Annotated in this window: 52 protein-coding genes (2 of these 52 cut by a window edge); 31 read left to right on the forward strand and 21 right to left on the reverse strand. The window is 61.8% G+C overall.

Features of this window, described 5'->3' with window-relative positions:
• On the reverse strand, window positions 1–2,512 hold the 5' portion of the coding sequence (rapA, locus tag QF045_RS09435) for an RNA polymerase-associated protein RapA (protein ID WP_306491964.1). It extends 335 nt beyond the left edge of the window; only the first 2,512 of its 2,847 coding nucleotides appear in the window; it begins with the start codon at window positions 2,510–2,512; its stop codon lies off the left edge, out of view.
• 232 nt (window positions 2,513–2,744) lie between these two features.
• On the opposite strand from rapA, the gene QF045_RS09440 reads away from it, so the two are divergent.
• The 3 genes from QF045_RS09440 (at window position 2,745) to ccoM (ending at window position 3,594) form a co-directional block, all read left to right on the forward strand.
• Complete coding sequence (locus tag QF045_RS09440; RefSeq protein WP_306491965.1) at window positions 2,745–3,086, forward strand: aspartate-semialdehyde dehydrogenase; 342 nt, start codon at window positions 2,745–2,747, stop codon at window positions 3,084–3,086.
• 86 nt (window positions 3,087–3,172) lie between these two features.
• Window positions 3,173–3,334: a hypothetical protein gene (locus tag QF045_RS09445; protein ID WP_164485559.1), complete on the forward strand. Its 162-nt coding sequence runs from the start codon at window positions 3,173–3,175 to the stop codon at window positions 3,332–3,334.
• Window positions 3,335–3,477: 143 nt separating this feature from the next.
• The gene (ccoM, locus tag QF045_RS09450; protein WP_003172387.1) at window positions 3,478–3,594 is read left to right on the forward strand and encodes a cytochrome c oxidase subunit CcoM; all 117 of its coding nucleotides are present in this window, start codon (window positions 3,478–3,480) and stop codon (window positions 3,592–3,594) included.
• A gap of 168 nt (window positions 3,595–3,762) precedes the next feature.
• Here ccoM and QF045_RS09455 read toward each other — a convergent pair whose 3' ends face one another.
• Window positions 3,763–5,238 carry an inorganic phosphate transporter gene (locus QF045_RS09455; protein ID WP_306491966.1) on the reverse strand — a complete coding sequence of 492 codons (1,476 nt, stop codon included), beginning with the start codon at window positions 5,236–5,238 and terminating at the stop codon, window positions 3,763–3,765.
• Window positions 5,239–5,572: 334 nt separating this feature from the next.
• Window positions 5,573–5,773: a hypothetical protein gene (locus QF045_RS09460; protein ID WP_306491967.1), complete on the reverse strand. Its 201-nt coding sequence runs from the start codon at window positions 5,771–5,773 to the stop codon at window positions 5,573–5,575.
• Window positions 5,774–6,281: 508 nt separating this feature from the next.
• Between QF045_RS09460 and pcaR the strand changes: the two genes are divergently transcribed.
• The 11 genes from pcaR to pcaC all read left to right on the forward strand — a co-directional run bounded on the left by pcaR (window position 6,282) and on the right by pcaC (window position 17,075).
• The gene (pcaR, locus tag QF045_RS09465) at window positions 6,282–7,124 is read left to right on the forward strand and encodes a pca regulon transcriptional regulator PcaR (RefSeq protein ID WP_124361666.1); all 843 of its coding nucleotides are present in this window, start codon (window positions 6,282–6,284) and stop codon (window positions 7,122–7,124) included.
• Between the two features lie 145 nt (window positions 7,125–7,269).
• Window positions 7,270–8,610, forward strand: coding sequence for an MFS transporter (locus QF045_RS09470; protein WP_306491968.1), 1,341 nt, complete (start codon window positions 7,270–7,272; stop codon window positions 8,608–8,610).
• A 270-nt stretch (window positions 8,611–8,880) separates the two neighbouring features.
• Window positions 8,881–9,738: a CoA transferase subunit A gene (locus QF045_RS09475; RefSeq protein WP_306491969.1), complete on the forward strand. Its 858-nt coding sequence runs from the start codon at window positions 8,881–8,883 to the stop codon at window positions 9,736–9,738.
• Window positions 9,738–10,517 (forward strand): CoA-transferase subunit beta, encoded by a 780-nt coding sequence (locus QF045_RS09480; protein ID WP_306491970.1) that lies wholly within the window; start codon window positions 9,738–9,740, stop codon window positions 10,515–10,517. The genes QF045_RS09475 and QF045_RS09480 overlap by 1 nt, the downstream gene beginning before the upstream one ends.
• Window positions 10,514–11,716 (forward strand): 3-oxoadipyl-CoA thiolase, encoded by a 1,203-nt coding sequence (pcaF, locus tag QF045_RS09485; protein WP_306494874.1) that lies wholly within the window; start codon window positions 10,514–10,516, stop codon window positions 11,714–11,716. Before QF045_RS09480 ends, pcaF begins: the two co-directional genes overlap by 4 nt.
• Window positions 11,717–11,733: 17 nt before the next feature.
• Complete coding sequence (gene pcaH / locus QF045_RS09490) at window positions 11,734–12,438, forward strand: protocatechuate 3,4-dioxygenase subunit beta (protein ID WP_306491971.1); 705 nt, start codon at window positions 11,734–11,736, stop codon at window positions 12,436–12,438.
• 1 nt (window position 12,439) lies between these two features.
• Window positions 12,440–13,006 carry a protocatechuate 3,4-dioxygenase subunit alpha gene (gene pcaG / locus QF045_RS09495; RefSeq protein WP_306491972.1) on the forward strand — a complete coding sequence of 189 codons (567 nt, stop codon included), beginning with the start codon at window positions 12,440–12,442 and terminating at the stop codon, window positions 13,004–13,006.
• 189 nt (window positions 13,007–13,195) lie between these two features.
• Window positions 13,196–14,491 carry an MFS family transporter gene (locus QF045_RS09500; RefSeq protein ID WP_306491973.1) on the forward strand — a complete coding sequence of 432 codons (1,296 nt, stop codon included), beginning with the start codon at window positions 13,196–13,198 and terminating at the stop codon, window positions 14,489–14,491.
• 10 nt (window positions 14,492–14,501) lie between these two features.
• Complete coding sequence (locus tag QF045_RS09505; RefSeq protein ID WP_306491974.1) at window positions 14,502–15,866, forward strand: 3-carboxy-cis,cis-muconate cycloisomerase; 1,365 nt, start codon at window positions 14,502–14,504, stop codon at window positions 15,864–15,866.
• Window positions 15,867–15,876: 10 nt separating this feature from the next.
• Window positions 15,877–16,668 (forward strand): 3-oxoadipate enol-lactonase, encoded by a 792-nt coding sequence (gene pcaD / locus QF045_RS09510; protein ID WP_306491975.1) that lies wholly within the window; start codon window positions 15,877–15,879, stop codon window positions 16,666–16,668.
• An 11-nt stretch (window positions 16,669–16,679) separates the two neighbouring features.
• The gene (gene pcaC / locus QF045_RS09515) at window positions 16,680–17,075 is read left to right on the forward strand and encodes a 4-carboxymuconolactone decarboxylase (protein ID WP_306491976.1); all 396 of its coding nucleotides are present in this window, start codon (window positions 16,680–16,682) and stop codon (window positions 17,073–17,075) included.
• Window positions 17,076–17,209: 134 nt separating this feature from the next.
• Here pcaC and QF045_RS09520 read toward each other — a convergent pair whose 3' ends face one another.
• From QF045_RS09520 to QF045_RS09540, 5 genes are all read right to left on the reverse strand, one after another.
• Window positions 17,210–18,109, reverse strand: a complete 900-nt coding sequence (locus QF045_RS09520; RefSeq protein WP_306491977.1) for a polysaccharide deacetylase family protein — start codon at window positions 18,107–18,109, stop codon at window positions 17,210–17,212.
• Window positions 18,110–18,193: 84 nt separating this feature from the next.
• Window positions 18,194–19,444, reverse strand: a complete 1,251-nt coding sequence (locus tag QF045_RS09525; RefSeq protein ID WP_306491978.1) for an OprD family porin — start codon at window positions 19,442–19,444, stop codon at window positions 18,194–18,196.
• 181 nt (window positions 19,445–19,625) lie between these two features.
• Window positions 19,626–21,083 carry an AdeC/AdeK/OprM family multidrug efflux complex outer membrane factor gene (gene adeC, locus QF045_RS09530; protein ID WP_306491979.1) on the reverse strand — a complete coding sequence of 486 codons (1,458 nt, stop codon included), beginning with the start codon at window positions 21,081–21,083 and terminating at the stop codon, window positions 19,626–19,628.
• Window positions 21,080–24,241, reverse strand: a complete 3,162-nt coding sequence (locus tag QF045_RS09535; RefSeq protein WP_306491980.1) for an efflux RND transporter permease subunit — start codon at window positions 24,239–24,241, stop codon at window positions 21,080–21,082. The genes adeC and QF045_RS09535 overlap by 4 nt, the downstream gene beginning before the upstream one ends.
• 3 nt (window positions 24,242–24,244) lie before the next feature.
• The gene (locus tag QF045_RS09540) at window positions 24,245–25,390 is read right to left on the reverse strand and encodes an efflux RND transporter periplasmic adaptor subunit (RefSeq protein ID WP_306491981.1); all 1,146 of its coding nucleotides are present in this window, start codon (window positions 25,388–25,390) and stop codon (window positions 24,245–24,247) included.
• A 286-nt stretch (window positions 25,391–25,676) separates the two neighbouring features.
• Between QF045_RS09540 and QF045_RS09545 the strand changes: the two genes are divergently transcribed.
• Window positions 25,677–26,309, forward strand: coding sequence for a TetR family transcriptional regulator (locus QF045_RS09545; protein WP_306491982.1), 633 nt, complete (start codon window positions 25,677–25,679; stop codon window positions 26,307–26,309).
• Between the two features lie 243 nt (window positions 26,310–26,552).
• Here QF045_RS09545 and QF045_RS09550 read toward each other — a convergent pair whose 3' ends face one another.
• From QF045_RS09550 to QF045_RS09560, 3 genes are read right to left on the reverse strand one after another with little or no spacing between them, the layout of a single operon-like run.
• Complete coding sequence (locus QF045_RS09550; RefSeq protein WP_306491983.1) at window positions 26,553–27,608, reverse strand: alkene reductase; 1,056 nt, start codon at window positions 27,606–27,608, stop codon at window positions 26,553–26,555.
• Between the two features lie 24 nt (window positions 27,609–27,632).
• Complete coding sequence (locus tag QF045_RS09555; RefSeq protein WP_306491984.1) at window positions 27,633–28,799, reverse strand: MFS transporter; 1,167 nt, start codon at window positions 28,797–28,799, stop codon at window positions 27,633–27,635.
• A 13-nt stretch (window positions 28,800–28,812) separates the two neighbouring features.
• The gene (locus QF045_RS09560; protein WP_306491985.1) at window positions 28,813–29,130 is read right to left on the reverse strand and encodes a helix-turn-helix transcriptional regulator; all 318 of its coding nucleotides are present in this window, start codon (window positions 29,128–29,130) and stop codon (window positions 28,813–28,815) included.
• A gap of 154 nt (window positions 29,131–29,284) precedes the next feature.
• On the opposite strand from QF045_RS09560, the gene QF045_RS09565 reads away from it, so the two are divergent.
• The gene (locus tag QF045_RS09565) at window positions 29,285–29,869 is read left to right on the forward strand and encodes an ACP phosphodiesterase (protein WP_306491986.1); all 585 of its coding nucleotides are present in this window, start codon (window positions 29,285–29,287) and stop codon (window positions 29,867–29,869) included.
• Window positions 29,870–29,979: 110 nt separating this feature from the next.
• Here QF045_RS09565 and QF045_RS09570 read toward each other — a convergent pair whose 3' ends face one another.
• On the reverse strand, window positions 29,980–30,771 hold the full coding sequence (locus QF045_RS09570; protein ID WP_306491987.1) for a lysophospholipid acyltransferase family protein: 792 nt from the start codon (window positions 30,769–30,771) through the stop codon (window positions 29,980–29,982).
• A complete protein-coding gene (gene olsB / locus QF045_RS09575) occupies window positions 30,771–31,526 on the reverse strand; it encodes an L-ornithine N(alpha)-acyltransferase (RefSeq protein WP_034118547.1) in 756 nt (251 codons plus the stop codon). The genes QF045_RS09570 and olsB overlap by 1 nt, the downstream gene beginning before the upstream one ends.
• Before the next feature lie 185 nt (window positions 31,527–31,711).
• On the opposite strand from olsB, the gene QF045_RS09580 reads away from it, so the two are divergent.
• The 4 genes from QF045_RS09580 to QF045_RS09595 all read left to right on the forward strand — a co-directional run bounded on the left by QF045_RS09580 (window position 31,712) and on the right by QF045_RS09595 (window position 34,926).
• The gene (locus QF045_RS09580; RefSeq protein WP_306494875.1) at window positions 31,712–32,785 is read left to right on the forward strand and encodes a serine hydrolase; all 1,074 of its coding nucleotides are present in this window, start codon (window positions 31,712–31,714) and stop codon (window positions 32,783–32,785) included.
• Window positions 32,782–33,096 (forward strand): amidase, encoded by a 315-nt coding sequence (locus tag QF045_RS09585; protein ID WP_306491988.1) that lies wholly within the window; start codon window positions 32,782–32,784, stop codon window positions 33,094–33,096. Before QF045_RS09580 ends, QF045_RS09585 begins: the two co-directional genes overlap by 4 nt.
• A gap of 89 nt (window positions 33,097–33,185) precedes the next feature.
• Window positions 33,186–33,767 carry a YceI family protein gene (locus tag QF045_RS09590; protein WP_306491989.1) on the forward strand — a complete coding sequence of 194 codons (582 nt, stop codon included), beginning with the start codon at window positions 33,186–33,188 and terminating at the stop codon, window positions 33,765–33,767.
• 1 nt (window position 33,768) lies between these two features.
• Window positions 33,769–34,926, forward strand: a complete 1,158-nt coding sequence (locus QF045_RS09595) for a phosphatidylserine/phosphatidylglycerophosphate/cardiolipin synthase family protein (RefSeq protein ID WP_306491990.1) — start codon at window positions 33,769–33,771, stop codon at window positions 34,924–34,926.
• Window positions 34,927–35,083: 157 nt separating this feature from the next.
• Here QF045_RS09595 and bglX read toward each other — a convergent pair whose 3' ends face one another.
• Window positions 35,084–37,375, reverse strand: coding sequence for a beta-glucosidase BglX (bglX, locus tag QF045_RS09600; protein WP_306491991.1), 2,292 nt, complete (start codon window positions 37,373–37,375; stop codon window positions 35,084–35,086).
• Window positions 37,376–37,613: 238 nt separating this feature from the next.
• Here bglX and QF045_RS09605 point away from each other — a divergent pair, with 238 nt between their 5' ends.
• From QF045_RS09605 to QF045_RS09620, 4 genes are all read left to right on the forward strand, one after another.
• Window positions 37,614–38,225: a LemA family protein gene (locus QF045_RS09605; protein ID WP_306491992.1), complete on the forward strand. Its 612-nt coding sequence runs from the start codon at window positions 37,614–37,616 to the stop codon at window positions 38,223–38,225.
• Window positions 38,226–38,243: 18 nt separating this feature from the next.
• Window positions 38,244–38,972, forward strand: a complete 729-nt coding sequence (locus tag QF045_RS09610) for a YgcG family protein (protein WP_306491993.1) — start codon at window positions 38,244–38,246, stop codon at window positions 38,970–38,972.
• 31 nt (window positions 38,973–39,003) lie between these two features.
• Window positions 39,004–39,621, forward strand: coding sequence for a TPM domain-containing protein (locus QF045_RS09615; RefSeq protein WP_306491994.1), 618 nt, complete (start codon window positions 39,004–39,006; stop codon window positions 39,619–39,621).
• A 718-nt stretch (window positions 39,622–40,339) separates the two neighbouring features.
• Window positions 40,340–41,557 carry an SAM-dependent methyltransferase gene (locus tag QF045_RS09620; RefSeq protein WP_306491995.1) on the forward strand — a complete coding sequence of 406 codons (1,218 nt, stop codon included), beginning with the start codon at window positions 40,340–40,342 and terminating at the stop codon, window positions 41,555–41,557.
• Window positions 41,558–41,695: 138 nt separating this feature from the next.
• On the opposite strand, the gene QF045_RS09625 is transcribed toward QF045_RS09620, so the two are convergent.
• The 5 genes from QF045_RS09625 to QF045_RS09645 form a co-directional block, all read right to left on the reverse strand.
• Complete coding sequence (locus QF045_RS09625; RefSeq protein ID WP_306491996.1) at window positions 41,696–44,254, reverse strand: TonB-dependent receptor; 2,559 nt, start codon at window positions 44,252–44,254, stop codon at window positions 41,696–41,698.
• A 118-nt stretch (window positions 44,255–44,372) separates the two neighbouring features.
• Window positions 44,373–45,338 (reverse strand): FecR domain-containing protein, encoded by a 966-nt coding sequence (locus QF045_RS09630; RefSeq protein ID WP_306491997.1) that lies wholly within the window; start codon window positions 45,336–45,338, stop codon window positions 44,373–44,375.
• Window positions 45,335–45,874 carry an RNA polymerase sigma factor gene (locus tag QF045_RS09635; RefSeq protein ID WP_306491998.1) on the reverse strand — a complete coding sequence of 180 codons (540 nt, stop codon included), beginning with the start codon at window positions 45,872–45,874 and terminating at the stop codon, window positions 45,335–45,337. The genes QF045_RS09630 and QF045_RS09635 overlap by 4 nt, the downstream gene beginning before the upstream one ends.
• Before the next feature lie 91 nt (window positions 45,875–45,965).
• Window positions 45,966–46,838, reverse strand: a complete 873-nt coding sequence (locus QF045_RS09640; protein ID WP_306491999.1) for a dihydrodipicolinate synthase family protein — start codon at window positions 46,836–46,838, stop codon at window positions 45,966–45,968.
• Window positions 46,839–46,865: 27 nt separating this feature from the next.
• Window positions 46,866–47,648: an aldolase gene (locus QF045_RS09645; RefSeq protein ID WP_306492000.1), complete on the reverse strand. Its 783-nt coding sequence runs from the start codon at window positions 47,646–47,648 to the stop codon at window positions 46,866–46,868.
• Between the two features lie 108 nt (window positions 47,649–47,756).
• Here QF045_RS09645 and QF045_RS09650 point away from each other — a divergent pair, with 108 nt between their 5' ends.
• Entirely contained in the window at window positions 47,757–48,284 is a 528-nt protein-coding gene (locus QF045_RS09650) for a helix-turn-helix domain-containing protein (RefSeq protein WP_306492001.1), read from the forward strand.
• Window positions 48,285–48,452: 168 nt separating this feature from the next.
• Here QF045_RS09650 and QF045_RS09655 read toward each other — a convergent pair whose 3' ends face one another.
• A complete protein-coding gene (locus QF045_RS09655; RefSeq protein ID WP_306492002.1) occupies window positions 48,453–49,469 on the reverse strand; it encodes a DUF4917 family protein in 1,017 nt (338 codons plus the stop codon).
• 123 nt (window positions 49,470–49,592) lie between these two features.
• Between QF045_RS09655 and yiaY the strand changes: the two genes are divergently transcribed.
• From yiaY to QF045_RS09685, 6 genes are all read left to right on the forward strand, one after another.
• On the forward strand, window positions 49,593–50,741 hold the full coding sequence (gene yiaY / locus QF045_RS09660) for an L-threonine dehydrogenase (RefSeq protein ID WP_306492003.1): 1,149 nt from the start codon (window positions 49,593–49,595) through the stop codon (window positions 50,739–50,741).
• Between the two features lie 89 nt (window positions 50,742–50,830).
• The gene (locus QF045_RS09665) at window positions 50,831–51,505 is read left to right on the forward strand and encodes an NAD(P)H-binding protein (protein WP_306492004.1); all 675 of its coding nucleotides are present in this window, start codon (window positions 50,831–50,833) and stop codon (window positions 51,503–51,505) included.
• Window positions 51,505–52,413, forward strand: a complete 909-nt coding sequence (locus QF045_RS09670) for a LysR family transcriptional regulator (protein WP_306492005.1) — start codon at window positions 51,505–51,507, stop codon at window positions 52,411–52,413. The genes QF045_RS09665 and QF045_RS09670 overlap by 1 nt, the downstream gene beginning before the upstream one ends.
• An 88-nt stretch (window positions 52,414–52,501) precedes the next feature.
• Window positions 52,502–53,695: a CaiB/BaiF CoA-transferase family protein gene (locus tag QF045_RS09675; RefSeq protein WP_306492006.1), complete on the forward strand. Its 1,194-nt coding sequence runs from the start codon at window positions 52,502–52,504 to the stop codon at window positions 53,693–53,695.
• Window positions 53,692–54,633, forward strand: a complete 942-nt coding sequence (locus tag QF045_RS09680; protein WP_306492007.1) for a hydroxymethylglutaryl-CoA lyase — start codon at window positions 53,692–53,694, stop codon at window positions 54,631–54,633. Before QF045_RS09675 ends, QF045_RS09680 begins: the two co-directional genes overlap by 4 nt.
• Before the next feature lie 58 nt (window positions 54,634–54,691).
• On the forward strand, window positions 54,692–56,023 hold the full coding sequence (locus QF045_RS09685) for an MFS transporter (protein ID WP_306492008.1): 1,332 nt from the start codon (window positions 54,692–54,694) through the stop codon (window positions 56,021–56,023).
• Here the strand turns inward: QF045_RS09685 and QF045_RS09690 are convergent, their stop codons facing one another.
• Window positions 56,024–56,503, reverse strand: the 3' portion of a protein-coding gene (locus QF045_RS09690; RefSeq protein ID WP_306492009.1) for a DMT family transporter. 9 nt of this gene lie beyond the right edge of the window; 480 of the gene's 489 nt are visible here — the last part of the coding sequence; the start codon falls outside the window, past its right edge; the stop codon is at window positions 56,024–56,026.

Consider the following 56,503-nt stretch of genomic DNA (forward strand, 5'->3'; position numbering starts at 1 on the left):
CGCGGCCGGACAGGTCATTGCCATTGGCATCCAGCAGACAGCGCAGGGCCGCCGGTGGCAGGTAGCGACCCAGTTGCAGCGAGCGCGGAGCAACCACTTCGCTGACGTACAGCAGCTCCAGCAATACAGTGCCTGGCTTGAGCGCCTTGTTTTTGATCAGCGCCACGGCGGTGTTGCCCATGGAACCGGACAGCACCAGGTCCATGCCGCCTTGCACCATTGGATGTTCCCAGGTGATGAACTGCATGTCTTCACGCGACAGCGCCTGGTTGCGGTCGTAGGTGATGGTCACGCCTTCGTCGTCGCCCAGGGGGAAGCTGGCGTCGAGCATTTTCTCGCTGGGCTTGAGGATCAGCGCGTTTTCCGAATGGTCTTCGCTGTCGATGCCGAAGGCGTCGAACAGGGTTTCCATATAGATCGGCAGGGCAAACTGGTCGTCTTGCTCGAAGATGTCCTCGACCAGCGCATCGCCTTCACCGGCGCCGCCGGAGTTGAGTTCAAGCAAACGGTCGCGACCGGTGTGCAGCTCCTGTTCCAGGCGCTCGCGCTCGGCGCGGGCTTCGTCGATCAGGGCCTGCCACTCGTCGTCGTCGGCGTTTTCCAGCAGCGGCAGCAAGCGCGGGCCAAACTGATGCTGCAAGGCGTTGCCGGTCGGACAGGTATTGAGGAACGCGTTCAGTGCTTCGTGGTACCACTGGAACAGGCGCTCTTGCGGGCTGGTTTCCAGGTACGGCACGTGCAGTTCGATCACGTGTTTCTGGCCGATCCGGTCCAGGCGGCCGATCCGCTGTTCCAGCAGGTCGGGGTGGGACGGCAGGTCGAACAGCACCAGGTGGTGGGAGAACTGGAAGTTGCGGCCTTCGCTGCCGATCTCGGAGCAGATCAGCACCTGGGCGCCAAACTCTTCATCGGCAAAGTAGGCGGCGGCGCGGTCACGCTCGAGGATGTTCATGCCCTCGTGGAACACCGTGGCCGGAATGCCGGAGCGCACGCGCAGGGCGTCTTCCAGGTCCATGGCGGTTTCGGCGTGGGCGCAGATCACCAGGACCTTGGTGCGCTTGAGCATTTTCAACTGGTCGATCAGCCACTCGACGCGTGGGTCGAAGCGCCACCAGCGATTGTCTTCCTCGATGTCCGGCTGCGACTGGAAGCTGACTTCCGGGTACAGCTCGGCATGCTCGCCCAGGGGCAACTCAAGGTATTCGTCCGGGTTCGGCAGCGGGTAGGCGTGCAGCTTACGCTCGGGAAAACCCTGCACGGCGGCGCGGGTGTTGCGAAACAGCACACGGCCGGTGCCGTGGCGGTCGAGCAGTTCCCGCACCAGGCGTGCGCTGGCTTCGCTGTCGCCATCGTTGACGGCGGTGAGCAAGGCTTCGCCTTCGTTGCCGAGGAAACCCTGGATGGTCTTGTGCGCAGCAGGCGACAAGCGCCCCTTGTCCAGCAGCTCCTGCACGGCTTCGGCCACCGGGCGGTAGTTCTCGCTTTCGGCGCGGAAGGCGTGCAGGTCGTGGAAGCGGTTCGGATCAAGCAGGCGCAGGCGCGCAAAGTGGCTGTCCTGGCCCAGTTGTTCCGGCGTGGCGGTGAGCAGCAGCACGCCAGGAATCACTTCGGCAAGTTGCTCGACCAGCGAGTACTCGGCGCTGGCCTTGTCTTCGTGCCAGACCAAATGGTGGGCTTCGTCGACCACCAGCAGGTCCCAACCGGCGGCGAACAGCGCGTCCTGGGCCTTCTCGTCGTCCACCAGCCATTCCAGGGCGACCAGCGCCAGCTGAGTGTCTTCGAACGGGTTGGTGGCATCGCTTTCGATAAAGCGCTCTTCGTCAAACAGCGCAACCTGCAGGTTGAAGCGGCGGCGCATTTCCACCAGCCACTGGTGCTGCAGGTTTTCCGGAACCAGGATCAGCACGCGGCTGGCGCGGCCCGACAGCAACTGGCGATGGATCACCAGGCCGGCTTCGATGGTCTTGCCCAGGCCCACTTCGTCGGCCAGCAATACCCGCGGCGCGATACGGTCAGCGACTTCGCGGGCGATGTGCAGTTGGTGGGCGATCGGTTGCGCGCGCACGCCGCCCAGGCCCCATAGCGAGGACTGCAGCTGGCGGCTGGTGTGTTCCAGGGTGTGGTAGCGCAGCGAGAACCAGGCCAGCGGGTCGATCTGCCCGGCGAACAGGCGGTCGCTGGCGAGGCGGAACTGGATGAAGTTCGACAGTTGGGTTTCCGGCAGGGTGACCTGCTCGTTCTGCCCGTTGAGGCCGTGGTAGACCAGCAGGCCATCGACGTCGTCGACTTCCTGTACGGTCATTTTCCAGCCTTCGAAATGAGTGATGCTGTCGCCCGGCGAAAACCTCACGCGGGTGAGGGGCGCATTCCGTAGCGCATACTGGCGAGTATCGCCAGTGGCCGGATAGAGCACGGTCAACAAGCGGCCGTCCTGTGCCAGAACGGTGCCTAACCCCAGCTCTGCTTCGCTGTCACTAATCCAGCGTTGCCCCGGTTGATACTGCTGCGCCATGCTGCCTGACTCCCGCCGTGAAAAAGCCGACTATCTTAACGGAACAAGGCCCCACGCCCAAGGACTCTGACAAAAGTACTCTGACAAAAAGTACTCTGCTGCGCAGGGGCCCACAGGCCGAATCGACGGGTGGCGGGCACTCACAAGTGTCGACTGGGTCACAGCTTGACGAGCAAGTGTTCAAGTCGCCCCAGGAGGCGCCGACAGCCTGTTGACCAGGAGAATCAAGATTATGTTGCCACCCATGCTGCCCGTCAGCGTTGTGCCGGTCACGTCGCAACTCGATCCCGTGCGCCAGAAGCCGGATATACCGCCCGTGGTGCCGGTTCAACCGGGCTCCAGCGAGAGCACCATCGACCTTAAGAAAGGCGATGCCGAGCAATCGAGCTTTCTGCTGCGCGAGGAGCAGCGCCGCCAGCAGGAACAGCAAAAACGCCGGCGTGAAGCCGACAATGACCCTGATCAGCACCTGCCGATCCCCGGCGATCTGCTCAACGCCGACAACACCGTCCCCGTGGCACCGCTGATTGAAGACGCGCCGCGCCAGGGCCTGTGGGTGGACATCGAGGTTTAATCGCGTGTTTTTTGTCGCCCGCTGATTTGCCGCCGAGCGCAGGAGGCCGCATTATTGGGCACTCCCGCCATAATGTAAGCCACGCCATGAGTGATGATGACAAGCTGATCGACCTGAATGCCGAACGCGCCAAGCGTGTGCATGACCTCAATGACAAACGCCTGAATGAAGTGCGCCAGGCCTTTGAGCAGGCGATGCCCTTGGGTAAGCCCAAGAAGAAAACCAAGAACAAGCCAAAAAAACGTTGAAGCAACTTGCTTCAATTGATGCAGGTCAGTTATTGCCCTTCTTTACGCCCCGTCGTGGGCGACATTGATCCCCGTCAATTTTTCAATCCGCCTTCTCCATTAACTTAGCCCTATCGCAACAGGGCAAGTGCAGGAGGCCGGTCATGTTTATCGATAACGTGGTATTTGCCGGAGTGCTGACCGTCAGTCTCATGGTGCTGTTTTTTGTAGGATTTGGGATTTTTATCTGGAAAGACGCAAACAAGCGTAAAAAACCTTAAGTTTTTCCGGGTTACAGGGGCACGCAAGGCATTTTGGGCGACTTCGGTCGCCTTTTTTTTTGCCTGCGGTTTAACTAAGGTCCCCACATTTATTCATCGTCCGCAGATTCCAGGCGTAAAAAAAGGTGCGGTCCTCGCGGATCGCACCTTTTTCGTTACTGGCAGCTATCAGCTGCCCAGCGCCTTGGACGCCAGCCAGAACAACCCGGCCGAGAGGGCTACGGTTGCCGGCAGGGTCAACACCCAAGCCATCAGGATGGTCTTGACCGTGCCACCTTGCAGGCCGCTTTTATTGGCGACCATGGTACCGGCCACGCCAGAAGACAGCACGTGGGTGGTGGACACCGGCAGGGCGAAGATATTGGCAAAGCCGATCATGGTGGCCGTGGTGATCTGTGCCGACATGCCTTGGGCGTAGGTCATGCCTTGCTTGCCGATCTTCTCACCGATGGTCAGAACCACGCGCTTCCAGCCCACCATGGTGCCCAGGCCCAGGGCCAGTGCGACCGCAAGAATCACCCAGAACGGCGCGTACTCGGTGGTAGCGGTCAGGTCCTTGCGCAGCTTGTCCAGGTCAGACTTCTCACGCGCATCCAGGCCAGGCAGCTTGCCGACTTTCTTCGCGGTGTCGTCCAGGCAAAGCAGGTAGCGACGGACTTCAATGCGATGATCGGCACTCAACGAGTGGTAGTCGGAAACGCCTTTGAGCGTGTCAACAAGCGCGTTGATGGTCGGCTCGGTCTGCTGCGGGTTGCACTGGAACTTGCCTGGCAGATCGTCCTTCACGCTTTTGCCCAGCGCCAGGAACTCGCCGAGGGTGGCGTTGTTACGCTGGTAGAACTGGCTCAAATGCACAGTGGCATCGCGAGTACGCTCGATCTGGTAGGTGGTGCTGCCCAGGTCGAGAACGAACTGCGCCGGCACGATACCGATCAGCACGAGCATGATCAGGCCGATGCCTTTCTGGCCATCGTTGGAGCCGTGCACGAAGCTTACGGCCATGGCCGAAATCACCAGAACCAGGCGGTTCCAGAACGGCGGATGCTTCTTGTCGTCAAGCTTGCGGCGCTGGTCCGGGGTCTTGTGCATCTTGGACAGCGGACGCCACCACTTCAGGCCGATCAGCACCAGGGCTGCGACGAGGAAACCGGCCATCGGCGAAAACACCAGGGACGCACCGATATCGATCGCTTTCTGCCAGTTCACACCGTCAGCCAAGGGAATATCGTTGATCAGGGCATTGGCCAGGCCTACACCGAGGATCGAACCGATCAGGGTGTGGGAGCTGGAGGCGGGGATACCGAAGTACCAGGTGCCCAAGTTCCAGGTGATGGCCGCCGCCAACAATGAGAAGACCATCGCCAGACCATGGCCGGTGTTCACATTGATCAGCAACTCCACCGGCAGCAAATGCACGATGGCGTAGGCGACACCCACACCCCCGAGCAATACGCCGAGGAAGTTGAACACCCCGGAGAAAAACACGGCCAGGTGCGGCGGCATGGCTTTGGTATAGATGACTGTGGCCACCGCGTTAGCGGTGTCATGAAAGCCATTGATGAACTCGAAGGCGAGGACAAAGGCAAGGGCGAGCAACAGGCTCACTAGAACCCAGGCATCCAGTCCGCTGAATAAATCGATCATGAAGGTTTTCTGACCCGGTCGTAAGGGGGCGCGATTATGCCAGAAAACCTCGGTAATCGATGCATTAGCTGCTCATCGGTAAAAATCTACCTGGAAAAAAATCGCTCGAAACAGGCGCATCCCAAGGTTTTCGGGGCTTTGGCAAGTCTTTGATTTCTATAGTCGGGGCGCAAAAAGACGCGGTTTCGTCACAAAAAAGTCATGTGTGAAACATTTGTATGAAATTTCGTTGAAAGTCGTAGGGCGCCGACCAGTGGCCGGCAGGATCCGCTGGCTTGCGCCGGTGGTAGTCCGGCGAAGGCAGCAAAACCCTGGAGACTCGACTCAAGAATGCTCACGGCTCTTCGGCTTTGAGTTCCTGCTCGATCTTGTGTATTTCCTGGGCGAATGCCTGGTCCAGCAGGCTGGCGCGTTTGCGCCATGGCTTACGTTCCGGCTCAGGCTGGGCGGCGTAGGTGGTGACTTCCCCGCCGTAAACGTCCTTGTAACGTTGCTCCTGGCGCTCAAGTTCCGCGCGCAGTTCATCTTTCGTCACAGTTTTACCTAATGTTGAGTTGAGTTTAATAAAGGTGCGACGTCATGCCAAAAGGCAGCCTCGGTGTGTGCCAACTTGAACAGATGCCCTGTCCAGGTTTGAAGTAGGCACCCCAAATCGCTGTTCAATCCGATACTTTAATCATCCCCGCGCTCTGAATGCGGCGCCGGGCGAGCTCTGGTCCCAATAGGTAAATTGGGCTGACCTCTGCACAGGCTGCATTATAGCGATGCATCTGGATAACGCTATCGGCATAAAGTTAAAAAAGCTTCAAGTTCATGTTTGAGTTTTGTTACATCACACCTTAAGTGTCGGTGAAAACTATCTAAGCGGTCTGCTTTCTTGGGCATGCCTGTGCAGCTGGCCGGAGGGCGGCAAATTGCGATAATCGAATGATCGTCCGATAATCGCCCAATGTTGCCGCCCCTGCCTTGTACATCTGCACCGGCGCAGCTTGTAATAGCAGCCAACCCTTCTGTGGTTGAAAACAAGAAAAAGGATCCCTGAAATGAACGATCAATTGCGCAACTCCTTCGCGTCAGTGGCGCCGCCGATCGTGGCTTCACCGGCCAAGCGCATCCAGGCATTCACCGGTGATCCGGATTTCATGACCTCCCTGGCCCGCGGCCTGGCCGTGGTGCAAGCGTTTCAGGAGCGCAAGCGTCACCTGACCATCGCCCAGATCAGCCATCGCACCGAGATCCCGCGCGCTGCCGTGCGCCGTTGCCTGCACACCTTGATCAAGCTCGGCTACGCCACCACCGATGGCCGTACCTATTCGTTGCTGCCCAAGGTGCTGACGCTTGGCCATGCGTATTTATCGTCCACACCCTTGGCCGTGTCGGCCCAGCCTTACTTGGACCGCATGAGCGAACAGCTTCACGAGGCCTGCAACATGGCGACCCTTGAAGGCGACGACATCCTGTATATCGCCCGATCCGCCACCACGCAGCGCCTGATTTCCGTCGACCTTTCCGTGGGCGGTCGCCTGCCGGCGTACTGCACCTCCATGGGCCGCATCCTGCTGGCCGCCCTGGATGATGCCTCGCTGCAGGACTACCTCGACCACGCCGATCTGCAAACCAAGACCAGTCGCACCTTGACCACGCCCGAAGCCTTGTTCGAATGCCTGCAGCAGGTACGTCAGCAGGGCTGGTGCATTGTTGACCAGGAATTGGAGCAGGGCCTACGTTCAATCGCGGTACCGGTTTACGACGCGTCCGGCCAGGTGCTGGCCGCACTCAATGTCAGCACCCACGCCGGACGGGTCAGCCGCAGCGAGTTGGAGCAGCGCTTTCTGCCGAGCATGCTCAGCGCCAGTCGCGAGCTGAGTACGCAGCTGTTTGCCTAAGCGTTCGGTGACCGCACAGATCCCGGCTTGATCAATTGACGCTGTTTCCCCTGGCTTATTACTGTGCGGCAGCGCTGTAGAGCGCGCTCCAATAATAATGGCGACCCCCCGGTCGACCGCCCGCCATCGGTGTGGAATAAAAATAATGAATCAGCCATCTGTCGGTACCACCCTGGACGTTCAGTCCTTCATCAATGCCCAGCCTTTGTCACGTTATCAATGGCGTGTAGTGATCCTGTGTTTCCTGATTGTCTTCCTCGACGGCCTCGACACCGCCGCCATGGGCTTTATCGCGCCTGCGCTGTCCCAGGATTGGGGCATCGACCGCGCCAGCCTCGGCCCGGTGATGAGCGCCGCGTTGATCGGTATGGTGTTTGGCGCGCTGGGTTCCGGCCCGCTGGCCGACCGCTTCGGGCGCAAAGGTGTACTGGTGGGCGCGGTGCTGGTGTTTGGTGGCTTCAGCCTGGCGTCGGCCTACAGCAGCAATGTCGACCAACTGCTGGTGTTGCGTTTCCTGACCGGTCTGGGCCTGGGTGCTGGCATGCCCAACGCCACCACGCTGCTCTCCGAATACACCCCCGAACGCCACAAGTCGCTGCTGGTGACCAGCATGTTCTGTGGCTTCAACCTCGGCATGGCCGGTGGCGGGTTTATCTCGGCCAAGTTGATCCCGGCCTTCGGCTGGCACAGCCTGTTGCTGATCGGTGGCATCCTGCCTTTGATCCTGGCCGTCGTGCTGCTGGCGTGGTTGCCGGAATCGGCGCGTTACCTGGTGGTGCGTAACCGTGGTACCGACAAGGTGCGCCAAACCCTGTCACCGATCCAGCCAGCTATCGTTGCCCAGGCCACCGCCTTCAGCGTGCCGGAGCAAAAGACCGTCAAGGCGCGCAACGTGTTCGCGGTGATTTTCTCCGGCACCTACAGCGCCGGCACGCTGTTGCTGTGGCTCACCTACTTCATGGGCCTGGTGATTGTTTACCTGCTTACCAGTTGGCTGCCGACCCTGATGCGCGACAGCGGCGCCAGTATGGAGCAGGCCGCGTTTATCGGTGCCTTGTTCCAGTTTGGCGGTGTATTGAGCGCCGTGGGCGTGGGCTGGGCGATGGACCGGTTCAACCCGCACAAGGTGATTGGCACCTTCTACCTGCTGGCCGGCGTGTTTGCCTACGCGGTTGGGCAGAGCCTGGGCAACATCACTGTATTGGCGACCCTGGTGCTGATTGCCGGGATGTGCGTCAACGGGGCGCAATCGGCGATGCCTTCCCTGGCGGCGCGCTTCTACCCAACCCAGGGCCGCGCCACCGGCGTTTCGTGGATGCTCGGCATTGGTCGATTCGGCGCGATCCTGGGGGCGTGGATGGGCGCGACCTTGCTGGGCCTGGGCTGGAACTTTGAACAAGTGCTGACAGCGTTGGTGATCCCGGCTGCACTCGCCACTGCTGCCGTGGTGATCAAAGGCATGGTCAGCCACGCCGACGCGACCTGATCTCTGGCACGGCCAAAAATGTTGGAGGGGGCTTGCCCCCGATAGCGGTGGGTCAGTTGAGTAATTTGTGACTGATATACCGCCATCGGGGGCAAGCCCCCTCCCACATTTGAATTGCATTCGCTTAGAAGATTAGGTACGCAACAATCCGTTCGATAATCGAACGCTGAGTCGATTATCGGATTGTTCGGCCCATGTCCCCGGCTTAACCTTCAAGCACTTCGGCGCCACCTCAGCGCCTTTTTCGATCAACATCGGGAGCTCAACCCCATGGCTGAAATTCTCACCCTGCGCGATGCGGTCAAGCGCTTCGTGAACGACGGCGATACCGTCGCCCTCGAAGGCTTCACTCACCTGATCCCTACAGCCGCAGGTCATGAAATCATTCGTCAGGGCAAGAAAGACCTGACGCTGGTGCGCATGACGCCTGACCTGATCTACGACCAGTTGATCGGTGCCGGCTGTGCGCGCAAGTTGATTTTCTCCTGGGGCGGCAACCCTGGCGTGGGCTCCTTGCATCGCCTGCGCGACGCCGTGGAAAAACAGTGGCCGCAGCCGCTTGAGATCGAAGAACACAGCCATGCGGACTTGGCCAACGCCTACGTCGCCGGCGCCTCCGGCCTGCCGTTTGCGGTGCTGCGTGCCTACGCCGGTTCTGACTTGCCCAAGGTCAACCCGCTGATCAAGACCGTCACCTGCCCGTTCACGGGCGAGGTGCTGGCGGCGGTGCCGTCGGTACGCCCGGATGTCACGGTGATCCATGCGCAGAAAGCCGACCGCAAGGGCAACGTGCTGCTCTGGGGCATTCTTGGGGTGCAGAAGGAGGCGGCCCTGGCGGCCCAGCGCTGCATCGTCACCGTCGAGGAAATCGTCGATGACCTGAATGCGCCCATGAACAGCTGCGTGCTGCCCACCTGGGCCTTGACTGCGGTGTGCCACGTGCCGGGTGGCGCGCACCCGTCCTACGCCCACGGCTACAACGAACGTGACAACCGTTTCTACCAGGCGTGGGACCCAATCGCCCGCGACCGTGAGACGTTTACCGCCTGGATCGACGAGTACATCCATGGCACCGCCGACTTCCGCGCATTCCAGGCCAAGCTGGCCACCCAGCAGGAGGCCAAGTAATGGCTTACTCCACCAATGAAATGATGACCGTCGCCGCCGCGCGCCGCCTCAAGAATGGCTCGGTGTGCTTCGTCGGCATCGGCTTGCCGTCCAAGGCGGCCAACCTGGCGCGCCTGACCTCATCGCCTGACGTGGTGCTGATCTACGAGTCCGGCCCGATTGGTGCCAAGCCATCGGTGCTGCCGCTGTCCATCGGTGACGGTGAGCTGGCGGAAACCGCCGACACCGTGGTGCCCACCGGGGAAATCTTCCGCTACTGGCTGCAAGGCGGGCGCATTGACGTTGGCTTTCTCGGCGCGGCTCAGGTTGACCGCTTCGGCAACATCAACACCACCGTGGTCGGCGATTATCACCAGCCCAAGGTACGTTTGCCGGGTGCCGGCGGCGCGCCGGAGATCGCCGGTTCCGCCAAGAGCGTGTTGATCATCCTTAAACAGTCGTCCCGTTCGTTTGTCGACAAGCTGGACTTCATCACTTCGGTCGGCCACGGCGAAGGCGGCGATTCGCGTAAGCGCTTGGGCCTACTGGGCGCCGGTCCCGTCGGCATCATCACCGACCTGTGCATCATGGAACCGGAGCAGGGCACCCATGAGTTCGTGGTCACTGCGTTGCACCCAGGCGTGACCCGTGAGCAGGTAATAGCGGCGACCGGTTGGGCAATCCGTTTTGCCGACCACGTCGAAGTCACCGCCGAACCGACCGAGGTTGAGCTGAACGCTCTGCGTGACCTTGAGGCACGCACCGCAGCCGCCCACGGCCAAGCACCCGGAGAAGCCTGATGCGCGACGTCTTTATTTGTGATGCCATTCGAACGCCCATCGGCCGTTTCGGCGGTGGCCTGTCCACGGTGCGTGCCGATGACTTGGCGGCATTGCCGATCAAGGCACTGATGGAGCGCAACCCAACGGTGGATTGGAACGCGGTTGATGAAGTGTTCCTCGGTTGCGCCAACCAGGCCGGCGAAGACAACCGCAACGTGGCGCGCATGGCGCTGCTGCTGGCGGGCCTGCCGGAGACTGTTCCCGGCGTGACCCTCAACCGCCTGTGCGCCTCGGGCATGGACGCCATCGGCACGGCCTTTCGCGCGATTGCCAGTGGCGAGATGGAGCTGGCGATTGCCGGTGGCGTCGAGTCGATGTCCCGTGCGCCGTTCGTGATGGGCAAGGCCGATGCCGCGTTTTCGCGCAACATGAAGCTTGAAGACACCACCATCGGCTGGCGCTTTATCAACCCGTTGATGAAAGCCCAGTACGGCGTGGATGCGATGCCGCAGACCGCCGATAACGTCGCCGACGACTACGCCATCTCCCGCGCCGATCAGGACGCGTTCGCCCTGCGCAGCCAGCAGCGTACCGCCGCCGCCCAGGCTGCCGGCTTCTTTGCCGAAGAAATCGTGCCGGTGCGGGTCGCGCATAAAAAAGGCGAAACCCTGGTGGAGCACGACGAGCATCCCCGGGACACCAGCCTGGAAGCGCTGACCAAACTCAAACCGGTGAACGGCCCGGACAAGACCGTTACCGCGGGCAACGCCTCGGGCGTCAACGACGGTGCTGCCGCGCTGATCCTCGCCTCTGGCGAAGCCGTGAAGCAACACGGCCTCACCGCGCGCGCGCGGGTATTGGGCATGGCCAGCGCCGGTGTCGCCCCGCGTGTGATGGGTATCGGCCCGGTGCCGGCAGTACGCAAGCTGGTGGAACGACTGGGGCTGGCGGTCACTGATTTCGATGTGATCGAACTCAACGAAGCGTTCGCCAGCCAGGGCCTGGCGGTGCTGCGCGAACTGGGCCTGGCCGACGATGCGTCGCAGGTCAACCCCAACGGCGGCGCTATCGCCCTGGGCCACCCCCTGGGCATGAGCGGCGCGCGGCTGGTACTGACCGCCCTGCATCAGCTGGAAAAAACCGGCGGACGCAAAGGCTTGGCGACCATGTGTGTGGGCGTCGGCCAAGGCTTGGCCCTGGCCATTGAACGCATCTGATAAAAGAGGACTGTTTCATGAGTGACAAGCCCGGTTACCGGCGCCCGCAAGCGGGCACTCAACCTGATTACCTGCACCCGGCCTACCAGTCGACGAACGTGCGCTCGCCGTCCCAGCCGTTGGTGTTCCTGCCCCATTCCTTGTCGGAAATCACCGGCCCGACCATCGGTGCCGAGCGGATCAGCGCCAAGGACAATGACCTCACCGCCCAGCATGAAGGCGAGCCCCAGGGCGAACGCATCATCATTCACGGGCGCGTATTGGACGAAGACGGCCTGCCAGTGCCCGGCATCCTGGTGGAGATCTGGCAAGCCAACGCTGCCGGTCGCTACAACCACAAGCGCGACCTGCACGACGCGCCGCTGGACCCGAACTTCAGCGGCACCGGACGCACCGTCACCGACGCCGAAGGCTGGTACCAGTTCCAGACCATCAAGCCTGGCGCCTACCCGTGGGGCAACCATCACAACGCCTGGCGCCCGGCGCATATTCACTTTTCGCTGTTCGGCCCGAGCGTGCTGACGCGCCTGGTCACGCAGATGTATTTCCCCGGCGACCCGCTGCTCGAATACGACCCGATCTACAACTGCGTGCCGGACACCCGCGCCAAGCAACGCCTGATCGCCAGCTTTGACCTGGAAAAAACCATTCCTTCCTATGCCCTCGGCTACCGCTGGGACATCGTCCTGCGCGGCCGCGACGCCACGCCGATGGAGAAATGAGATGAGCCTTTACGCAACCACGTCCCACACTGTCGGGCCGTATTACCACATCGGCCTGACCTGGCTGAACCGCGAAGACCTGACCGTCGCCGCCACCCTCGGCGAACGCGTGGCGATCAGCGGGCAGGTGGTGGACGGCAACGGTGATGTGGTCAACGACGCCATGCTCGAAGTCTGGCAGGCGAACGCCGCCGGCAAGTACGACCACCCGGAAGACGAGCAGGACAAAGCGGTAGATCCCAACTTCGAAGGCTTTGGCCGCGTGCCGGTAGATGCCGAAGGACGCTTTCGCTTTACCACGATCAAGCCGGGCTGCGTGCCGGGGCTTAAGGGCACGACCCAGGCGCCGCACCTGGTGGTGCTGGTGTTTGCCCGTGGGTTGGTCAAGCACCTGCTGACGCGAATTTATTTTGACGGTGAAGCGTTGAATGGCGATGACGCGTTGCTGGCGTGTGTGCCGGCGCAGCGTCGCGGTACGTTGATTGCCAGGCAGGATGCGGCTGGGGTTTATCAATGGGATGTGGTTTTGCAGGGGACAGACAGGGAAACGGTGTTTTTCGATTATTGAGTTGGCGGTAGGGCCTCATCGGGGGCAAGCCCCCTCCCACATTGGATCTATGTGAACCCTATCAAGTGTGGGAGGGGGCTTGCCCCCGATAGGGCCCTTCCAGACAACACAGATCCAAAAGTCTGCTTGCGGAACATGGTTGTTGCAAAGTATGTCTAGGCTATAACCGTTCCCATTGAGTGAAAAAACATGACAACAACAACGAGTCACTACACCGGAGAAGAACGCAGCAAACGGATTTTTGCGATTGTCGGTGCTTCCTCCGGCAACCTGGTCGAATGGTTCGACTTCTACGTCTATGCCTTCTGCGCCATTTATTTTGCCCCGGCGTTTTTTCCGTCGGATGACCCCACCGTGCAGCTGCTCAACACCGCTGGCGTGTTCGCTGCCGGGTTCCTGATGCGACCTATCGGCGGCTGGCTGTTTGGCCGGGTGGCCGACAAGCATGGCCGCAAGAACTCAATGATGATCTCGGTGCTGATGATGTGCGCCGGTTCCCTGGTCATCGCCTTCCTGCCCACCTACAACGCGATCGGTGCCTGGGCGCCGGCGCTGCTGTTGGTGGCGCGGCTGTTCCAGGGCTTGTCGGTGGGTGGCGAATACGGCACCACCGCCACCTACATGAGCGAAGTGGCGCTCAAGGGCCAGCGCGGTTTCTTCGCCTCGTTCCAGTACGTGACCCTGATCGGCGGGCAGTTGCTGGCGGTGTTGGTGGTGGTGATCCTGCAACAGATCCTCACCGAAGAAGAATTGCGCGCCTGGGGCTGGCGGATTCCATTCGTGATCGGCGCCATTGCGGCGGTGATCTCGCTGCTGCTGCGCCGCACCCTCAAGGAAACTACCAGCAAGGAGATGCGCGAGGACAAGGACGCCGGCAGCATCGTTGCGCTGTTCCGTGATCACGGTAAAGCGTTCGTTACGGTGCTGGGCTACACCGCCGGCGGCTCGCTGATTTTCTATACGTTCACCACTTACATGCAGAAGTACCTGGTGAACACCGTGGGCATGCACGCCAAGACCTCCAGTTACATCATGACCGGTGCGCTGTTTCTCTACATGTGCATGCAGCCGCTGTTCGGCATGCTGGCCGACAAGATCGGCCGGCGCAATTCCATGCTCTGGTTCGCCGGCCTCGGCACGCTGTTCACGGTGCCGATCCTGCTGACCCTGAAAACCGTCACCAGCCCGTTCCTGGCCTTTGTCTTGATTACCCTGGCCCTGGCAATCGTCAGCTTCTATACCTCCATCAGCGGCCTGGTCAAAGCGGAGATGTTTCCGCCTCAGGTGCGTGCCCTGGGCGTAGGCCTGGCGTATGCGGTGGCCAACGCGGTGTTCGGCGGTTCGGCGGAAGTGGTCGCGTTGGGCCTGAAGTCCATCGGCATGGAAAACACGTTCTACTGGTATGTCACGGCGATGATGGCCGTGGCGTTCCTGTTCAGCTTGCGCCTGCCCAAGCAGGCCGCTTACTTGCACCATGATTTGTAAGGGATGAGTTATGACGCTGCGCACGAGCAACCAACTGTTCGACGCTTACTTCACCGCTGACAGCATGGCCGAAGTGTTCTGTGACCAGGGCCGCTTGCAGGGCATGCTGGATTTCGAGGCCGCGCTGGCCCGCGCCGAGGCCCAGGTCGGGCTGATCCCACAGGCCGCCGTGGCCCCGATTGCCCAGGCCTGCCTGGCCTCGCTGTATGACGTGGATGCGCTCAGCGTGGCGATTGCCACGGCGGGCAACTCTGCCATTCCGTTGGTCAAGGCGCTGGGCAAGTTGATTGCCGCTGAAGATGCAGGGGCCGAGCGCTATGTGCACCTTGGCGCCACCAGCCAGGATGTGATGGACACCGGCCTGGTGTTGCAACTGCGCAGCGCGCTGGCGTTGATCGAAGCGGACCTGGCGCGCCTGGGCGACGTGCTGGCCGCCCAGGCGCAGCGGCATGCGTCGACCCCCTTGGCGGGCCGCACCTGGCTGCAACACGCCACGCCCGTCACCCTGGGCATGAAAATCGCCGGCTGGCTGGGCGCGGTGACGCGCAGTCGCCAGCGCCTGATGGAATTGAAACCGCGTTTGCTGGTGCTGCAGTTTGGCGGTGCGTCAGGCACCCTGGCCGCGCTCGGTGAACAGGCCATGCCGGTGGCGCAAGCCTTGGCCGCGGAGTTGCACCTGGTCTTGCCCGATCAGCCCTGGCACACGCAGCGTGATCGCCTGGTGGAGCTGGCCAGCGTGCTTGGCCTGATCGCCGGCAGCCTCGGCAAGCTGGGCCGTGACATCAGCCTGTTGATGCAAACCGAAGCGGCGGAAGTGTTCGAGCCCTCGGCGCCGGGCAAGGGCGGTTCGTCGACCATGCCCCACAAACGCAACCCGGTCGGCGCCGCCGTGCTGATCAGCGCCGCGACCCGCGTGCCTGGCCTGGTGGCGACGCTGTTCAGCGCCATGCCCCAGGAGCACGAACGCAGCCTGGGACTGTGGCATGCCGAATGGGAAACCTTGCCCGAGATCTGCCGACTGGTGTCCGGCGCGCTGAAGCAGGCGTTGCTGGTCAGCGAAGGCTTGGAGGTGGATGCCGAGCGCATGGCCCGCAACCTCGACCTGACCCAGGGCCTGGTGCTGGCCGAAGCCGTCAGCATCGTGCTGGCCCAACGCCTGGGCCGCGAGACGGCGCACCACCTGTTGGAGCAATGCTGCAAACGCGCCGTTGCCGAGCAGCGGCATTTACGTGCCGTGCTGGCGGATGAGCCGCAGATCACCGCCGAGTTGTCGTCGGCCGAACTGGACCGCTTGCTCGACCCGGCCAACTATCTGGGCCAGGCCCGTACCTGGGTCAGTCGCGCCGTGACCGAACACTTTGGATTGACTGCGTAAGGAGACCGCTGTGGCTTTCGTACAACTCGCCGAGGGCGAACTGCATTACCAACTCGATGGGCCCGCCGATGCACCGGTACTGGTGCTGTCCAACTCCCTGGGCACCGACCTGCATATGTGGGACATCCAGATCCCGGCGTTCACCGAACATTTTCGGGTGCTGCGCTTCGACACCCGAGGCCATGGCCGCTCGCTGGTCACCGAAGGGCCCTACCGCATCGAACAGCTGGGCCACGATGTACTCGCGCTGCTGGATGCGCTGGGTATCGAGCGCGCGCATTTTTGCGGGCTGTCCATGGGCGGGTTGATCGGCCAGTGGCTGGGCATCAACGCAGGCGCGCGGCTGAACCGCCTGGTGGTGTGCAACACCGCCGCCAAGATCGGCACGCCTGAGGTGTGGAACCCGCGTATTGAAATGGTGTTGCGCGATGGCGCGGCGGCGATGGTCGCGCTGCGCGATGCCTCGATTGCGCGCTGGTTCACCGCCGACTTTGCCGCCGCCCATCCTCACCAGGCCAACCAGATCACCGACATGCTTGCGGCGACCTCGCCCGAGGGTTATGCCGCCAATTGCGCGGCGGTGCGCGATGCCGATTTTCGTGAGCAACTGGCCTCAATCAAGGCCCCGACCCTGGTGATTGCCGGCACTGAAGACGCGGTGACACCGCCGGCCGGCAGCCACTTTATCCAGAACCATGTGCGGGGCGCCGAATACGCCGAGTTCTATGCCGCGCACCTGTCCAATGTCCAGGCCGGCGCTGCCTTCAGCGACCGCGTCATTGAATTTCTGCTGGCCCGTTGAGGAGCTTTTTCGTGGACGAGAAACAACGTTATGCCGAAGGTCTGCAGGTGCGCCGCGAAGTGCTGGGCGACGCCCATGTCGAGCGCAGCCTCAATGCGCTGACCGAGTTCAACAGCGAGTTCCAGGAAATGATCACCCGCCATGCCTGGGGCGACATCTGGACTCGCCCTGGCTTGCCACGGCACACCCGCAGCCTGATCACCATCGCCATGCTGATCGGCATGAACCGCACTGACGAGTTGAAGCTGCACCTGCGTGCCGCCGCCAGCAACGGCGTGACCCGCGCCGAAATCAAGGAAGTGCTGATGCAAAGCGCGATCTACTGCGGGATACCGGCGGCGAATGCAACGTTTCACCTGGCCGAGTCGGTGTGGGATGAGCTGGGCGTCGAGTCCCGCGAGACCTGACTCTGGAATACAGGCAAATGTGAGAGGGGGCTTGCCCCCGATGACGGTATGTCAGTCAGCAGATGCAGTGGCTGAACCACTGCTATCGGGAGCAAGCCCCCTCCCGCATTTTTGATCTCTGCATTCTGTTGAGATCAGTTGGAATCGGCATCCCACACCCAGTTCCACACCCCCGGCAGGTGCACCGGCTCGTTCACATCCTTGACCGTCCGCGCCAGGGCCGCGCGTTGCAGCGCCGCACGGTCGGTGTAGAACGGCTCGGTGGCGGTCTTCAGGCCGTTGATGCGTGCGCTGTCCATCAGGATCTGCAGGTATTCCTGCATATGCCGTGCGGTGTAGCGGTTGATGTCGTGGAAGGTCACCACCACCGGGATCACGCCGTCCACCGAGGGCAACTCACCCAACGCGATGCGCTCACGCACCACCGACAGTTGCCGGTACAAGTTGGCGCGGCGACGGGGGCTGGCGTTGAAGCCCCAGATTTTGCCGTCATTGGCACTCAGGTCGGTCAGCAATACCTGCATGCCGTGGCGCTGGTAGGCGGCAAACGTGCGGCGGTCGTAGTTCCAGAACGGTGGCCGCACCAGCAGCGGCGGTGCGCCGGTAATGGCGGCAATGTGGGCGGCGCCTTCGGTGAGGGTGCGCTCCAGCTCGGCGTCATTGAGCCAGCGATGATTGGTATGAAACGCCGTCGCGGTGTGAAAGGCCAGGACATGGCCGGCGGCGTACTCGCGCTCCATGGTCTTGCGCCCGCGTGCGCTGCCCCCTGAACGGGCGGCTTCGGTCTGCAGGAAAAACACCGCCTTGATCCCCGGCAACACCGGGTTATTGGCCAGGTCGGCCACCACCGAACGGCTCGGGTTGTTGTACCCGGAGGCACTTGGGCCGTCGTCGAAGGTCAGCAGAAAACGGATCGGCGCCTGGGCTTGCAGGCGCTGCTCGGTCTGCGGTGTCAGGGCGATGGGCGAGCCGATACAGCCCGTCAGGCTCAGGGCCAGGGCAAACACTGTGAGTGCTGTAGCGAAGGTTTTCATGCTGTGCGCAGGCCCGAATGAAAGGCCGCTGCTGGGTCGATCAGCAGCGGCAGGCGCGCACCATACAGTAACTGCGGCGCCGGTTTACAGCAGACTTATCGGGTAGCTGACGATCAACCGGTTTTCATCGAACTCGTTATTACTGTAGTCACGACGCATGCTCGAGTTGCGCCAGCGCACCGTCAGGTTTTTCAAGCCGCCGCTTTGCACGGTGTAGCCCAGTTCGCTTTCGCGTCCCCATTCCTTGCCGTCGGTCACCGTGCCGGTGTGCACGTTGCTGCCGCTGATATAGCGGTTCATCAGGGTCAGCCCCGGTACGCCAAGGGCAACGAAGTTGTAGTCGTGGCGCACCTGCCAGGATTTCTCCTGGGCGTTGTCGTAGCTGGAGTTGTAGCTGTCGTTGGCCAGCGTGCCGCCGCTGGTGCCATTGACCCGCATCCAGGCGCTGTCGCCGGTGAGTTTCTGCAGGCCGATGTAAAAGGTGTTGCCGCCGTGGCGGGCTGATAGCAGGCCGGACCAGGTCTTGTTGTCCAGGCTGCCGGCGCGGGCGCTGCCGTCGTCCTTGCCATAGAAGAACCCCAGGTTAGCGCCCAGCGTCCAGTCGCCCACAGGCTGGGTGTGGATCAGGTTGAGAAATTGCTGGCGGTAGATGTCCTTGAGCTGGGCATTCCATACCCCGACTTGCGTGCGTTTGTCGTTGAAGGCGTACTCGGCGCCCTGGAAGTTGAAACGGTCGGACGTGAACGCGGTTTTGCCGGTCATCGACATGTCGCGCATGCTGCTGTCGTCCCGTGGGCTGTTGGCACGGAACTGGCCGCCGTACAGGGTCAGGCCGTCGATTTCCTTGGAGGTGATCTGCCCGCCGCGCAGGGTTTGCGGCAGTGAGCGGCCGTCGTCCGAGCGCAGGATCGGCAGCACCGGCATCCATTCGCCGACTTTCAATTCAGTCTTGGAAAGGCGTGCCTTGAACGCCACGCCCAGTCGCCCGAATTCATCGGCTGGCCGGCCGTCGTGGTCCAGCGGCAATAACTGCGTGCCACCGGTGCCGCGCCCGCCGTCGAGCTTGAGCGAGTACAAGCCCAGCACGTCCACACCAAACCCCACCGTGCCTTGAGTGAACCCGGACTTGGCGTCGAAGATGAAACTTTGCGTCCACTCCTGCGCGCCGCCCTGGGTTTTGGTCGGGTTGGTGTAGTTGCGATTGAAGAAGAAATTGCGCAGGTTGAGGTTGGCACTGGCGTCTTCGAGGAAGCCGTGTTCCTCGGCGGCGACAGGCAGGGCAAGACTGGCGACAGCGGTTGCCAGCAAGAGCCGGCGCGGGTGGAAAGTGCTCATGGTGTCGGACCTGTTGTTATTGGGGTTATGCAGGTGGCGGCCATGGTGCGCGGCGGTGCGGGGGTGTTGAAAGTGGGGGAGAGCGGGTTGTGGGCGATGATCGAACGCAAGTTGCCGGATAAAAGCCAGGCATAAAAAAACCGCCTCCGGTGAGGGAGGCGGTTTGATGACTACGACGCTATCAGAACAACTTAAGCGGCGGTGCTTCTTCTTTCACCGGCTCATTTTTAGCGGTCTGCTCGTTCCAGCCACCGCCGAGGGCCTTGTACAGGTTGACCTCGCTGGTCAGCTGCGCCAGGCGGTCGGTGATCAGCGATTGCTGGGCACTGAACAGTTGGCGCTGGGCATCGAGGAAGGTCAGGTTGCTGTCCACACCGATGCGGTAGCGACGCTCGGCCAGGCGGTAGTAATCCTGGTTGGCGCCGACGAAGCCACGTTGCGCATCCAGCTGCTGCTTGTAGGTCGCCCGCGCGGCGAGGCCGTCGGAGACTTCCTGGAAGCCGGTCTGAATGGCCTTCTCGTAGTTGGCCACGTTGATCTCTTTCTGGATCTTCGAGTAGTCCAGGCTTGCGCGCAGGCTACCGGCGTTGAAGATCGGGATGTTGATCTGTGGCGCGAACGACCAAGTGCCTGAGCCGCCCTTGAACAGGCCGCCCAGGTTCGGGCTGGCGGTACCGGCGCTGGCGGTCAGGCTGATGCTCGGGAAGAACGCCGCACGGGCCGCACCGATGTTGGCGTTGGCGGCCTTGAGGTTGTACTCGGCCTGAACGATGTCGGGACGACGTTGCAGCAGGTCGGACGGCAAGCCGGCCGGTACTTCGCTGAGCAGGTCGTCGGACAGTGGCCTGCTGGCGATATTCGCCGGCAGGCCGGTGCCCAGCAGCAGGGTCAGGCTGTTCTCGTCCTGGGCTACCTGGCGCGTATACCGTGCAAGCTGCACACGGGCGTTTTCCACCGAGGTGCGCGCCTGGCTCAGGTCGAGGGCCGAGGCCACGCCGACTTCGTTGCTGCGCGAGGTGAGCTTGAAGCTCTGCTCGAACGCGCCGAGGGTGTCCTGGGTCAGCTTGAGCAGTTCCTTGTCGGCCTGCCAGGTCAGGTAGGCATTCGCCACGTTGGCCACCAGGCTGATCTGGGTGCTGCGTCGCGCTTCTTCGGTAGCGAAGTATTTCTGCAGCGCTTCTTCGCTCAGGCTGCGCACGCGGCCGAACAGGTCCAATTCATAAGAACTGATCCCCAGGCCTGCCGAGTACTGGCTGGCGATGGTCGATTCGCCGGTTTGCGACAGCCGCGCCGGGGTACGCGAGCGGCTGCCGCTGCCAGTGGCCGAGACGGCCGGGAACAGGTCGGCACGCTGGATCTGGTACTGCGCCGCGTAGGCATCGATGTTCAGGGCCGCGACGCGCAGGTCACGGTTGTTCACCAGCGCGGTCTGGATCAGCTGTTGCAGGGCAGGGTCATGGAAAAACTGCTTCCAGCCTTGCTCGGCAGCGGCCTGGCCCGGCGCCTGGGCCGACGAATACGCCGGCCCCTGCGGGAACTGCGCTGCTACCGGCGCTTCGGGGCGCTGGTAGTCAGGGATCAGCGAGCAGCCACTGAGCACGAATGCGGTGACGGCTAAGGAAAGTAGCGACTTGCTCATTGGCCAGCCTCTTTAGGAGTTTGCTTGGTTTCAGTCTTTTTACGGTCGCCAATGGCGGACACGGTTGCAAAGAACAATGGCACCCAGAAGATCGCCAGCACCGTGGCCGTGATCATACCGCCGATAACGCCGGTACCGATGGCGTGCTGGCTGCCTGAACCTGCGCCCGAGGAGATCGCCAGCGGCAGTACGCCGAGGATGAATGCCATGGAGGTCATGATGATCGGGCGCAGACGCATGCGGGACGCTTCGATCGCAGCCTCGACGATGCCTTTGCCCTGTTCGTGGAGCTCTTTGGCGAACTCCACGATCAGGATGGCGTTTTTCGCCGCCAGACCCACCGTCACCAGCAGGCCCACCTGGAAGAACACGTCGTTGGACAGCCCGCGCATGCTGGTGGCGATCAACGCCCCCACCACACCCAGCGGCACGACCAGTACCACCGCAATCGGGATCGACCAGCTTTCGTACAGCGCCGCGAGGCACAGGAATACGACCAGCAGCGACAGGGCGTACAACGCTGGTGCCTGAGAACCGGACAAGCGTTCTTCGTACGACAGGCCTGTCCAGGCATAGCCGATACCGGCCGGCAGTTGCTTGACCAGACGCTCGACTTCAGCCATTGCGTCACCGGTGCTGTAACCCGGTGCCGGGGTGCCGAGGATTTCCATCGCCGCCACACCGTTATAACGCGAGAGCTTCGGCGAACCGTAGATCCACTTGCCCGAGGCAATGGCCGACAACGGCACCATCTTCCCGGAGTCGCTGCGCACGTACCACTTGTTCAGGTCTTCCGGCGACATACGGCTGGCGGCTTCGCCCTGCACGTACACCTTCTTCACGCGACCGCGGTCGATGAAGTCGTTGACATAGCTGCCACCCAGGGCAATCGCCAGGGTCTGGTTGATGCTCGCCAGCGTAATGCCTTGGGCGCTGGCCTTCTCGTCGTCGACGGTGAGCTCATACTGCGGCTCATCGTTCACGCCGTTAGGACGCACACCGGCCAGGATCTTGCTTTGTGCCGCCATGCCCAGGAACTGGTTGCGCGCGGCCATCAGCTTGTCATGGCCGACACCACCCTGGTCCTGCAGGAACACGTCGAAACCGGTGGCGTTACCCAGTTCCAGTACGGACGGCGGCACGATGGCAAACACCATGGCGTCCTGGAAGGTCTGCATGAAGTAGCCTTGGGCGCGCTTGGCAATCTCGAATACCGACGTGGACGCATCACGCTCATCCCACGGCTTGAGCATCACAAACGCCAGGCCCGAGCTTTGACCACGACCGGCGAAGTTGAAGCCGTTCACGGTAAATACCGATTTCACGCCTTTGCCTTCGCCTGGCTCGCCTTCCTTGTCGTTGAGCAGGAAGATGCGCATGTCGTCGATGACTTTTTGCGTGCGCTCAGCCGTTGAGCCGACCGGTGTCTGCACCTGGGCAAAGATCACGCCCTGGTCTTCATCGGGCAGGAATGCGGCAGGGATGCGCATGAACAGCCAGATCATGCCGGCGAAGATCAGCAGGTACACCAGGAACGCCGGGATCTTGTGCTTGATCATGTTGCCCACGCCGCGCTCGTAGCTCAGTACGCCACGGTCGAAGGTGCGGTTGAACCAGCCGAAGAAACCACGCTTGGGTTGGCCGTGCTTTTCCGGGTCGATCGGCTTGAGCATGGTGGCGCACAGGGCCGGGGTGAAGATCAGGGCAACCAGTACCGACAACGCCATGGCCGAAACGATGGTGATGGAGAACTGTTTGTAGATCACACCGGTGGAGCCGCCGAAGAACGCCATCGGCAGCAGTACCGCCGACAGTACCAGGGCAATACCCACCAGGGCGCCCTGGATCTGGCTCATGGACTTGACCGTCGCCTCTTTCGGCGACAGGTGCTCCTCGGCCATGACGCGCTCGACGTTTTCCACCACGACGATGGCGTCGTCCACCAGCAAGCCGATGGCCAGGATCATGCCGAACATGGTCAGGGTGTTAATGGTGAAACCGAACGCCGCGAGAATCCCGAAGGTACCCAGCAACACCACCGGCACCGTCATGGTGGTGATGATGGTAGCGCGGAAGTTCTGCAGGAACAGGAACATCACCAGGAACACCAGCACAATCGCTTCGACCAGGGTGTGGACAACACCGGAGATCGATTCGGTTACAACCGGCGTGGTGTCATACGGCACCACTGCCTTCATGCCTGGCGGGAAGAACGGTTCCAGGGACGCCACGGTGGCGCGGATGGCCTTGGCGGTGTCCAGGGCGTTGGCACCGGAGGCCAGTTTGATCGCCATGCCGGAGGCCGGTTTGCCGTTGAACTGCGCGCTGATGCTGTAGGTCTGGCCGCCCAGCTCGATGCGAGCGACGTCCTTCAAGCGTACTTGCGAGCCGTCGGTGTTGACCTTCATGAGGATGTTGCCGAACTGCTCGGCGGTCTGCAGGCGGGTCTTGCCGATGATCGTCGCGTTCAGCTGGGTGCCGGGCAGGGCAGGCAAGCCGCCCAATTGACCGGTGGCCACCTGGACGTTCTGCGCCTGGATCGCGGTGCTCACATCCACCGGCGTCAGCTGGTAGTTGTTGAGCTTGGCCGGGTCGAGCCAGATGCGCATGGCGTACTGCGAACCGAACACCTGGAAGTCACCGACACCCGCGGTACGCGAGATCGGGTCCTGGATGTTGGACACGATGTAGTTGGACAGGTCGTCCTTGGTCATGCTGCCGTCTTCCGACACCAGACCGATCACCATCAGGAAGTTCTTCACCGATTTGGTAACGCGGATACCCTGCTGCTGTACTTCCTGGGGCAGCAGTGGCGTTGCCAGGTTCAGCTTGTTCTGCACCTGCACCTGGGCGATGTCCGGGTTGGTACCCTGGTTGAACGTCACGGTGATGGTCATGCTGCCGTCGGAGTTACTGTCCGAGGAAACGTAACGCAGGTTGTCGATACCGTTGAGCTGCTGCTCGATGACCTGCACCACGGTGTCCTGCACGGTTTGTGCGGACGCACCCGGATAGGTCACCTGGATGTCGATGGCGGTTGGCGCGATGGCCGGGTATTGGTTGATGGGCAACTTCAGGATCGACAGTGCCCCGACCAGCATGATCACCAGGGCGATTACCCAGGCGAAAATGGGACGGTCGATAAAAAATTTCGACATGGATTACTCCCCTTTGCCAGCAGCGGCAGCAGGAGCGGCGGAACCGGCAGGCTTGGCGTTGTCTGCTTCCTTGACCTTGACCTCAGCGCCCGGCTTGACGTACTGCAAGCCTTCGGTGATGACGCGGTCACCGGCGTTCAAGCCTTTTTCCACCAGCCAGTAGGCACCGTAGGTACGGTTGGCCACCAGTTCACGCTGCTCGACCTTGTTGTCGGCATTGACGATCAGCGCCGTCGGGGTGCCTTTGAGGTCGCGTGTCACGCCTTGCTGCGGTGCCAGAATGGCTTTGCTGTTCACGCCAGCTTGCAACTGGGCGTGCACGAACATGCCCGGCAGCAGGGTGTGGTCCGGGTTGGGGAACACGGCGCGCAGGGTGACGGAGCCAGTGGTCTGGTCAACCGACACTTCGGAGAATTCCAGTTTGCCTTCCTGGCCGTAGTCAGTGCCGTCTTCCAGGGTCAGCTTGACCTTGGCCGCATTGGCGCCGACTTTTTCCAACTGACCGCTTTCCAGGTCGCGGCGCAGCTTGAGCATTTCTGCCGAGGACTGCGTGACGTCGACGTAGATCGGGTCCAGTTGCTGGATCACGGCCATGGAGTCGGCCTGGCCGTTGCTGACCAGCGCGCCTTCAGTGACCGAAGAACGGCCGATACGCCCGGAGATCGGCGCGTACACCTTGGTGTAGCGCACGTTGATCTGGGCGGTTTGCACGTCTGCTTCGGCCGTCATGCGGTTGGCGACGGCGGTGTCGTATTCCTGACGGCTGACGGCCTGTTCATCGACCAGCTGTTTGTAGCGGTCGGTGATGGACTTGGTCTGGGTCAGGTTGGCTTGTGCGCTTTTGAGGGTCGCTTCATAGACCGACGGGTCGATCTGATAAAGCTGCTGGCCTTCCTTCACATCCGCGCCTTCCTTGAACAGGCGCTTGAGAATGATGCCGTTGACCTGAGGGCGTACTTCCGCAATGCGGAAGGCCGTGGTGCGGCCCGGCAGCTCGGTGGTCAGGGTAAAGGCTTGCGGTTGAATGGTGACCACGCCGACCTGAGGGGTTTGAGCGGGCGGCGCCGCTTCTTCCTTTTTACATCCGCTGAGCAGCGATGCCAGGGCGACGGCAGTGACCAGAGCGGTAACAGCTGGCTTAAGTTGCATGAAGATCCTCGGGTCAGGCGCGCAGGGTGCGCACAAGAAGTGTGGAAGGGTAAAAACAAAGCTGTGAGTAGATAAGTAGCTTGCTACGCAATATACTTACGTTCATGGTTGTTTGTAAACTCTTGACAGGCAGGGCGGAATGTAGACAAAGCATCCCCCAAAGCCTCGATTTTAGTACGTTCGGCGCCCATGACGGTGTCGTCCCACAATTATTCAGATGATCGTTCGCGTCTATTAACATTGCGTTAACGATAGTCCCAAGTGTTCTGATTGAGGTTTTACTGCCATGGTTCGTCGCACCAAAGAGGAAGCTCAGGAAACGCGCAGCCAGATTCTCCAAGCCGCCGAGCAGGCCTTCTATGACCGTGGCGTTGCGCGGACCACGCTGGCGGATATCGCCGCCCTGGCCGGCGTCACGCGTGGCGCCATCTACTGGCATTTCAGTAATAAGTCCGACTTGCTGCAGGCACTGCTTGATACGCTGCATGAGCCCCTGGACGAATTGGCCCGGGCCAGTGAAAGCGAGGATGAAGTCGACCCGTTGGGGTGCATGCGCAAGCTGCTGATTCATCTCTATCACCAAGTGGCCCTGGACCCGAAAACACGGCGCATCAACGAAATCCTGTTCCATAAGTGCGAGTTCACCGATGAAATGTGCGACATGCGCCGCCAACGCCAGGCCCACAGCCTGGAGTGCAACCTGCGCATCGGCCTGACGTTGCGTAATGCGGTGCATCGCGGCCAATTACCGGAAAATCTCGATACCACCCGTGCAGCGGTGTGCATTCATGCCTACATCCACGGCCTGATCGGCCAGTGGCTATTGGTGCCTGACAGCTTTCAGCTGCATCAGGACGCCGAGCGCTGGGTGGATGCCGGGCTGGACATGCTGCGCCTGAGCCCCAGCCTGCGCAATTGAGACAAAATGCGTAATTACGTCCGGTTGTGTCAACAGTAAAGCCTAAGGACCGTCAATCGTCCTTCTGCCTGATTGAAGGGGTGACTTTATATACGGGCTGGCGGGCGGTTGATAGGTAGCGGCCTAAGTATTTTGTAGCGATTTTGTTGCCGTTCTGTGAAGTGATGTTTCCAAGACGAAACATGCGGTCAAAAATGTGGGAGGGGGCAAGCCCCTTCCCACCTTGTTTCATGGTTCAGTCAGTTAGATCGGCAGCGTTGGATAGTCGATATAACCAACAGGCCCTTTACCGTAGAAGGTCTCCGGATGCGCGTCGTTGAGCGGCGCATCGGCCTTCAAGCGTGCCGGCAGGTCCGGGTTGGCAATGAACGGTACGCCGAACGCCACCGCATCGGCCTTGCCGGCGGCCAGCCAAGCGTTGGCGCTGTCTTTGGTAAAGCGTTCGTTGGCGATGTAGACGCCGCCGAACGCTTTTTTCAGTTGTGGGCCGAGGCTGTCCGCGCCTTCTTTTTCACGGGAGCAGATAAAGGCGATGCCACGCTTGCCCAGTTCGCTGGCGACGTAGGTGAAGGTTTCCGCCAGGTTGTCGTCGCCCATGTCGTGGGAATCGGCGCGCGGTGCCAAGTGCACGCCCACGCGGCCGGCGCCCCAGACTTCGATGGCGGCGTCGGTCACTTCCAGCAGCAGGCGCGCACGGTTTTCCAGGGAGCCGCCGTACTGGTCGGTGCGCTGGTTGGTGCTGCTTTGCAGGAACTGGTCGAGCAGGTAGCCGTTGGCGCCATGGATTTCCACGCCGTCAAAACCTGCGGCCTTGGCGTTTTCGGCGCCGGTGCGGTAAGCGTCGACGATGTCGGCGATTTCAGCGGTTTCCAGGGCGCGCGGGGTCGGGTAGTCGGCCAGTGGGCGCACCAGGCTGACGTGGCCTTTGGGCTGGATCGCGCTCGGCGCCACCGGGGTTTCGCCGTTCAGGTACGACTCATGGGAGATACGGCCGACGTGCCACAGTTGCAGGAAGATCTTGCCGCCCGCGCCGTGGATCGCCTTGGTCACGTTGGCCCAGCCGCGAACCTGGTCGTTGGACCAGATGCCCGGCGTGTCCGGGTAGCCCACGCCCATGGGCGTTACGGAGGTGGCTTCGCTGAGGATCAGCCCGGCGGACGCGCGCTGCACGTAGTACTCGGCCATCAGCGCATTGGGTACGCGACCGGCGTCAGCACGGCAGCGGGTCAGCGGCGCCATGATGATGCGGTTTTTCAGTTCCAGGTCGCCCAGTTTGATGGGATCGAAAATAGTCGTCATGGGAAAACACCTTTCTCAAGTTGATCAGTGAGTCGCGGGGGCCAGGTCGGCATCGCCGCCCTGACGGAATGTAATCAGGGTCACCAGCAGCGCGAGAATCGCCAGGGCCGCGGCGGCCAAGGGCACGCTGGTCAAGCCGAAACCGTGGGCGATCACGCTGCCGCCAACCCAGGCGCCGAGGGCGTTGCCGATGTTGAAGGCACCGATGTTCAGGGTGGACACCAGGTTTGGCGCGGCCTTGCCGAAGGTCACCACATTGATCTGCAGCGCCGGCACGGCGGCGAAGGAGGCGGTGGCCCACAGGAACAGGGTGATTTCAGTGGGGATCAGCGCGACGCTGGTCCAGGTCAGTGCGCTGGAGACCACCGCCATGCTGGCAAACACGCCGATCAGGGTGGCGGCCAGGCGCTTGTCGGCCAGCTTGCCGCCGATGATGTTGCCCAGCGTCAGGCCCAGGCCGATCAGCAGCAAGGTCCAGGTCACGCCTTTGGGCGACACCCCGGTGACGTCACCCAGCAACGGCGCGACATAGGTGAAGAGGGTGAACATGGACGCGGCGAACAACGCGGTCATGCTCAACGACAGCCAGATGCCGGCGCCTTTGAGGGCGGCCAGTTCGGCGCGCATGTCGAGTTTTTCTTCGTCGCGCTTGGCTGGCAGGAAGCGGATCAGGCCGATCAAGGCGACCACGCCGATGACCGTCACCGCCCAGAAGGTCGAGCGCCAGCCGGCTTGCTGGCCCAGCGCGGTACCGAGCGGCACGCCCAGCACGTTGGCCAGGGTCAAGCCGGTGAACATCAACGCCACCGCCGACGCACGTTTGTTGGCGGGCACCAGGTTGGCGGCCACCACTGAACCAATCCCGAAGAACGCACCGTGGCACAGCGCGGTGACCACACGGGCGAACATCAGCACGTTGTAGTCGCTCGCCATTGCGCAGAGCAGGTTGCCGACGATGAAGATACCCATCAACGCTACCAGCGCAGCCTTGCGTGGCAGCCTGGCGGTGGCCAGCGCCATGAACGGCGCGCCGATGGCCACGCCCAGGGCATAGCCGGTCACCAGCCAGCCCGCGCCGGGAATCGACACACCCAGGTCTGCCGCCACATCGGGCAGCAAGCCCATGATGACGAACTCGGTGGTGCCGATGGCAAAGGCGCTGAGGGCCAGGATGACGAGCGAGAGGGGCATTAATGTTTCCTTATTACCGCGCGGGTGCGCTGAGTTCGGTGAAGAGCGCGGTGAGGAAGGCGTGGATCACCTCCTCATTGCGCCGGAAAAAGTGCCACTGCCCGGCTTTCTGGCTGGTGATCAGGCCGGCGCGTTGCAATGTGGCCAGATGCGCTGACACGGTGGACTGGGACAAGCCGCAGCGCTGGTCGATCTGCCCGGCGCAGATGCCGTATTCGTGGTTGTGCAATTGCTCGGGGAATTGCACCTTCGGGTCTTTCAGCCAGGTGAGGATGTCTCGTCGTACTGGGTGCGCCAGGGCTTTTATTATTTCGTCGAGGTCGATGGACATGGCAGGTGCTCGGTGGCGTAAAACGTTATATCGCGATGAGGCGAACTTTAAATCGTTATATCCCGATATACCAATATGATTTTGCTCTGAGGTCGGTCGGATTGGGTATATCGGGTTATAACGATACGTCGTCGGCAGTGGTAGACTGCGCGCCATGAATTATCTCGCACATCTGCACCTGGGCGGCCAACTTCCTGCGCAACTGCTGGGCAGCCTGTATGGCGACTTCGTCAAAGGCCGCTTGCAGGGCCAGTTCAGCCCGCAAATCGAATCGGCGATTCAGTTGCATCGCTCGATTGACTGCTTCACCGACAGCCACCCGCTGGTGGGGGAGGCGTTGTCGCGCTTCAGCCTGACCCGCAGGCGCTATGCGGGGATTGTTCTGGATGTATTTTTCGATCACTGCCTGGCGCGGGATTGGGCGCTGTATGCCGACCAGTCGCTGGAGCGCTTCACCTCGCAGGTGTACCGCGTGCTGGCGGCAGAACCGCAGTTACCGGGGCGGCTGGCGCAGATTGCACCCTGGATGGCAGCGGATGATTGGCTGGGCTCGTACCGTGAGTTCGAAGTGATGGAGCAAGTGTTGCGGGGGATCTCGCGGCGGCTGACGCAGCCTGAGGAACTGGGGTTTGCGATGCAGGAATTGCGGGAGCTGTATGAGCCGCTGAGCCAGGACTTCAGTGACTTCTACCCAGAGCTACAGGCATTTGCACAACACCAACTGAATACTCAGAACTAAAAAATGTGGGAGGGGGCTTGCTCCCGATGGCGGTATGCCAGTCACTGCAAGGTTGACTGAGCCACTGCTATCGGGAGCAAGCCCCCTCCCACATTTTGACCGTGCCCGCTTCAGGCCGCGTAGGCGGGGCGAGTGCCTACCAATTCGGCCTCCGGCAACGGCCCAAACAACGCCTTCTGCACCGCCTGCTGCGCCTGATACGCCAGCGCCGCACGCTCCTGCCCGGCGCAGGCAATCGGTTTGAGCAGGTGAATCTCCACGTCGCCCTGGTCATTGCCGAACAGTCGCATCAGGTGCGAGAGCAAATCGTCATCACCAATAAACGGCGCCAGCGGGTCCACCTGGCCATCGCGCAGGTAACGGATCGCCACCGGTTGCAGCGCCACATCCGCATCGATCGCACTGGCCAGCAAACGCCCGTGGAAGGTGCGCAGGCTGCGCCCGTCGGTGGTGGTGCCCTCGGGGAACATCAGCAGCGGGTGCTCCTGCTCCAAATGGCGGGTCATCTGTTTGCGGATCAACTGACTGTCACCCGAGCCACGGCGAATGAACAGGCTGCCGGCTTTCGCCGCCAACCAGCCAGCCACCGGCCAGGTGCGCACTTCGGCCTTGGACAGGAACGACATCGGCGCCACAGCACCGAGCAGCGGGATATCGGTCCAGGACACGTGATTGCTCACCCACAGCATCGGTTGCGTCGGCAATTCACCGCGCACCGTCACGCGAAAGGGCAGGGCGTTGGTCAGCCGCGCCATGAAAAAGCGCGACCAACGCTGGCGCCGCACCATCGAATTGGCCACCCCCAGGCGTTCGAACAGGCCAAACACACTGGCCATGCTCAAACCCAGCGCCACCACCAGCAGCACCCGGGCGATGCGCCCGTACACACGCAGGCGGCCCATCACATCGCCGCCTTGAAGTGGCGGGCATAGCGTGGGCACAGTTCGTCGCGCTTGAGCAGGATGAACACGTCGGCCACCTGGAAATCTTCATCCCAGCACGGCTCGCCGCAAATCTTCGCGCCCAGGCGCATATACGCCTTGAGCAGCGGCGGCATTTCAGCGATGACGTTGGAGGGCAGGTCCAGCGCCGGCAGCGGTTTTTTCGGTTCGGCGCGCAGGTGTTCGTTGCACAGGTAGCGCTCGCGCAGGCGCTGCATGATCGCGTGGGCCTGAATGCCGCCGTCGTGCATCGGTATGCTCGCGCAGCCCATCAGGTAGCTGTAGCCGCCCTGGTTGAGCACTTCGGCCAACTCGCCCCAGAGCACCGCGATAGTGCCGCCGTTGCGGTAGGCCGGGTCGACGCAGGTACGGCCGATCTCCAGGATCGGGCCCTGCAAGTGCAGCAGCCCATGCAGGCTGAATTCTTCTTCGCTATAGAACCGGCCCAGGGTGCTGGCGGCCTGGTGATCGAGCAAACGGGTGGTGGCCACCAGTCGACCGCTGTTCAAGTCACGCACGCCAATGTGGCTGCAGTGAACATCATAGTCATCCATGTCCAGACCCAGTTCGGCGCCTTTCAGCTTGGCGTTGAACTCGCCGCTGAACACGTTGAACCGCAGGGCCTGGGCTTCCTGCAAGGCCTTGGCGCCAACCAGGCGTTCGGCTTGCAGACGGCGTTCATTGCCGGTGTCGCTGATGCGGGCGATCTGAGTCATAGCGAGTCTCCGAGTGCCGGCCAGGTTGTGCGGCCAGTCGACTTTGTTGTCCAAAGTCAGGCTATGTAGCCTCGGTGTCATCTCCATGAAGTTACGGTGACCGTTGAGTGACAGCCCCGTTGTCGCAAATCTGTCATCGGCCTGCACTACGCTCGCGGGCTTGAATGCCCCTTGAGTTGGTGCCCATGGTCAGAGGCCTGTTGTGCGTTGTTCTGTTGTTCGTCACTGTCGGTGCTTGCGCCGAAACCTGGCCCGGCGAGGATTGGGTGACGGGCCGATTGATCGAAGGTCCTGCCGTCGATGCGCTGAATGCCTACGCTTTCCCGCCCCGTGACGACAACACTCGCCAAGGCATCCGTACCGATGCGTTGCTGGTAATCCGTGATGGCGAAATCATCTACGAACGCTACGCGGCGCCCACCACCGCCAGCACGCCGCACCTGACGTGGTCGATCAGCAAAAGCCTGATGGCGACCGTGCTGGGCGTGGCTTATGGCGAAAACCGCTTCAAACTGAGCGACGCTGTTGCGCGCTTTTACCCACCGATGAAACAGCACCCCAAGGTGAGCATGGCCGACCTGCTGCACTGGGCCTCGGGCCTGGACTGGCAGGAAGACTACGAGTACGCGCCGCTTAAATCCTCTGTGGTGGCGATGCTCTACACCCGTGGCCGTGCCGACATGGCGCAATTTGCCGCCGAGACCGAGGCCGCTGATGCACCCGGCCAGGCGTTTCGCTATTCCAGCGGCGACAGCAATATCCTGTCCGCCGCGCTCAAAGGCATGCTCGGGCACAAGGCCTATATGAGCTACCCGTGGGACGCGTTGTTCAAGCCGCTGGGCATTCGCAGCGCGACCTGGGAAACCGACGCCGATGAGACCTTCGTCGCCTCCTCCTATGCCTACCTCACCGCCCGCGACCTGGCGCGGGTCGGGCTGCTGATGGCGCGGGATGGGCGCTGGAACGAACGCCAATTGCTGCCCAGGGAGTGGGTCGCCTTCAACCGCCAGCCCTTCGACCACTACCAAGCGGGCCAGGATGAAGCCGTGCCCGGCGGACAATGGTGGCTCAACCAGGGCACTCCCCAACCCTGGCCCGACGCACCGGCCGACACCTTCGCCGCCCTGGGGCATTGGGGCCAGGCGCTGTTCGTGCTGCCCGGCGAACACCTGGTCATCGTGCGCTACGGCGATGACCGCGATGGCAGCTACCGGCATAGCGAACTGCTCAAGCGCGTCTTGGCGGCGGTGCGCTCATGATCCGTCGTCATCCGTTTATCAGCGTCTTGCTGGCGCTGTTGCTCGCGTTGCTGGGCTGGGTGTGGCACGAGCGCGTCAACCTGCAAGCCTTTCCCGACATCATCGCGGCGTACACGGCCAAGGAGTACTGCTCGTGTCGCTACGTGGAAAACCAACCCGCCGATTACTGCCGTGGTTATGTGGAACAATACGTGCCGACCAGCGCGTTCAATGATAATCCCGAACGCAGTGAAGTGACGGCGAGCGGGTTGGGGCGCACGCATACGGCGCGGTGGATGGGCGACCGTCAGGGCTGTCGCCTGAATCCCTGAATACACACATCACCCCTCCCACATTGGATTTGCGCCATTCGTGAGATTGCGCTTAAGGTTCATCCAGATTTTTTGCCCCATGAGCCTTTATGTTCAATCTCAAACCTTTGGTCTTCGCCTTGCTGACCTGTGCCGCCTTGCCTGCCCACGCCGACTGGTACCTGGATAACGAATCCTCACGCCTGTCGTTCGTCACCACCAAAAACACCGAGATCGCCGAGGTGCACCGCTTCCTCGTGCTGCACGGCAAGGTCGACAGCCAGGGCGCGGCCCAGGTGCAAGTAGAGCTGGAGTCGATCAACAGTGGCATCCCGCTGCGCGATGAGCGCATGCGCAAGGAGCTGTTCGAGATCAAGCAGTTTCCCGAAGCGTTGATCAGCACGCAGATCAATCTGCAGCCGATCAATGACCTGGCCCCCGGTGCGCAAATTGAATTGCGCCTGCCACTGAGCATCACCTTGCACGGCAAGACCCGGACCTACGACGCCGAGCTATTGGCCACGCGTCTGGACGACCGGCGCTTTCAGGTGGTGACCCTGGAGCCGGTGGTGGTGCACGCCGAAGATTTCGAGCTGTCGCCCGGTGTGGCGGCGCTGCGCAAAGCGGCAGGGCTTGAGTCGATCAGTTTGTCGGTGCCGGTGGGTGCGGTACTGATCTTCACGGCGCGCTGATATGGGCGGCGCAGTGTTCCCGTGGCGCAGCGCCAACCGTTTCGAACTGTTGATCGACGGGCCGAATTTTTTCCCGCAAATGCTGGTGGGTATCGCCCGCGCCGAGCGGCAAGTCGACCTGGAGTTGTACCTGGTAGAAGCCGGCGCCTGTGCCGAAGCGATGGTGCAGGCGCTGGTGCTCGCGGCCCAGTGCGGTGTGCAGGTGCGCTGCCTGTTTGATGATTACGGCAGCCTGGCGTTTACCCTCGGGTTGCGCAAGCGCTTGACCGACGCGGGGGTGGAGCTGCGTTTCTACAATCGCCTGAGCTGGCGACGCTGGATGCGCAACCTGTACCGCGACCACCGCAAGCTGCTGCTGATCGACCAGGAGGTGGCGGTGATCGGTGGCACCGGCGTCACCGATGAATTCTGGACCCCAGGCCAGGACACTGCCGAGTGGCATGAAGTGATGGTGCACATCAGCGGGCCAATGGTGCTCGACTGGCAGGCACTGTTCGACCGCCAATGGCACGCCAACGCGGCCCGTCGGGAATGGAAACCGGCCACGCATTTCGGCTTGTCGCGGTTGCCCAAGGTGCCTGCGACCGGGCCTGGCCTTGGCCGCGTCGCCTATGCCGACGCCCGTCAGCACCGCGATATTTTGCAATCGCTGATCCGTGCCTTGAACAGCAGCAAGACGCGTATCTGGCTAGCCACGCCTTACTTTTTGCCCACCTGGAGCGTGCGCCGCGCCTTGCGTCGTGCGGCCGGGCGTGGTGTGGACGTGCGTTTGCTGCTCACCGGCCCGCGCACCGATCATCCGTCGGTGCGCTACGCCGGGCACCGCTATTACCCGCGCCTGCTGCGTTCGGGCGTGCAGATTTTCGAATACCAACCGTGCTTTCTGCACCTGAAGATGGTGCTGGTGGATGACTGGGTGAGCATTGGCTCGTGCAACTTCGACCACTGGAATCTGCGCTTCAATCTGGAAGCCAACCTGGAAGCGTTGGACCCTGAATTGACGCAGGCGGTGGCGGGCAGTTTCGAGCGTGATTTTGCGCAGAGCCAGGCGGTCAGTTTGGAAGCCTGGAAGGCGCGGCCGTTGTGGCGGCGGGTGAAGCAGCGGGTGTGGGGGTGGATTGATCGGTTGGTCGTCAATCTGCTGGATCGGCGCGGCTAACAAGAACAATGAGGTCAAATGTGGGAGGGGCGGTGCGACGATTCGACTTGCTCCCGATAGTGGTGGGTCAGTAACAAATATGCTGACTGATCCACCGCAATCGGGAGCAAGTCGAATCGTCGCACCGCCCCTCCCACATTTTTGACCGAGTCGGCCTTTAGAGCAGTTCAAAGCTCTGCTGCTGTACATCCTGGGAATCCAGCCCAATCTGCACATTGAACTCACCGGGCTCCGCCGCGAACTTGAGCTGGGCGTTATAAAACTTCAGGTCTTCCTCGGTAATGCTGAAGTGCAACGTGCGCTCCTCTCCAGCCTTGAGCATGACCTTCTGGAAGTTCTTCAGCTCTTTGACCGGGCGAATCATCGAGCCGGCCACGTCCTGGATGTACAACTGCACCACGGTTTCGCCGTCGACCTTGCCGGTGTTCTTCACCGTGACGCTGGCGTCGAGCTTGCCGGTCTTGTTCAGGGTGGTGGACGACAGCGCCATGTCCGACAGGCCGAACGTGGTGTAGCTCAGGCCATAGCCAAACGGAAACAGGGGACCTGTGGTGTCATCGAAGTACTGCGAGGTGTAGTTGCCCGGTTTGCCCGGCGTGAATGGCCGACCGATGCTCAGGTGGTTGTAGTAGGTTGGAATTTGCCCCACCGAACGCGGGAAGGTGATCGGCAGCTTGCCCGACGGGTTGTAGTCGCCGAACAGTACGTCGGCAATCGCGTTGCCGCCTTCGGTGCCGGCGAACCAGGTTTCCAGGATGGCGTCGGCCTGTTGGTTTTCCTCCAGAATCGACAGCGGCCGTCCATTCATCAGCACCAGCACCAGCGGTTTACCGGTGGCCTTGAGGGCCTTGATCAGGTCGCGCTGGCTTTGCGGGATATTCAGGTCGGTGCGGCTGGAGGATTCATGGGACATGCCACGGGACTCGCCCACGGCGGCCACTACGATGTCTGCATGCCTGGCCGCCTCGACCGCTTCATCAATCAACACCTGGGGCGCACGCTTGTCATCCACCACTTCCGGGGCGTCGAAGTTGAGGAAGTTGAGGTAGTCGACCACCGCTTTGTCATTGGTGATGTTGGCGCCGCGGGCGTAGATGATCTTGCCCTTGTCGCCGATCACGGCGTTCATGCCGTCAAGCAACGTGACGGACTGCTCCGGCTTACCGGCGGCTGCCCAACTGCCCATCATGTCGATGGGTGCCTTGGCCAGCGGGCCGACCAGCGCGATGGTCGCAGATTTTTTCAGCGGCAGCGTCTGGTCCTGGTTTTTCAGCAACACCAGGCTGCGGCGCGCGATGTCACGGGCATCGGCGCGGTGCAGGCGGCTGTCGGCATAGGTGTCGGCCGGGTCATCCTCGGCCTTGCCGATGCGCAGGTACGGGTCCTTGAACAGGCCCATGTCGTACTTGGCGCCGAGCACTTCGCGCACGGCGTTGTCGATGTCGCTCTGTTCTATCTCTCCGGACTTGAGCAGCCCCGGCAGTTCCTTGCCGTACAGGGTGTCGTTCATGCTCATGTCGATGCCGGCCTTGATCGCCAGCTTGGCCGCTTCACGCCCGTCCTTGGCCACGCCGTGTTTGATCAGCTCGAAGATCGCGCCGTGGTCGCTCACGGCCAGGCCCTTGAAGCCCCAGTCCCTGCGCAGCAAGTCGTTCATCAGCCAGGTGTTGGCGGTGGCGGGCACGCCGTTGATCGAGTTGAGCGCCACCATCACGCCGCCGGAGCCGGCCTTGATCGCCGCGTGGTAGGGCGGCAAGTAATCCTGGTACATCTTGACCGGGCTCATGTCGACCACGTTGTAGTCGCGGCCGCCTTCCACTGCGCCATACAGGGCGAAGTGCTTGACGCTGGCCATGATGCTGTCGGCGTTCGCCGCGCTGGCGCCCTGGAAGGCCTTGACCATCACTTCGGCAATGCGCGACACCAGGTAGGTGTCTTCGCCGAAGCCTTCGGAAGTGCGGCCCCAGCGCGGGTCACGGGAGATGTCGACCATCGGCGCGAAGGTGATGTCGAGACTGTCGGCGGCGGCTTCCTGGGCGGCGATGCGCCCGGAGCGGCCGATGGCGTCCATGTCCCAGCTGGAGGCCAGGGCCAGGCTGATCGGGAAAATCGTACGATGGCCGTGGATGACGTCGTAGGCGAAGAACATCGGGATCTTCAACCGGCTGCGCATGGCCGCGTCCTGCATCGGCCGGTTTTCCGGGCGGGTGATGGAGTTGAAGGTGCCGCCGATGCGGCCGGCGGCGATCTCCTTGCGGATCAGCTCGCGGGGCATTTCCGGGCCGATGCTGATCAGGCGCAACTGGCCGATCTTTTCATCGAGGGTCATCTGCTTGAGCAGGTCGCTGACGAAGGCGTCCTTGTCTTTAAGCGCAGCAGGCTTTGTTTCTGCCCATACAGGGTGGCTGGCCAGAGTGGCAACAAGGCCGAGCAAACACAGCTTCTTCATGAATATCCTTTTTCGGCTCACTGCACAGCGGTCAGGCTGATCGGCCAAAATGTGGGGAGCGACTATTGTTGTTCGGGTGTTGTTCAGATAAATGCAGCACACTCTGAACTCTTTTTCGCGCTGGGCATCTTTGTAGCTGATTGGCTCGAAGCATTCCAGTGGTGGCGGATTATGCCCCAAGCGCGTGGTTTATAGGGTTAGTCGTCAAATTCCATCCAGATTGGGCAGGAGAAACACCATGCAAGCAGCACAGACTTACCGTTGGGGCTGGAAGGCCGCGGCATTGCTATTGATCAGCAGCGTGCTGAGCGGTTGCGGCATCAACAACATTCCGACCCTGGACGAACAGGCCAAGGCCGCCTGGGGCCAGGTGCAGAACCAGTACCAGCGCCGTGCCGACCTGATCCCCAACCTGGTGGAAACCGTGAAGGCCTATGCCGCCCACGAACAGGACACCCTGACCGCCGTGATTGAAGCGCGGGCCAAGGCCACCTCCATCCAGGTGGATGCCAGCACTTTGGACAATCCCGAGAAGCTCAAGCAGTTCCAGCAGGCCCAGGATGGCTTGAGCGGTGCACTCAGCCGTTTGATGGTGGTGTCCGAGCGCTATCCGGACCTGAAGGCCAACCAGAACTTCCTGGCGCTGCAGTCGCAACTCGAGGGGACTGAAAACCGTATCGCCGTGGCCCGTCGCGATTTCATCCAGACCGTGCAGGCCTACAACACCGAAATCCGCACCTTCCCAGGCCGCCTGTGGCACAGCGTGATGTACAGCGACTTGCCGATCCGCGCCACGTTTGAAGCCACCAGCGCCGACGCCGATAAAGCGCCGCAGGTGAAGTTCAAATAACGCTGCCTTGAGGTGTCGATGCGTTTATTACGGATAGGCCTGGCGCTGTGGCTGCTGGCCTGCCTGGGCACGGCCCAGGCGGCCCTGACCTTCCCGGCATTGACCGGGCGGGTGGTGGACAACGCCCAGATGATCGACCCGGCGGTGCGCGAGCAACTGACTCAGCAATTGCAGGCGCTGGAGCAGACCTCAGGTGACCAGATCGTGGTGGTCACCGTGCCCGACCTGCAGGGCGTGCCGATTGAAGACTACGGTTATCAACTGGGCCGCCAGTGGGGCATTGGCCAGAAGGGCAAGGACAACGGCGCGTTGCTGATCGTGGCCCGTGACGAGCGCAAGTTGCGCATCGAAGTCGGCTATGGCCTCGAAGGCGTGCTGACGGATGCGCAGTCCTGGGTGATCATCAACCAGGTGATCGCGCCCAAGTTCAAGACCGGCAACTTCAGCCAGGGCATCAGCGACGGTGTCGCGGCAATGATCCAGGTGGTGGGCGGTGAGCCTTTGGCCGTGCCCGCCCATGTCGCGGATGCGAATTTCGCCAAGGACAACCCCGGGTTTTCCATCGGGTTGTTCATCCTGCTGATCGGCGTGTTGTGGCTGTGCAATCGCATGGGCCTGCCGGTGGGCGCTATCCTGCTGGCAATCCTCAGCAGCAGCGGACGCGGCGGCGGTGGGGGCGGCGGTGGCGGCGGTTTTCGCGGCGGCGGGGGTGGTTTCGGCGGTGGCGGGGCTTCGGGCGGCTGGTAATGACAATAACGAGAAAAGAGCATCTACAACCATGGCATTACTGACTGAACACGAGCAGCGCCAAGTGGCCGAAGCGATTGCCCGGGTCGAGCAACAGACCGACGCCGAGCTGGTCACGGTGCTGGCTGCGCGCGCCGACGACTACGCCTACATACCGTTGCTGTGGGCCAGCCTGATCGCGTTGGTGGTGCCCGGTGTGGTGCATTACTTGTCGGGCTACCTGACCATGTACACCTTGTTGCTGGCGCAGTGGGCGACTTTCATTGTGTTGTGCCTGGTGTTCCGTTTGCCCAAGGTCACCACCCGTTTGATCCCGCGTTCGGTCCGCCACTGGCGCGCCTCGAACCTGGCGCGTCGCCAGTTTCTGGAGCAGAACCTGCACCACACGCTGGGCAGCACCGGCGTGCTGATTTTCGTCAGCGAGGCGGAGCGTTATGTGGAAATCCTGGTGGATGACGGCATTTCCAAGCGCCTCGACGACAGCAGTTGGGATGGCATCGTCAAGGCCTTCACCCAGCAGGTGAAGCAGGGGCAGACATTGGCCGGCTTCATTGCCTGCATCGAGGCGTGTGGTGAATTGCTCAAGGTGCATGTGCCGGTGACGCAAACGCGTAACGAGCTGCCCAACCGCCTGGTGGTACTCGAATAACCCAGTCAACACCGTTCTAAATGTGGGATGGGGCTTGCCCCCAATGGCGGTGTGCCAGGCAGCTAATCTGTAGCTGACCCACCCTCATCGGGGCATGGGTATCTACACAACTTTGGCTCGGCCCTGAATCTATGACGGGGCGGGGAGCCGAAGCCTCTCTAACTGACGCTCCGCGTTCCAAATGTGGGAGGGGGCTTGCTCCCGATGGCGGCCTTACAGCCGACCATGGTGTTGGATCAGAGCGAGTACATATCCATTGCTGCGGTAACGGCGGCTTAGGGTTCCGCCCTTACGGCGGGTCACTTTTGGAAAAGAGCCCCAAAAGTAACCAAAAGGGCTCCTGCCCCACCACTCGGCACCTCGCTCACGCTCGGTGTGCCCGTAATCCGACAGTGATTTGGGGGGCCGCCGCCACGCGCCATCCATGGCGCGGGGCGGCTAAACCGGCATCCCTGCCGGTTTACCCCCCAAATCACTGTCGAATTGCGGCCAGCGTGGTTTAACGGGGCGCCTAAGATCAAGAGCAAGATCAAGAGCGGCTCGCTTCGCATCGTGGTTACCGTAGGCTGCTACAAGGTTGTGTAGATACCTATGCGCATCGGGGGCAAGCCCCCTCCCACATTTGGAACTGTAGTGACCATTGGTCAAATAACTCCGTGTCTTGGCGGGTTATCCCCCCTAAAATGCCCGGCACTCCCAGCCCGAGGCCTTTTTGTTCATGTCCGTCACCGCTCAACCTGCGCGCCCCGCGCCTGATCATCACGCCCAGTTCATCGAACTGCTGAGCGCAAGCCTGGCGCAGAACGCCTTCATCAAGCTGGTGCTGGCCAAGTACGTGGGCGAGGAGGCCGAACTGCAGCGGCTGATCATCAAGCCGGTGACGGTCAAGGAGCAGCCATGCCTGTCCTTCGTCTATCGCTACAAGACCCGCGACATCACCAAGAACTTCCCCCATGCGCAGGGTGTGGCGGCGATTGCCGAGCTGCTGCCGGCCTCGTTCAAGAACGCACACTTGTTGTCGCTGACGGACGAAGCCCAGCTGGAATACAGCAAGAAGAACAAAAGCTCGCTGTTCAAAAGCAAGCCGCAGCAGTTGCGCGAGGCGCCGTCAGCCGAACATAACCGCGAGAAAAACCGTTTCCTCGACCTCAGCCGGCCGTTCCTTGCCGACCTGGGCGTGACCGACGCCAAGCAGGCACTGATCCCGTCGATGTCGCGCAAATGGAAACAGATCAACAAGTTCATCGAAGTGTTCAGCCATGCGCTGACGTCCTCGCCACTGAAGCTCGACCAACCGGTGCGTGTCGCCGATTTCGGTTCGGGCAAGGGCTACCTCACGTTCGCGATCCACGACTACCTGCGCAACACGCTCAAGGCCGAGGGCGAAGTGACCGGTGTCGAGCTGCGCGAGGACATGGTGACCCTGTGCAATGCCGCCGCCGCGCGCCTGGAACACCCAGGGCTGGTATTCAAGTGCGGCGACGTACGCAGCGTCGCGCCGAGCGAGCTGGACGTGATGATCGCCCTGCATGCCTGCGACATCGCCACCGATTATGCGATTCACACCGGCATCCGTTCCGGCGCGTCGATCATCATGTGTTCGCCGTGCTGCCACAAACAGATTCGCCTGCAGATCCAGAGCCCGCTGTTGCTCAAGCCGATGCTGCAATACGGCCTGCACCTGGGCCAACAGGCGGAAATGGTCACCGACAGCCTGCGCGCCCTGTTTCTTGAAGCCTGTGGCTATGAGACCAAGGTGTTCGAGTTCATCTCGTTGGAGCACACCAACAAGAACAAGATGATCCTGGCGGTCAAACGCGCGGAGCCTTTGGAAAATACGCAGTTGCTGGCAAAGGTCCAGGAACTCAAGGCGTTCTACCACATCACCGAACATTGCCTGGAAACCCTGCTGCGCGCCGATGGTTTCTTGAACTAGGCACGAGACCAATGTGGGAGGGGGCTTGCTCCCGATGGCGGTGGATCAGCCAATGAATCTGTTGGCTGACACACTGCAATCGGGGGCAAGCCCCCTCCCACATTTAGACTCCACTTTGCTGAGAGACGGGTGTAGCAATCAGAAGAACCGCGTCACGCTGATCTTCGCATCGCGCCCCTTGGTGTAGGCGCGGTCGCCGCTCAACGCCGGGCGGAAGTTGTTGTTGAACAGGTTGTCCACGGTGAAGTTCACCTCGGTGCCTTTCAGGTACGCCTGCTGCGGCGCCCATTTGGCGAACAGCCCCTGGGTGTTGTAGCGCTTGTTGCCGTACTGGTCGTAGAACAGGTCGCCGACCCCGGAACCCGGCCCGCCGGAGTATTTGTCGCTGGGCAGGCGGTCGGTGGCACCGATGAATTGGCCCATCCAACCCACCTGGGCATCCCAGGCCGGGATGTGGGTACCCAGCACCAGCACCCATTTGGTCGGCGGAATATCCCGCGCTGCCACGTCCGGGCCCCACGGGTTGGTGTAGGCGCCTTCGTGTTGGCCTTTGGCATAGGCGAACGACACCGAGCCGAACAGGTAGGTGGAGTTGTAGATCGACTCGACCTCAATGCCCTTGATGGTCAGGCCACCGATGTTGCGGTAGTTGGGCAGCGCCCCCGGCGGGCAAGCGGAGGCGATGGTGCCGCCGTTGACGGCCTGGTTCTGGCAGCCCACGCCGGTGGCCTTGAAGATTTCGTCTTCGACCTTGTTGTGGAACAAGGTGGTGCGCAGTTGCAGGTTGTCATCCTGGGCGACCAGGTTGTCGAAGCGGGTGATGTTGCCCAGGGTAATCGAGGTGATGCGCTCCGGGTCGAGGTCGACACTGGTGGCGGTGCGGCTGCCGAGGCCTTGCACTTCGTATTGCTCGTCGATCACGGGGGCACGCCAGGTCTGGCTCCAGTTGGCGAACAGGCCGACATTCGGTGTCACGGTCCAGAACAGCGCGAGGCGCGGCGACCAGCCGGTGTAGGTGCGGTCGCTGTAGTCGTGGCCAACGGCTGGGTCGGGGTTGTTGTAGTACGGCGCATCGTTGCCTTCGCCCCGGTTGCGCACATGGTCGTAGCGCAGCGACGGCGTAATGGTCAGGTCGCCCAGGGTCACCGCGTCCTGGATAAAGAAGCTGTTGGTGTCGACCTTGCCGTGGGGCATGAAGCCCGGCTGAAAGTGGCCATTGTTGTAGCGCGGGGTGTTGTAGGTGCTGCCCGGCATCCACATCTCGGTTTCGCGCACGTGCTTGCGAACCTGCCCGCCCACCGTCAGCGCATGCTCCAAGGGCCCGGTGTCGAACAGGCTGACGTTGCGTATGTCGAGGTGCTTGTCGGTGTAGGCGGTGTCCATCTTGCGCCCGCCGGTGGCCAGCTGGAAAAACGCGGTGGCATCACGCTCGTCGGTCTGTTCGGTGTTCGACTGTGAGTACTTCACGGTCAGGTCCACCAGCGGGTTGTCCAGCGGCTGGTACTGGTACTTGCCCGACCAGGTGGTGTCGACGGTATCGCGGTGCGCCAGGAAGCGCTTGAGCGCACCTTCGTAACCGTAGCGGTCGATGTTGGCCTGGGTCGGCGGTGTCGGGTAGCTGGCAGCGGAAAAGGGCGTCCAGCGGTTGCTGTGGGAACGCGAGTAGGACAGCCCGACACTGTGTTCTTCGGTGAAGTGCGCATTGACCTTGAACAGCTTGCCGTCCACGTCCTGGGCGCTGTTGGGCAGGCGCTGGGGATTGATCGGGTACTGGTTGTTCTCGTTGGGTAATTTGCCGGCCACCTTCATGTCGCCGCCGTCGCGTTGGGTCAGGTAGGCCAGCGCGTCGAAACGGCCGTCTTCGGTGCGGCCATTCACGGCGCTGCTATAGACCTGTTCGTGGTCGTTGCTCGAATAGCCGTACTTGAGCATCGCGCCGCTGTTGCGACCGTCTTTGAGCAAATCCGGGGCATCCTTGGTGGTCATGTTCACCGTTCCGCCAAAACCGCCGTTGCCGGTGAAGGGCGAGTTGGGGCCTTTCTCCACCTCGATGCTCTTGATCAGCTCCGGCTCGATAAACACCGTGCCCTGCTGGTAGCGCTCAAAGCCGCTCTTGGTCGCGCCATCGACGGTCATCGGCACGTCTTCGGCATCGCCGAAACCGCGGATGTTGATGGTCTGGCCGCCGGGTTTCAGCGAGCCGCCCTGGCTGACGCCGGGCAAGGTCTGCAGCAGGCTCGGTATGTTGTTGGACTGGTAGCGGTCGATGTCGGCCTGGGTCAGGGTGGAGCGGTTGACGGTGCTGGAATTCACTTCGTTGCCGGTGCCGATCACGCTCAAGGTATCGAGCTGGATCGCGCTGCTTTGCGTGGTCTTGGCGGCCTCGGCGCGCACCACATACGTGCTGCCGACCTTGATCAGGGTGAACTCACCGTCCTTGAGCAAGGTACGAATCGCCACTTCTGCGCTGTAGTCGCCCTTGAGCGCCGGCGCCTGCACATTTTTGAGCACCGCTTCATCGAACAGCAGCTGGATTTTCGCTTGCTGCGCCACTTGGCTCAGGGAGGTGGCCAATGACTGGGCGGGCAGTTGCAGCTTGAACGACTCGGCCTGGGCACTGACGCTGAACGCCAGGCAGGTTGCAAGCAGGGCCGGTCGAAGAAACAGGTGCGAAGCAGGGCAAGGCGCGCGAAACATGAGATCCCCCGGTGCGGCTAAATAGCCAAAAAGGTGTGCGTATCAAACGCAGACGGGAGGAAGACGGGGCAGGCAAGGAAATCCACATATGCAAATGAAAAATATTCTCATGTGTGGATTATTTGCTCGATTCGATGCGCACGATGCCGTCGGCCGAGGTCACGGTTTTTACCGGCAACAGCGCGGGCAGGGCATTGAGCAGCGCGTCGGGGTCATTCACGTCCAGGTTGCCCGACACCTTGAGTTGCGCCACGGCCTTGCTCACCTGCAATGGCGCCTGGGGGCGGTACAGGCTCAATTCGTCGATCAGGCTGGCCAGCTCGCGATTGCGAAACGACAAGTGCCCGCTGCGCCAATCAGCGACTTCCTCGGCGCTGAGGGTTTGTTGCTGCAACGTGCCCTTGGCGTACTGATAAATCGCGCGCTGCCTGGCCTCAAGCAGCGTTACCGAATGTTTTGCATCCGGCTCGAACGCCACTTGGCCATGGGCCACGCTGACCACCAACTGCTGTTCGCTGCGGCGCACATCGAAGCCGGTGCCCACCACCCGTACATTGGCCTCGCCGGCTTGTACGTAAAGTGGGCGTTCCTTGTCGGCGACGACTTCGATGTACAGCTGGCCTTTGTCCAGATGAAGGATGCGCTGGTGTGCGGTGAAGTCCACGCGGATGTGGGTATTGGCGTTCACATACAAGGTGCTGCCATCGGGCAGGTTCAAGGTACGCATGCCCTTGGCATGCGCGGCAACCTGGCTGTGATACAGCTCGCGGGGCGCGCCGAGATGGGTGGCAAGCACCGCGCAGAGCACGGCGGCCGCTACTGCCAGGGCAGGGCGCCACACGGATGTGCGCCGAGGCAGCACCACGGGTTTGTTCAACTGCTGCAACTGGGCAAGGTCAGCCCACAATTGCTCGAACTCGGCATAGGCGCGCGCATGGGCCGGATTGGCCTGCCACGCGGCAAAGGCTTTGCGGTCGGCACGGCCGGTGTCGTTGCGGTTGCGTGCAAACCAGCTGGCGGCTTGGGCGTCGATGGAGTCGCTCGCTTCGCTATCCAGCGCGTCGATGTCGCTCAGGCGGTTCATTGTGGCTGCTCCGTGCCGGGTTCAGGTTGAAGGCGTCGCTTGCAATGCAGCAGGGCAAAAGCGATGTGCTTTTCCACCATGCTCGTCGAAATACCCATGCGCGCGGCGATCTGTGCCTGGCTCAAGCCTTCGAAGCGATGCAGCATAAGGGCTTCTCGTCGGCGGGGCGAGAGTTCGGCAAGGACTTCTTTCAACTGTTCCAGGCGCTGGCTGCGCAGCGCAGCGGCCATGGGCTCGTTTTGCTCGTCGGTGACCGGTTCGGTGTGCGCCTCGGCCGAATCGGCATGGACGCTTTGGCGGACCTTTTGTTTACGCCAGTGATCGCGCAACAGATTGCGCGCCATCTGAAACAGAAACGCCCGAGGCTGCTCGACCTTGGCCCGGTCGCGGTAGTCCAGCCATTGGGTAAACACATCCTGGGCCATGTCCGCCGCGTCACTGGCGTTGCCCGTGCGTTTGCGCAGGAAATACAGAATATCTGCATAAAACCCGCGGCAGGCATCGGCCGACAACGGGTCGGGCTTGGGACGAGACATGGATATCCTTCTTGACGAAGCACGGCTTGGAAAGGTCGCGAATGATATCGAGAATTATTGTTATTTGTCTCTGGTTATGTGGGAGTCAGTGCTATCGCAGCAATGCCTTCAGTTGCTCGGTCTCGGCTTCGCCCAGCGGGAACACCGGCAAGCGTGGATGGCCCACCTCCAGCCCGGTCAAGCGCAGCCCTGCCTTGATCGTCGCCGGCAACCCGCCCTTGAGGATGAATTGCAGCAAGGGCAACTGTCGATAAAACAGCGCTCGCGCCTGGTTCAAGTCGTTGGCCAGTACGGCCTGATACAAATCCAGGTTCAGTTGTGCAATCAAGTTCGGCGCTGCGGTGCACCAGCCGATGGCGCCGGCCGCGAACGCCTCCAGGGCCAGCGGGTTGCAGCCGTTGTAGAACGGCACGTCACTCTGGCGTTTCAACGCATGCATGCGCTGGATATCCCCAGTGCTCTCTTTGACCATGGTCACGTTCTCGACCGCTTTGAGAATGCGCAGGATCAGTTCGACCGACATGTCGGTGCCGCTGGTGGCCGGGTTGTTGTAGAGCATGATCGGCACGCCGACGCTGTCGCCAATCGCCGCGTAGTGGGCGAGGATTTCCGCCTCGCTGAGTTTCCAGTACGAGGCGGGCAGCACCATCACCCCATCGGCGCCGTGGTGTTCGGCGTAGCGGGCGCGGCGCACGGCCTTGGCGGTGGTCAGGTCGGACACGCTGACGATGGTCGGTACGCGTTTGGCAACCTTGTGCAGGCTGTAGGCGCTGACCTCATCCCATTCGGCATCGCTCAGGTAAGCCCCTTCGCCGGTGCTGCCCAAGGGGGCGATGGCGTGAACGCCGCTGTCGATCAAACGGTCGATGGAACGCCCGAGGGCGTCGAGGTCAACGCGCTGGCCGTCGGCGCTGAATGGGGTGATGGTGTAGCCGATAATGCCGTGAAGGGTGGGCTTGGACATAAGGGTGCTCCGCTCGTAAAAAGGCGATCAGTTCAGGCAATCGGCGTGTTGGCGCAGGTTTTGCCGGGCGTAGTAATTGAAGGCGGCGCCGTGGCGCTTGGGCTTGGAAATCCAGGCGTGGGCTTCGCGCCCCAACGTCGGCAGGATCGGTTTGATCGTGCCGGCCGCCATCGCCAGCAGCTGCAGCTTGGCGGCTCGCTCGATCAACTGCGCGATCACACAGGCTTCCTCGATGCTCGCCCCGGTAGACAATTGGCCGTGGTGCGAGAGCAGGATCGCGCGTTTGTCGCCCAGGGCGCTGGTGATGATTTCGCCCTCTTCGTTGCCCACCGGTACACCCGGCCAGGCTTGCAGGAACGCGCAGTCTTCGTACAGCGGGCAGAGGTCCATGTGCGACACCTGCAACGGCACTTCCAGCATCGACAATGCGGCGATGTGCGTTGGGTGCGTATGGATGATGCAGTTTACATCCGGCCGCCCACGGTACACCCAGGTGTGGAAACGATTGGCCGGGTTGGGAATGCCGTGGCCCTCGAGCACCTCAAGGTCTTCGTTGACCAGCAATAGGTTGCTGGCGGTGATCTCATCGAAGCCCAGGCCCAGCTGTTGGGTGTAGTAGGTGCCCGGCGTCGGCCCGCGCGCGGTGATCTGCCCGGCCAGGCCGGAGTCGTGCCCGTGTTCGAAGAGAATGCGGCAAGTGAGTGCCAGCTTTTGCCGGTCGGTCCACGTATTATCTGCCAGGCTGTTTTGCATCTGGATCAGTGCTTGCTTGACCAGTTGGTCTTTGGGAAGTGCTAATGTCTTGGCCATATGAGTGTGTCCTTTGGGTGAGCGCAAATGACACTTTAGATGCTATATGACACTTTGTGTCATTAGCAAGCATGGCTTTTCGTTTTCTGCAGGGATTAACCGCAGCGCATGTCTATCCGTTTGAAATTACTGAGAAAAAAACTTGGCGTGACGCTGGAAGCCCTGGCGGAAAAATCCGGGATGACTAAGAGTTACCTGTCGAAGGTCGAACGCGGGCTCAATACGCCGTCCATCGCCGCTGCGCTGAAACTGGCCAAGGCGCTGAATGTGAACGTCGAAGAGTTGTTCAGCGAAGAACGCGTCAGCCTCGACAGCTACAGCCTGGTGCGCAGCGATGAGCGGCCTGACACCTCGCCCGGTTACGCGGTGCTTGCCCATCAGGTCAGCGAGCGTAGCCTGTTGCCGTTCATCATCTACCCGCCGAAGGAATTTACGGACAAGACCTTCAAAGAGCATCTGGGCGAGGAGTTTTTGTTCGTGCATGAAGGCCGGGTGGAGGTGGACTTCATGACCGAGCGAGTGATTCTGGAACGCGGCGATGCGTTGCATTTCAACGCGCAGAAACCCCACCGGATTCGCTCGGTGGGGGAGGCGCAGGCGCAGTTGCTGGTGGTGGTGCACAGCGCAGAAGAATGATGCAGGCTGCATGTCAGTGAAGGCTTTTTGTAGGAGCGAGCTTGCTCGCGAAGAACTCATGGCCACCGCGTTTCATTCAGAATGAACGCGTTGCCTGGACGTTTTTCGCGAGCAAGCTCGCTCCTACAGTGGGCTACTTTCGCTTAACTGAAGCCCCCACAGCTTCAATCAGCGCTCGACCGGTACCGACAGCGCCGAGTTGCCAAGAGCATGAGTGCGTGCCGCAAAGAACTTCAGGTCCATCCCGCTACCGTCGAACAACTCACAATACCGGCGCTTTTGCTGACGAATAAACCCGTCGCTGCGCCCCGATACGGAAATCGCCAGGGTGGTAATGCTGGCCTGGCGTATTGCGTCCACCAGGTGTTTGTCCTGCGGCCCCAGGTCATGGCCGAAGATGCACAGCGCGCCCTGGTGGGTAAGTAACTGTTCATAGCAGAACGACAGGTAATCCGAACTGCGGATGGTCTTGAGCTTCTCCTGCACCTTGCCTTCGCTGACAAACAGCGGCACATCGTCCAGGGTCTTGATCGTGTTGTTGATCGCGAAGCTGCTGAGCAGCGTGCTGTCGGTGGACGGCAGTTTGCGCGCGCTGCCGTCGAGGTTGCGCACCAGGTGCAGGCCGCCGTGCAGGTACAGAATACGCGTGGCGTCGCTGCGGGTATCGCGCAGGTCGAAGCTTGAGTCGGGGCTGCGGAACAGGTCGTCGATACCGGGTGTGTGCAGGGTCGCCCAGTAGTTGAGCAGGTCGTAGTTGCTGGTGAACACCGTGGCGTAGCGGGCCAGTTCAGTGTTGATAGTCGCCAGGGTCGAGGGCTGCACCAGGCGCCAGGGGATATGCACGGCGTGGATCGTATTGATCAGCGCTTCCTTGATCGCGTAATAGCGATTGCGCGGTGCCGCCGAGCTGACCGCCAGGGCCTTGTTGACGCGGCTGGTGGTTTTCAAGGCGCCCAGGGCCTGCTCGAAACTGCGGGTTTGCAAGGCATCGAACACACTGAGTTCGGATGGGCTCAGGGGCTTTTCTTCCACCGTGCGAGCGTTTTCAAACAGCGAGTCGTAGGCAAAGTCTTCCCAGATCGCACGGCTTGCGCCATTGCCGATCAGAATCCCATTGAAGTCGATCGCGTCGCGCAGTGCGCTCCAGTCTTCAAGGTGGGCGTCAATATCCTGGAAGTCCTTCATTGCGGCGGGTCTACTCGAAATCGGCTGGACGGTGACTTTATCACGAGCCGGCGTTGATCCTGATCAAGATGCGGCAAGCGGTAGCGGTGGATTCTGTGGCTATAAAGCCCTTGAGGATCGACCATGAGCAGCACCTTCTTTATTCCCGCCGTCAATATCATGGGCATCGACTGCCTCGACGAAGCCATGATCGCCATCCGCAACTACGGCTTTCGCAAGGCGTTGATCGTGACGGACCAGGGCTTGTGCAAAGCCGGCGTGGCCAGCCTGATCGCCGAGAAGCTGGCGATGCAGGACATCGATTCGGTGGTCTACGATGGCGCCAGGCCCAACCCCACGGTGGACAACGTCGAGAAGGGCCTGGCGCTGCTGCAACAGAGCGGCTGCGATTTTGTCGTGTCCCTGGGCGGCGGATCGCCCCATGACTGCTCCAAGGGGATTGCCCTGTGCGCCACCAACGGCGGGCGTGTCGGCGACTATGAGGGCGTCGACCAGTCCAGCAAGCCGCAACTGCCGCTGGTGGCCATCAACACCACCGCCGGCACGGCCAGCGAGATGACCCGTTTCTGCATCATCACCGACGAGACCCGCCACGTGAAAATGGCCATCGTCGACCGCAACGTCACGCCGCTGCTGTCGGTCAACGATCCGGCCTTGATGGTCGCAATGCCCAAGGGCCTCACCGCCGCCACCGGCATGGATGCCTTGACGCACGCCATCGAAGCCTACGTGTCGACCGCCGCCACGCCAATCACCGACGCATGCGCCATCAAAGCCATCGAACTGATCAGCGCCAACCTGCGCCTGGCCGTACGCGACGGCAGCGACCTCGCCGCACGTGAAAACATGGCCTATGCGCAGTTTCTCGCGGGCATGGCGTTCAACAACGCGTCGCTGGGCTTTGTGCACGCCATGGCGCATCAGCTCGGCGGCCTGTACGACCTTCCCCACGGCGTGTGCAATGCGGTGCTGCTGCCCCACGTGCAGAGTTTCAATGCCAGTGTCAGCGCCAAACGCTTGAGTGACGTGGCGCGCGCGTTGGGTGCCGATATCAAAGGGATTACCCCGGAGGAAGGTGCGCAGGCCGCGATCGTCGCGATTCGTGCGCTGTCCCAAGACGTTGAAATCCCCGCCGGCCTGCGCGAACTCGGCGCCAAATTGCAGGATATTCCGCTGCTGGCAAGCAATGCACTGAAGGACGCGTGTGGCCTGACCAACCCACGGCGGGCAGATCAGCGTCAGATCGAGGAGATCTTTCGCAGCGCGTTTTGACAGGGGCAGCTTTGAGCTGCAAGCGTTAAGCTACACGCTGATTGCGTTCAACTGAGCATGATGCGTGCAGCTTGCCGCTGAGGTCCCCCATGAGAGTTCTATTATTCGGTGCCACCGGCATGGTCGGCCAGGGCGTGCTGCGCGAGTGCCTGCTGGCGCCCGATGTGCAGGAAGTGGTCGCGGTCGGTCGTACGCCGTTGACCCAGGAGCACGGTAAACTGCACCAGGTGTTGCACAGCGACATGCTGGATTTCCAGCCGCTGGAAAACCTGTTGCAAGGCTTTGATGCGTGCTTCTTCTGCCTGGGCGTTTCCTCGGCGGGCATGCGTGAAACCCAGTACACCCATCTCACCTACGACCTGACGTTGGTCGCCGCCAGCACCCTGGCGCGGCTCAATCCGCAGATGACGTTTATTTATGTGTCCGGCGCGGGCACTGACAGTTCGGAAATGGGCAAGTCGATGTGGGCGCGGGTCAAGGGCAAGACCGAGAATGCCTTGCTGCGCTTGCCGTTCAAGGCGGTCTACCTGTTCCGGCCGGGGATCATCCAGCCGTTGCATGGGGTACGTTCGAAGACGCCGCTGTACCAAGCGTTCTATAGCGTGCTTGGGCCGTTGCTCTCGTTTGTGCGTCGGATAAAGCCGAGCTGGGTCGTCAGCACCGAGACTGTTGGCCGTGCGATGTTGCAGGCGGTGAGCCATGGCGCGCCGCGACCCGTCGTGGAGCAGGGCGAGATCAATCACTTGGCGGCTGAGCGTCGCTGATGCTGCACAAGAGTCTGGTGCGCCGCCTTGACCTGATCACCCTGCAACTATTTGTCGCGGTGTTCGAGGAGGGCACCCTGACCCGTGCGGCGGCTCGCGAGGCCATCGCGGTGTCGGCGGCCAGCAAGCGCTTGATGGAGCTCGAACAGGTACTCGGGGTCAGCCTGTTCGTGCGCCGCGCCAAGGGCATGGACCTGACGGCGGCCGGCGAAACCTTGCTGCACCATGCGCGGCAGATGCTGTTCAATGTCGAGAAAATGGGCCTTGAACTGGGCGAACACAGTCATGGCGTGCGCGGCTATGTGCGGATGCTGGCCAACCTCTCGGCAATCATTCAGTTTCTTCCTGAAGACTTGCGCGACTTTTCCGCGTTGCACCCGCAAGTGAAGACCGACCTTGAAGAACGCCCCAGCAACGGTGTGGTGCAAGGCGTGCTGGATGGCGTGGCGGACCTGGGCATCTGCTCCAGTGATACCGACACCAAAGGCTTGCCCAGCGTGACCTATCGCCACGACAAACTGGTGGTGTTGATGCCCGCGGATCACGCGCTGGCGTCACGTGAGGCCGTGGCTTTCAGTGAGACTCTGGGCAGCGATTATGTCGGCCTGCACGCCGCCAGTTCGATCAATATGCGCACCCATGCCGCCGCGCGCGAGGCCGGCCAGATGCTGCGCCTGCGTATCCACGTGCCGGGGTTCGATGCGATGTGCCGAATGGTCCAGGCGAACATGGGCATCGGCATCCTGCCGCAAAAGGCCTATGAACTGTTCGGCCATGCGCTGGGTTTGCATGCGGTGCCGCTGACGGATGCCTGGTCGAACCGCAGCCTGATCCTGGTGGTGCGTGATGAGGCGCAGTTGTCGCCGGTCAGTCGGTTACTGTTTGATCATTTGAGCGTTCGCGTTTAACGAACGCATCTTGCCAACTGACGGTTGGATTTTTCCTGTGTGAGTCCTCTAGCCTTGGTGCACATTCCAAGAATAAGAGGTACACCCGATGACGGCTCCCCTGAGCGGTATCAAGGTGATCGAGATCGGCACCCTGATTGCCGCGCCATTCGCGGCGCGAGTGATGGCCGAGTTTGGTGCCGAGGTAATCAAGATCGAAGCCATGGGGCAGGGCGATCCGCTTCGCAAATGGCGAAAGCTGCACGAAGGCACGTCGCTGTGGTGGTACCTGCAGTCGCGCAACAAGAAGTCCCTGGCCCTGGACCTCAAGTCGCCGGAAGGCTTGAGCCTGATCAAGCAATTGCTCGGCGACGCCGACGTGCTGATCGAGAACCTGCGCCCCGGTGGCCTGGAAAAACTCGGCCTGGGTTGGGACGTGCTGCACGCCCTCAACCCCAAGCTGACCCTGGTGCGCATCTCCGGCTATGGCCAGACCGGCCCCTATCGCGACCGCCCGGGCTTCGGTGCGATTGGCGAGGCCATGGGCGGCATTCGCTACACCACCGGCAACCCGGATTCGCCCCCGGCGCGGGTCGGCGTGAGCCTGGGGGATTCCCTTGCGTCGTTGCACGGGGTGATCGGCGCGCTGATGTCGCTGCTGCGGGTCAAGACCGGCCAGGGTGACGGGCAGATCGTCGACGTGTCCCTGGCAGAGAGTGTGTTCAACCTGATGGAAAGCCTGGTGCCCGAATACGACATGCTCGGCCATGTGCGTGAGCGCAGCGGCGGGGCCTTGCCTGGTATCGCGCCGTCCAATACCTACCTGACTGCTGACGGCGCCTATGTGGTGATCGCCGGCAACAGCGACCCGATCTACAAACGCCTGATGACCACCATTGGCCGCGCCGACCTGGCCGAGGCGCCTGAGTTCGCCCACAACGATGGGCGTGCGGCAAAGAGTGGTTTGCTGGACGCGGCGATTACTCACTGGACCAGCAGCCTGCCCATCGAGCAGGTGCTCAGCGCCCTGGAGGCCGCCGAAGTGCCGGCCGGGCGTATCTATTCGGTGGCGGACATTGTCAGCGACCCGCACTACCAGGCGCGCGATATGCTGCTCGATGCCGAGTTACCCGGCGGTGTGTCGGTGAAGATGCCCGGCATCGTGCCCAAACTCTCGGAAACACCCGGCGCGGTGAACTGGCAAGGCCCTGCGCTGGGCCAGCATACCGATGACATCCTCGGCGGCCTGGGCCTGACCGGCGCCGATATCCAACGTCTGAAAAATTCGGGAGTGGTGCAATGATCACCGATTATTCCGACCCGCTGATCGTGCAGGAAGTCTCCCCGCGCGACGGCCTGCAGATCGAGCCGACCTGGGTCGACACCGCTGACAAGATCGCGCTGATCAACCAGCTTTCCCGTGCCGGTTTTTCGCGCATCGAAGCCGGGTCGTTCGTCTCGCCCAAAGCCATACCGGCCCTGCGCGATGGCGAGCAGGTCTTTCAAGGCATCGAGCGCACGCCTGGTGTGATCTACGTGGCGCTGATCCCCAATCTCAAGGGCGCCCAACGCGCCATCGCATCCCGCGCCGATGAGTTGAACCTGGTGATGTCCGCCAGCCAGACCCATAACCTGGCGAACATGCGCATGCGCTGCGAGGCGTCCCTGGCTGCCTTCGGCGATGTCGCACGCTTTGCCGCCGACCACCCGGTGCGCCTCAATGGCAGCATCGCTACGACCTTCGGCTGTCCGTTCGAAGGCAAGATCGATGAAGACCGGGTGCTGCAGATTGTCGATGCTTATCGCGAGCTGGGCATCCAGGGCATCACCCTGGCGGACACCACGGGCATGGCCAACCCGCGGCAGGTCGAACGCTTGGTCAAGCGTGTGCTGACGCGTATACCGGCCGGCGATCTGACCCTGCATTTCCATAACACCCGCGGCCTGGGCTTGTGCAATGTGCTGGCCGCCTACGAAGCCGGCGCGCGGCGTTTTGATGCGGCGCTCGGTGGCCTGGGCGGTTGCCCGTTTGCGCCGGGTGCGTCGGGCAATATCTGCACGGAAGACCTGGTCAACCTGTGCGAAGAGGTCGGCATTCACACTGGTATTGACCTGCCGCACTTGCTGCACATGTCCCGCCGCCTGCCCGCATTGCTGGGCCATGCATTGCCCGGCCAGGTGGCCAAGGCCGGGCGCAACAGTGACCTGCATCCACCGCCTGAATACATCGCCGCTTTGTAGATTCGTACCAGACAACAAAAACAATCGGACGCCTGTGAGCAGTCCGCTGGAGACACACATGAGCACTAATACGTTAGAGGCCGGCGCGCGCCCGGCTGCCGAGATCGACGCGGAAAAAGCCCTGGTCAGCAAGGTCGCCTGGCGCCTGATGCCGCTGATCATGGTCTGCTATCTGTTCGCGTTTTTTGACCGCATCAACATCAGCTTCGCCAAGTTCCAGTTGCAGGCGGATCTGGGCCTGAGTGACACCGCCTATGGCCTGGGCGCCGGCTTGTTTGTGGTGGGTTACGTGATCTTCGAAGTGCCCAGCAACATGATGCTCTACAAGGTCGGCGCGCGGCGCTGGATCGCGCGGATCATGATGTCCTGGGGCCTGGCCACGGCGGCCATGGTCTTTGTCACCGCCGAATGGCAGTTTTATGGGTTGCGCTTCATCATCGGCGCGATGGAGGCCGGGTTTGCACCGGGGGTGCTGTATTACCTGACGCTGTGGTTCCCGCAGCACTTCAGGGGGCGCATCACGTCAATGCTGTTTCTGGCGTCGGCGTTTGCGGGCCTGGTGGGCGCGCCGTTCTCCGGGCTGGTGCTGGAGCACCTCGACGGTGTGCTGCAAATGCGCGGCTGGCATTGGTTATTCCTGCTCGGTGGCCTGCCGTGCATCGGCCTGGGCTTGCTGGTGCTGATGCTGCTCAAGGATCGCATTGAAGACGCCCATTGGCTGACGAGCGCCGAGAAAGCCTTGCTGTCGAGCCGGATCGCCAAACATGAGCCCAACCAGCACGGTGGTTCGCTGTGGTCGGCGATGCGCATTCCCGGTTTCCTGATGCTCGGCTTCATCTACTTTCTGATTCAGGTCGCGTCCTACGGCCTGAACTTCTGGGCACCGCAGTTGATCCGCAGCGCCGGCACCCAGAGCCCGGTGATGATCGGCCTGCTCACGGCGATTCCCTACATATGCGGTGCGATCAGCATGGTGGTGATCGGACGCTTGTCGGACGCGACCGGCGAACGCCGCAAGTTTGTCTGTGGGCTGGTGGTGTTGGGCGCGGTGGGGTTCTTCAGTGCCGGGATCTTCGCCGACCACACCACCTTCTTGATCATCGCCTTGGGCATGCTCGGCGCGGGCATCATCGCGTCGATCCCGACCTTCTGGACCCTGCCGCCCAAATTGCTGGCCGGTGCCGGCGCGGGGGCGGCGGGTGGGATCGCGGTGATCAATACCCTGGGCCAGTTCGGCGGCATTGTCAGCCCGGTGATGGTGGGGCGGATCAAGGACCTTACCGGCAGCACCACGCCGGCGCTGTATGTGATCGGCGTGTGCGCGTTGCTCGCAGCCGCGTTGCTGCTGTGGGGCTTGCCGCATAAGTTGCGCACCCTGGATAAAGGCTGATCAGCCCGCCGGTGCCAATGCACGGGCCGGTGTGGTACTGAACTGAATCAGCGCCACGCCGCCCATCAACAGCAACGCCCCCAGCACACGGGGCGTTGTGAGTGGGCGCTGCGCCAGACCGAACAGCCCGAAGTGGTCGAGCAGCAGTGACGCCAGCATCTGCCCGGCCATGGCCAGGGCAATGAACCCGGAGGCGCCCAGCTTGGGCAGCAGCACCAGTGCCAGCGAGATAAAGCACACCCCGAATGCGCCACCGGCCCACATCCACAGCGGCGCCTGGGTCACAAATGCCAGGCTCGGCAAGGGCAGGCGCAGTGCGACGATCACCGGCAGCAACACGATGATGCTCACCAACAGCGACGCCAGCGTCGCCCACAACGGGTGGCCGAGCCCGCGACCCAGGTTGGCGTTGATCGCACTTTGAAACGGCACCATGGCCCCGGCGATCACCGCCAGCAGCAAAAAGCCCAGCCAATGCAA

The sequence above is a fragment of the Pseudomonas sp. W4I3 genome, assembly GCF_030816195.1.
In the GTDB taxonomy this organism is placed as follows: domain Bacteria; phylum Pseudomonadota; class Gammaproteobacteria; order Pseudomonadales; family Pseudomonadaceae; genus Aquipseudomonas.

Bases quoted from the DNA above. Each gene is read 5' to 3' on its own strand.
- QF045_RS09550 (WP_306491983.1), bottom strand. From the start codon at position 27,608: ATGACGACTATTTTCGATCCCATCAAACTGGGCGACCTGGAACTGAAA.
- pcaR (WP_124361666.1), top strand. From the start codon at position 6,282: ATGAACGATCAATTGCGCAACTCCTTCGCGTCAGTGGCGCCGCCGATC.
- QF045_RS09470 (WP_306491968.1), top strand. From the start codon at position 7,270: ATGAATCAGCCATCTGTCGGTACCACCCTGGACGTTCAGTCCTTCATC.
- QF045_RS09605 (WP_306491992.1), top strand. From the start codon at position 37,614: ATGCAAGCAGCACAGACTTACCGTTGGGGCTGGAAGGCCGCGGCATTG.
- QF045_RS09655 (WP_306492002.1), bottom strand. From the start codon at position 49,469: ATGAAGGACTTCCAGGATATTGACGCCCACCTTGAAGACTGGAGCGCA.
- QF045_RS09555 (WP_306491984.1), bottom strand. From the start codon at position 28,799: ATGCCCCTCTCGCTCGTCATCCTGGCCCTCAGCGCCTTTGCCATCGGC.
- QF045_RS09615 (WP_306491994.1), top strand. From the start codon at position 39,004: ATGGCATTACTGACTGAACACGAGCAGCGCCAAGTGGCCGAAGCGATT.
- adeC (WP_306491979.1), bottom strand. From the start codon at position 21,083: ATGAGCAAGTCGCTACTTTCCTTAGCCGTCACCGCATTCGTGCTCAGT.
- olsB (WP_034118547.1), bottom strand. From the start codon at position 31,526: ATGACTCAGATCGCCCGCATCAGCGACACCGGCAATGAACGCCGTCTG.
- QF045_RS09540 (WP_306491981.1), bottom strand. From the start codon at position 25,390: ATGCAACTTAAGCCAGCTGTTACCGCTCTGGTCACTGCCGTCGCCCTG.
- QF045_RS09535 (WP_306491980.1), bottom strand. From the start codon at position 24,241: ATGTCGAAATTTTTTATCGACCGTCCCATTTTCGCCTGGGTAATCGCC.
- QF045_RS09630 (WP_306491997.1), bottom strand. From the start codon at position 45,338: ATGAACCGCCTGAGCGACATCGACGCGCTGGATAGCGAAGCGAGCGAC.
- QF045_RS09670 (WP_306492005.1), top strand. From the start codon at position 51,505: ATGCTGCACAAGAGTCTGGTGCGCCGCCTTGACCTGATCACCCTGCAA.
- QF045_RS09665 (WP_306492004.1), top strand. From the start codon at position 50,831: ATGAGAGTTCTATTATTCGGTGCCACCGGCATGGTCGGCCAGGGCGTG.
- QF045_RS09585 (WP_306491988.1), top strand. From the start codon at position 32,782: ATGATCCGTCGTCATCCGTTTATCAGCGTCTTGCTGGCGCTGTTGCTC.
- yiaY (WP_306492003.1), top strand. From the start codon at position 49,593: ATGAGCAGCACCTTCTTTATTCCCGCCGTCAATATCATGGGCATCGAC.
- QF045_RS09680 (WP_306492007.1), top strand. From the start codon at position 53,692: ATGATCACCGATTATTCCGACCCGCTGATCGTGCAGGAAGTCTCCCCG.
- QF045_RS09610 (WP_306491993.1), top strand. From the start codon at position 38,244: ATGCGTTTATTACGGATAGGCCTGGCGCTGTGGCTGCTGGCCTGCCTG.
- QF045_RS09625 (WP_306491996.1), bottom strand. From the start codon at position 44,254: ATGTTTCGCGCGCCTTGCCCTGCTTCGCACCTGTTTCTTCGACCGGCC.
- QF045_RS09640 (WP_306491999.1), bottom strand. From the start codon at position 46,838: ATGTCCAAGCCCACCCTTCACGGCATTATCGGCTACACCATCACCCCA.
- QF045_RS09545 (WP_306491982.1), top strand. From the start codon at position 25,677: ATGGTTCGTCGCACCAAAGAGGAAGCTCAGGAAACGCGCAGCCAGATT.
- QF045_RS09565 (WP_306491986.1), top strand. From the start codon at position 29,285: ATGAATTATCTCGCACATCTGCACCTGGGCGGCCAACTTCCTGCGCAA.
- QF045_RS09675 (WP_306492006.1), top strand. From the start codon at position 52,502: ATGACGGCTCCCCTGAGCGGTATCAAGGTGATCGAGATCGGCACCCTG.
- QF045_RS09570 (WP_306491987.1), bottom strand. From the start codon at position 30,771: ATGGGCCGCCTGCGTGTGTACGGGCGCATCGCCCGGGTGCTGCTGGTG.
- QF045_RS09650 (WP_306492001.1), top strand. From the start codon at position 47,757: ATGTCTATCCGTTTGAAATTACTGAGAAAAAAACTTGGCGTGACGCTG.
- pcaG (WP_306491972.1), top strand. From the start codon at position 12,440: ATGAGCCTTTACGCAACCACGTCCCACACTGTCGGGCCGTATTACCAC.
- QF045_RS09635 (WP_306491998.1), bottom strand. From the start codon at position 45,874: ATGTCTCGTCCCAAGCCCGACCCGTTGTCGGCCGATGCCTGCCGCGGG.
- QF045_RS09580 (WP_306494875.1), top strand. From the start codon at position 31,712: ATGGTCAGAGGCCTGTTGTGCGTTGTTCTGTTGTTCGTCACTGTCGGT.
- QF045_RS09560 (WP_306491985.1), bottom strand. From the start codon at position 29,130: ATGTCCATCGACCTCGACGAAATAATAAAAGCCCTGGCGCACCCAGTA.
- QF045_RS09525 (WP_306491978.1), bottom strand. From the start codon at position 19,444: ATGAGCACTTTCCACCCGCGCCGGCTCTTGCTGGCAACCGCTGTCGCC.
- QF045_RS09445 (WP_164485559.1), top strand. From the start codon at position 3,173: ATGAGTGATGATGACAAGCTGATCGACCTGAATGCCGAACGCGCCAAG.
- QF045_RS09480 (WP_306491970.1), top strand. From the start codon at position 9,738: ATGGCTTACTCCACCAATGAAATGATGACCGTCGCCGCCGCGCGCCGC.
- QF045_RS09595 (WP_306491990.1), top strand. From the start codon at position 33,769: ATGGGCGGCGCAGTGTTCCCGTGGCGCAGCGCCAACCGTTTCGAACTG.
- QF045_RS09500 (WP_306491973.1), top strand. From the start codon at position 13,196: ATGACAACAACAACGAGTCACTACACCGGAGAAGAACGCAGCAAACGG.
- QF045_RS09590 (WP_306491989.1), top strand. From the start codon at position 33,186: ATGTTCAATCTCAAACCTTTGGTCTTCGCCTTGCTGACCTGTGCCGCC.
- QF045_RS09520 (WP_306491977.1), bottom strand. From the start codon at position 18,109: ATGAAAACCTTCGCTACAGCACTCACAGTGTTTGCCCTGGCCCTGAGC.
- pcaH (WP_306491971.1), top strand. From the start codon at position 11,734: ATGAGTGACAAGCCCGGTTACCGGCGCCCGCAAGCGGGCACTCAACCT.
- QF045_RS09440 (WP_306491965.1), top strand. From the start codon at position 2,745: ATGTTGCCACCCATGCTGCCCGTCAGCGTTGTGCCGGTCACGTCGCAA.
- QF045_RS09505 (WP_306491974.1), top strand. From the start codon at position 14,502: ATGACGCTGCGCACGAGCAACCAACTGTTCGACGCTTACTTCACCGCT.
- ccoM (WP_003172387.1), top strand. From the start codon at position 3,478: ATGTTTATCGATAACGTGGTATTTGCCGGAGTGCTGACCGTCAGTCTC.
- QF045_RS09645 (WP_306492000.1), bottom strand. From the start codon at position 47,648: ATGGCCAAGACATTAGCACTTCCCAAAGACCAACTGGTCAAGCAAGCA.
- QF045_RS09685 (WP_306492008.1), top strand. From the start codon at position 54,692: ATGAGCACTAATACGTTAGAGGCCGGCGCGCGCCCGGCTGCCGAGATC.
- bglX (WP_306491991.1), bottom strand. From the start codon at position 37,375: ATGAAGAAGCTGTGTTTGCTCGGCCTTGTTGCCACTCTGGCCAGCCAC.
- QF045_RS09455 (WP_306491966.1), bottom strand. From the start codon at position 5,238: ATGATCGATTTATTCAGCGGACTGGATGCCTGGGTTCTAGTGAGCCTG.
- QF045_RS09620 (WP_306491995.1), top strand. From the start codon at position 40,340: ATGTCCGTCACCGCTCAACCTGCGCGCCCCGCGCCTGATCATCACGCC.
- QF045_RS09475 (WP_306491969.1), top strand. From the start codon at position 8,881: ATGGCTGAAATTCTCACCCTGCGCGATGCGGTCAAGCGCTTCGTGAAC.